This is a genomic window from Streptococcus halitosis (genome assembly GCF_003143695.2).
GTDB classification, from domain to species: domain Bacteria; phylum Bacillota; class Bacilli; order Lactobacillales; family Streptococcaceae; genus Streptococcus; species Streptococcus halitosis.
This window is the reverse complement of record NZ_QEMY02000006.1, coordinates 1-45039: the sequence shown is the minus strand read 5'-3', so window position 1 is coordinate 45039 and position 45039 is coordinate 1. Positions and strand designations below refer to the sequence as shown.

At 41.1% G+C, this 45039-nt stretch carries 43 protein-coding genes and 2 pseudogenes; 39 read left to right on the top strand and 6 right to left on the bottom strand.

The annotated features are described in order from the left end of the window. The 6 genes and pseudogenes from DB729_RS09505 to dnaJ all read left to right on the top strand — a co-directional run. Positions 1-1381, top strand: a 1381-nt coding sequence (locus DB729_RS09505; protein ID WP_244201079.1) for an SHIRT domain-containing protein, incomplete at its 5' end; no start/stop codon positions are given. Between the two features lie 74 nt (positions 1382-1455). Beyond that, a pseudogene (locus DB729_RS09580) lies at positions 1456-1542 on the top strand (DUF2812 domain-containing protein); the annotation flags it as partial. Positions 1543-1702: 160 nt separating this feature from the next. Continuing rightward, positions 1703-2737, top strand: a complete 1035-nt coding sequence (gene hrcA, locus DB729_RS09150) for a heat-inducible transcriptional repressor HrcA (RefSeq protein ID WP_109290315.1) — start codon at positions 1703-1705, stop codon at positions 2735-2737. A gap of 26 nt (positions 2738-2763) precedes the next feature. Next, entirely contained in the window at positions 2764-3279 is a 516-nt protein-coding gene (gene grpE / locus DB729_RS09145; protein ID WP_109290314.1) for a nucleotide exchange factor GrpE, read from the top strand. A 266-nt stretch (positions 3280-3545) separates the two neighbouring features. Beyond that, positions 3546-5369, top strand: a complete 1824-nt coding sequence (dnaK, locus tag DB729_RS09140) for a molecular chaperone DnaK (protein ID WP_009730619.1) — start codon at positions 3546-3548, stop codon at positions 5367-5369. A gap of 598 nt (positions 5370-5967) precedes the next feature. After that, entirely contained in the window at positions 5968-7104 is a 1137-nt protein-coding gene (gene dnaJ, locus DB729_RS09135) for a molecular chaperone DnaJ (RefSeq protein ID WP_001066316.1), read from the top strand. Positions 7105-7182: 78 nt separating this feature from the next. Here the strand turns inward: dnaJ and DB729_RS09130 are convergent, their stop codons facing one another. From DB729_RS09130 to DB729_RS09120, 3 genes are all read right to left on the bottom strand, one after another. Next, positions 7183-7836, bottom strand: a complete 654-nt coding sequence (locus DB729_RS09130) for a hypothetical protein (protein WP_007522798.1) — start codon at positions 7834-7836, stop codon at positions 7183-7185. A gap of 69 nt (positions 7837-7905) precedes the next feature. Beyond that, positions 7906-8184 (bottom strand): hypothetical protein, encoded by a 279-nt coding sequence (locus tag DB729_RS09125; protein WP_007522796.1) that lies wholly within the window; start codon positions 8182-8184, stop codon positions 7906-7908. A gap of 9 nt (positions 8185-8193) precedes the next feature. Continuing rightward, positions 8194-8604: an HIT family protein gene (locus tag DB729_RS09120; RefSeq protein ID WP_007522794.1), complete on the bottom strand. Its 411-nt coding sequence runs from the start codon at positions 8602-8604 to the stop codon at positions 8194-8196. A gap of 67 nt (positions 8605-8671) precedes the next feature. On the opposite strand from DB729_RS09120, the gene DB729_RS09115 reads away from it, so the two are divergent. The 13 genes from DB729_RS09115 to DB729_RS09055 all read left to right on the top strand — a co-directional run bounded on the left by DB729_RS09115 (position 8672) and on the right by DB729_RS09055 (position 19643). Continuing rightward, positions 8672-9403 carry an ABC transporter ATP-binding protein gene (locus DB729_RS09115; RefSeq protein ID WP_007522792.1) on the top strand — a complete coding sequence of 244 codons (732 nt, stop codon included), beginning with the start codon at positions 8672-8674 and terminating at the stop codon, positions 9401-9403. After that, positions 9400-10449 carry an ABC transporter permease gene (locus tag DB729_RS09110; protein ID WP_007522790.1) on the top strand — a complete coding sequence of 350 codons (1050 nt, stop codon included), beginning with the start codon at positions 9400-9402 and terminating at the stop codon, positions 10447-10449. Before DB729_RS09115 ends, DB729_RS09110 begins: the two co-directional genes overlap by 4 nt. Positions 10450-10496: 47 nt before the next feature. After that, entirely contained in the window at positions 10497-11291 is a 795-nt protein-coding gene (gene ccrZ, locus DB729_RS09105; protein WP_007522788.1) for a cell cycle regulator CcrZ, read from the top strand. After that, complete coding sequence (gene trmB / locus DB729_RS09100) at positions 11288-11923, top strand: tRNA (guanosine(46)-N7)-methyltransferase TrmB (RefSeq protein ID WP_109290312.1); 636 nt, start codon at positions 11288-11290, stop codon at positions 11921-11923. The genes ccrZ and trmB overlap by 4 nt, the downstream gene beginning before the upstream one ends. Positions 11924-12049: 126 nt before the next feature. Then, positions 12050-12529, top strand: a complete 480-nt coding sequence (gene rimP, locus DB729_RS09095; protein ID WP_000338695.1) for a ribosome maturation factor RimP — start codon at positions 12050-12052, stop codon at positions 12527-12529. A 42-nt stretch (positions 12530-12571) separates the two neighbouring features. Next, a complete protein-coding gene (gene nusA, locus DB729_RS09090; protein WP_000032278.1) occupies positions 12572-13708 on the top strand; it encodes a transcription termination factor NusA in 1137 nt (378 codons plus the stop codon). 21 nt (positions 13709-13729) lie between these two features. Beyond that, positions 13730-14023, top strand: a complete 294-nt coding sequence (gene rnpM / locus DB729_RS09085) for an RNase P modulator RnpM (RefSeq protein ID WP_000857568.1) — start codon at positions 13730-13732, stop codon at positions 14021-14023. Next, entirely contained in the window at positions 14016-14315 is a 300-nt protein-coding gene (locus tag DB729_RS09080; protein WP_070526466.1) for a YlxQ-related RNA-binding protein, read from the top strand. The genes rnpM and DB729_RS09080 overlap by 8 nt, the downstream gene beginning before the upstream one ends. 16 nt (positions 14316-14331) lie before the next feature. Continuing rightward, entirely contained in the window at positions 14332-17115 is a 2784-nt protein-coding gene (infB, locus tag DB729_RS09075; protein WP_109290311.1) for a translation initiation factor IF-2, read from the top strand. Positions 17116-17365: 250 nt separating this feature from the next. Then, positions 17366-17716, top strand: coding sequence for a 30S ribosome-binding factor RbfA (rbfA, locus tag DB729_RS09070; RefSeq protein WP_001273601.1), 351 nt, complete (start codon positions 17366-17368; stop codon positions 17714-17716). 95 nt (positions 17717-17811) lie between these two features. After that, positions 17812-18045 carry a DUF1858 domain-containing protein gene (locus DB729_RS09065; protein ID WP_000368739.1) on the top strand — a complete coding sequence of 78 codons (234 nt, stop codon included), beginning with the start codon at positions 17812-17814 and terminating at the stop codon, positions 18043-18045. Next, a complete protein-coding gene (locus DB729_RS09060; RefSeq protein WP_033583652.1) occupies positions 18045-19379 on the top strand; it encodes a DUF438 domain-containing protein in 1335 nt (444 codons plus the stop codon). The genes DB729_RS09065 and DB729_RS09060 overlap by 1 nt, the downstream gene beginning before the upstream one ends. 9 nt (positions 19380-19388) lie before the next feature. Then, positions 19389-19643 (top strand): DUF1912 family protein, encoded by a 255-nt coding sequence (locus tag DB729_RS09055; RefSeq protein WP_000119707.1) that lies wholly within the window; start codon positions 19389-19391, stop codon positions 19641-19643. 42 nt (positions 19644-19685) lie between these two features. Here DB729_RS09055 and DB729_RS09050 read toward each other — a convergent pair whose 3' ends face one another. Then, positions 19686-19991: a DUF898 family protein gene (locus DB729_RS09050; protein ID WP_033583653.1), complete on the bottom strand. Its 306-nt coding sequence runs from the start codon at positions 19989-19991 to the stop codon at positions 19686-19688. A 217-nt stretch (positions 19992-20208) separates the two neighbouring features. Here DB729_RS09050 and DB729_RS09045 point away from each other — a divergent pair, with 217 nt between their 5' ends. The 19 genes and pseudogenes from DB729_RS09045 to DB729_RS08955 all read left to right on the top strand — a co-directional run bounded on the left by DB729_RS09045 (position 20209) and on the right by DB729_RS08955 (position 42228). After that, positions 20209-20604, top strand: a complete 396-nt coding sequence (locus tag DB729_RS09045) for a helix-hairpin-helix domain-containing protein (protein ID WP_109290310.1) — start codon at positions 20209-20211, stop codon at positions 20602-20604. 282 nt (positions 20605-20886) lie between these two features. Continuing rightward, positions 20887-21474, top strand: a pseudogene (locus DB729_RS09040) (flavin reductase family protein). Continuing rightward, positions 21452-22009 carry a GNAT family N-acetyltransferase gene (locus DB729_RS09035; protein WP_109290308.1) on the top strand — a complete coding sequence of 186 codons (558 nt, stop codon included), beginning with the start codon at positions 21452-21454 and terminating at the stop codon, positions 22007-22009. The pseudogene DB729_RS09040 and the gene DB729_RS09035 overlap by 23 nt, the downstream one beginning before the upstream one ends. Before the next feature lie 19 nt (positions 22010-22028). Continuing rightward, positions 22029-24011 carry an HsdM family class I SAM-dependent methyltransferase gene (locus tag DB729_RS09030; RefSeq protein WP_045618122.1) on the top strand — a complete coding sequence of 661 codons (1983 nt, stop codon included), beginning with the start codon at positions 22029-22031 and terminating at the stop codon, positions 24009-24011. Then, a complete protein-coding gene (locus tag DB729_RS09025) occupies positions 24004-25014 on the top strand; it encodes a virulence RhuM family protein (protein WP_109290307.1) in 1011 nt (336 codons plus the stop codon). Before DB729_RS09030 ends, DB729_RS09025 begins: the two co-directional genes overlap by 8 nt. Then, complete coding sequence (locus DB729_RS09020; protein WP_109290306.1) at positions 25007-26053, top strand: restriction endonuclease subunit S; 1047 nt, start codon at positions 25007-25009, stop codon at positions 26051-26053. The genes DB729_RS09025 and DB729_RS09020 overlap by 8 nt, the downstream gene beginning before the upstream one ends. After that, a complete protein-coding gene (locus DB729_RS09015) occupies positions 26050-26592 on the top strand; it encodes a restriction endonuclease subunit S (RefSeq protein WP_109290305.1) in 543 nt (180 codons plus the stop codon). The genes DB729_RS09020 and DB729_RS09015 overlap by 4 nt, the downstream gene beginning before the upstream one ends. Then, positions 26585-29236 carry a valine--tRNA ligase gene (locus tag DB729_RS09010; RefSeq protein WP_109290304.1) on the top strand — a complete coding sequence of 884 codons (2652 nt, stop codon included), beginning with the start codon at positions 26585-26587 and terminating at the stop codon, positions 29234-29236. Before DB729_RS09015 ends, DB729_RS09010 begins: the two co-directional genes overlap by 8 nt. A gap of 74 nt (positions 29237-29310) precedes the next feature. Further along, positions 29311-33783, top strand: coding sequence for an NACHT domain-containing protein (locus tag DB729_RS09005; protein WP_109290303.1), 4473 nt, complete (start codon positions 29311-29313; stop codon positions 33781-33783). 253 nt (positions 33784-34036) lie between these two features. After that, complete coding sequence (gene rpoE, locus DB729_RS09000) at positions 34037-34627, top strand: DNA-directed RNA polymerase subunit delta (protein WP_000418415.1); 591 nt, start codon at positions 34037-34039, stop codon at positions 34625-34627. Positions 34628-34942: 315 nt separating this feature from the next. Further along, positions 34943-36550: a CTP synthase gene (locus DB729_RS08995; protein WP_109290302.1), complete on the top strand. Its 1608-nt coding sequence runs from the start codon at positions 34943-34945 to the stop codon at positions 36548-36550. A gap of 175 nt (positions 36551-36725) precedes the next feature. Continuing rightward, positions 36726-37025 (top strand): DUF4651 domain-containing protein, encoded by a 300-nt coding sequence (locus DB729_RS08990; RefSeq protein ID WP_033583672.1) that lies wholly within the window; start codon positions 36726-36728, stop codon positions 37023-37025. Beyond that, on the top strand, positions 37022-37339 hold the full coding sequence (locus tag DB729_RS08985) for a thioredoxin family protein (protein WP_033583674.1): 318 nt from the start codon (positions 37022-37024) through the stop codon (positions 37337-37339). The genes DB729_RS08990 and DB729_RS08985 overlap by 4 nt, the downstream gene beginning before the upstream one ends. Positions 37340-37354: 15 nt before the next feature. Beyond that, a complete protein-coding gene (gene ytpR / locus DB729_RS08980; protein WP_033583675.1) occupies positions 37355-37981 on the top strand; it encodes a YtpR family tRNA-binding protein in 627 nt (208 codons plus the stop codon). Positions 37982-38022: 41 nt separating this feature from the next. Next, positions 38023-38784 (top strand): SDR family NAD(P)-dependent oxidoreductase, encoded by a 762-nt coding sequence (locus DB729_RS08975; protein WP_109290301.1) that lies wholly within the window; start codon positions 38023-38025, stop codon positions 38782-38784. 77 nt (positions 38785-38861) lie between these two features. Then, a complete protein-coding gene (locus DB729_RS08970) occupies positions 38862-39257 on the top strand; it encodes a single-stranded DNA-binding protein (protein ID WP_000282442.1) in 396 nt (131 codons plus the stop codon). Between the two features lie 155 nt (positions 39258-39412). Continuing rightward, on the top strand, positions 39413-39697 hold the full coding sequence (gene groES, locus DB729_RS08965) for a co-chaperone GroES (protein WP_000917326.1): 285 nt from the start codon (positions 39413-39415) through the stop codon (positions 39695-39697). Between the two features lie 15 nt (positions 39698-39712). Beyond that, the gene (gene groL / locus DB729_RS08960; RefSeq protein WP_109290300.1) at positions 39713-41335 is read left to right on the top strand and encodes a chaperonin GroEL; all 1623 of its coding nucleotides are present in this window, start codon (positions 39713-39715) and stop codon (positions 41333-41335) included. Between the two features lie 125 nt (positions 41336-41460). Beyond that, on the top strand, positions 41461-42228 hold the full coding sequence (locus tag DB729_RS08955; protein WP_033583681.1) for an epoxyqueuosine reductase QueH: 768 nt from the start codon (positions 41461-41463) through the stop codon (positions 42226-42228). A gap of 70 nt (positions 42229-42298) precedes the next feature. On the opposite strand, the gene ntdP is transcribed toward DB729_RS08955, so the two are convergent. After that, entirely contained in the window at positions 42299-42832 is a 534-nt protein-coding gene (gene ntdP / locus DB729_RS08950) for a nucleoside tri-diphosphate phosphatase (protein ID WP_000775318.1), read from the bottom strand. 88 nt (positions 42833-42920) lie between these two features. Further along, a complete protein-coding gene (gene recX, locus DB729_RS08945; RefSeq protein WP_000705078.1) occupies positions 42921-43697 on the bottom strand; it encodes a recombination regulator RecX in 777 nt (258 codons plus the stop codon). Positions 43698-43734: 37 nt separating this feature from the next. On the opposite strand from recX, the gene rlmD reads away from it, so the two are divergent. Continuing rightward, positions 43735-45039, top strand: a 1305-nt coding sequence (gene rlmD / locus DB729_RS08940; RefSeq protein ID WP_125080843.1) for a 23S rRNA (uracil(1939)-C(5))-methyltransferase RlmD, incomplete at its 3' end; no start/stop codon positions are given.

Sequence of the window (45039 nt, the reverse complement as noted above, 5' to 3'; positions counted from 1 at the left end):
ACTTCCAGCAGACCAAACAGACTTGAAAGATGGCAGCCAAGCAACGCCAACGCAACCAAGTCAAACAGAGGTTAAGACAGCAGAAGGCACATGGAGCTTCAAGTCCTACGACAAGACATCGGAAACCATCAATGGAGCAGATGCACATTTCGTAGGCACCTGGGAATTCACTCCAGCGCCAACAGTGACTCATAAGGCAACTCACGAGTTTGTCAGCGGAACTCCGGGTAAAGAGCTTCCACAAGAAGTGAAGGCCCTTCTTCCAGCAGACCAAACAAACTTGAAAGATGGCAGCCAAGCAACACCAACACAACCAAGTCAAACAGAAGTTAAGACCTCGGAAGGTGCATGGAGCTTCAAGTCCTATGACAAGACTTCAGAGACTGTCAACGGTTCAGATGTTAAGTTTGTAGGGACATGGGAATTTACAGCAAGCCCAGTTCCAACAGTGACTCATAAAGCAGTTCACGAGTTTGTCAGCGGAACTCCGGGTAAAGAGCTTCCACAAGAAGTGAAAACCTTGCTTCCAGCAGATCAAACAGACTTGAAGGACGGCAGCCAAGTAACGCCAACGCAACCAAGTCAAACGGAAGTGAAGACAGCAGAGGGCACATGGAGCTTCAAGTCCTACGACAAGACATCGGAAACAATTAATGGATCAGATGTTAAGTTTGTAGGCACATGGGAATTCACAGCAAGCCCGCTTCCAACAGTGACTCATAAAGCAGTTCACGAGTTTATCAGTGGAACGCCAGGCAAAGAACTTCCGCAAGAAGTGAAAACCTTGCTTCCGGCAGACCAAACAAACTTGAAAGACGGTAGTCAAGCGACTCCAACTCAACCAAGTCAAACAGAAGTGAAGACCGCAGAAGGTACGTGGAGCTTCAAGTCCTATGACAAGACATCGGAAACCATCAATGGAGCAGATGTTAAGTTTGTAGGCACATGGGAATTCACCCCAGTTCCAACAGTGACTCATAAAGCAGTTCACGAGTTTGTTAGCGGAACTCCAGGTAAAGAACTTCCACAAGAAGTAAAAGCCTTGCTTCCAGCAGACCAAACAGACTTGAAAGACGGTAGCCAAGCGATTCCGACGCAACCAAGTCAAACAGAAGTGAAGACAGCAGAAGGCACATGGAGCTTCAAGTCTTATGACAAGACATCTGAAACCATCAATGGAGCAGACGCACACTTCGTAGGAACTTGGGAATTCACTCCGGCCCCAATTAAAGATTCTGGAAATACTAGTCAACCAGAAGAAAGAAGTAGTCAAAATCAGAACTTGTTACCAAACACGGGTTCAGCAGTATCTGGTCTTCTTTCAATCATCGGTCTTGCCTTTGCAAGCCTAGCAGCTTTTGTTCTTCGCAAGAAAGACTAAGCTACTCTTAGGAAATAACAAAATGACTTCTTAATTCCTGAGTCTAAGAAGAGAGAACGAGAAATCGTTCTCTCTTTTTCGTTTTATACACTTGTTTAATTTCTTATCTAATCTACGGCTTTTTCAGACTTAAAAGGAAATACCAAGTAGATGAGAAGTAAGTTTCTAGGTCTGTAGACTGATTTTTAGCACTCTTAACAAAAGAGTGCTAATTTTTTGAGTTTTTGTCTTGACATTCTCTTCTAAGGGTGTATAATAGAATCATGAGTTAGCACTTGAATGCATAGAGTGCTAATCGATCAGACAGAGAGGAGTGATAAGATGGTTACAGAGCGTCAACAGGATATTTTAAATCTGATTATTGACATCTTTACCAAAACGCACGAACCTGTCGGATCCAAGGCGCTACAAGAGTCTATTAATTCTAGTAGTGCTACCATTCGTAATGACATGGCAGCTCTAGAGAAGCAGGGTTTGCTTGAGAAGGCTCATACCTCAAGCGGTCGGATGCCAAGTGTCACGGGGTTTCAGTACTATGTGAAACATTCGCTTGCTTTTGACAGACTGGCTGAAAATGAGGTATACGAGATTGTCAAAGCCTTTGATCAGGAGTTCTTCAAACTGGAGGATATTCTGCAAGAGGCTGCTAATCTACTGACAGACCTGAGTGGCTGTACGGTAGTGGCTCTGGATGTTGAGCCGAGCAGGCAACGGTTGACAGCCTTTGATATTGTTGTCTTGGGGCAACATACAGCCTTGGCAGTATTTACCCTAGACGAGTCCCGAACGGTTACCAGTCAATTTCTGATTCCAAGGAACTTCTTGCAGGAAGATTTGCTGAAACTGAAGAGCATCATTCAGGAACGTTTCCTCACTCATACCGTTCTGGATATTCACTACAAGATTCGGACGGAGATTCCGCAGATTATCCAACGTTACTTTACAACAACGGACAATGTCATGGATCTCTTTGAACACATTTTTAAAGAAATGTTCAACGAAAACATTGTGGTATCGGGCAAGGTCAATCTCTTGAATTTTGCCAATCTAGCGGCCTATCAGTTCTTTGACCAACCGCAAAAGGTGGCTCTGGAGATTCGTGAGGGTCTGCATGAAGATCAGATGCAAAATGTCCGTGTTGCGGACAGTCAGGAATCCTGTCTAGCTGACTTGGCGGTGATTAGCAGTAAATTCCTCATTCCTTATCGAGGTTTTGGAATTCTAGCGATTATCGGTCCGGTTAATCTGGATTACCAGCAATTGGTCAACCAAGTCAATGTAGTCAACCGTGTATTGACCATGAAGTTGACGGATTTTTATCGCTACCTCAGCAGTAATCATTACGAAGTAAATTAATTTTGAAATCATTAAAGGAGGCGAAAATGGCCCAAGATAAAAAGAACGAAGAAATGAAAGAAGAGGAAGTTGTGGAAACAACTGAAGAAACAACTCCTGAGAAGTCTGAGTTGGACTTGGCAAATGAACGCGCAGATGAGTTCGAAAACAAATACCTTCGCGCTCATGCAGAAATGCAGAATATTCAACGCCGTGCCAATGAAGAACGTCAAAACTTGCAACGTTATCGTAGCCAGGACTTGGCAAAAGCAATCTTACCATCGCTCGACAACTTAGAACGTGCACTAGCAGTTGAAGGTTTGACAGACGACGTCAAAAAAGGATTGGAGATGGTGCAAGAGAGCTTGATTCACGCTTTGAAAGAAGAAGGAATCGAAGAAATTGCAGCTGAAGGCGAATTTGACCATAACTATCACATGGCCATCCAAACTCTCCCAGCAGACGATGAACACCCAGCAGATACCATCGCCCAAGTCTTCCAAAAAGGCTACAAACTCCATGACCGCATCCTACGCCCAGCAATGGTAGTTGTCTACAACTAGGCAATTCTGACGGTTGCAACATACATAATAGAAAACTTGTCCGAAACGACAATAAACTATGAAAGAAAGATAAGAAATTGTTCAGCTTTGCAATAGTGAGCGAAGCGAACAAAAGACGATACTCTTCGCCGTGGCGCTATTTGCGCAAACTTTGAAACCTTAGGCTCAAAGTTTGGTCAAAGAGATTGACGAGTCAAGCTCTGACGGCGCCGCCACCTAAGAAGAGTACCAAAAAGAAAGAATATAAAATTTAAGGAGAAAAACACATGTCTAAAATTATCGGTATTGACTTAGGTACAACAAACTCAGCAGTAGCAGTTCTTGAAGGAACTGAAAGCAAAATCATCGCAAATCCAGAAGGAAACCGCACAACTCCATCTGTAGTTTCATTCAAAAACGGTGAAATCATCGTTGGTGATGCCGCAAAACGTCAAGCAGTTACAAACCCAGATACAGTTATCTCTATCAAATCTAAGATGGGAACTTCTGAAAAAGTTTCTGCTAACGGAAAAGAATACACTCCACAAGAAATCTCAGCTATGATCCTTCAATACTTGAAAGGTTACGCTGAAGATTACCTTGGTGAAAAAGTAACTAAAGCTGTTATCACAGTACCTGCTTACTTCAATGATGCACAACGTCAAGCTACAAAAGACGCTGGTAAAATCGCTGGTCTTGAAGTAGAACGTATTGTCAACGAACCAACTGCAGCAGCTCTTGCTTATGGTTTGGACAAAACCGACAAAGAAGAAAAAATCTTGGTATTCGACCTTGGTGGAGGTACATTTGACGTCTCTATCCTTGAACTCGGTGACGGTGTCTTCGATGTATTGGCGACTGCAGGGGATAACAAACTCGGTGGTGACGACTTTGACCAAAAAATCATCAATCACATGATTGCAGAATTCAAGAAAGAAAATGGTATTGACTTGTCTACTGACAAGATGGCTCTTCAACGTTTGAAAGATGCGGCTGAAAAAGCGAAGAAAGACCTTTCTGGTGTAACTTCAACTCAAATCAGCTTGCCATTCATCACTGCTGGTGAATCTGGACCTCTTCACTTAGAAATGACCTTGACTCGTGCGAAATTTGACGATTTGACTCGTGATCTTGTTGAACGTACAAAAGTTCCAGTTCGTCAAGCCCTTTCAGATGCAGGTTTGAGCTTGTCAGAAATCGATGAAGTGATTCTTGTTGGTGGTTCAACTCGTATCCCAGCCGTTGTAGAAGCTGTTAAGGCTGAAACTGGTAAAGAACCAAACAAATCAGTAAACCCTGATGAAGTAGTTGCCATGGGTGCTGCTATCCAAGGTGGTGTCATCACTGGTGATGTTAAAGACGTTGTCCTTCTTGACGTAACGCCATTATCACTCGGTATCGAAACAATGGGTGGAGTATTTACAAAACTTATCGATCGCAACACTACTATTCCAACATCTAAGTCACAAGTCTTCTCAACAGCAGCAGACAACCAACCAGCCGTTGATATCCACGTTCTTCAAGGTGAACGCCCAATGGCAGCAGATAACAAGACTCTTGGACGTTTCCAATTGACTGATATCCCAGCTGCACCTCGTGGTATCCCACAAATCGAAGTAACATTTGATATCGATAAGAACGGTATCGTGTCTGTTAAGGCTAAAGATCTTGGAACTCAAAAAGAACAAACAATTGTTATCCAATCTAACTCAGGTTTGACAGACGAAGAAATCGACCGCATGATGAAAGATGCAGAAGCAAACGCTGAAGCAGATAAGAAACGTAAAGAAGAAGTTGACCTTCGTAACGAAGTAGACCAAGCTATCTTTGCGACTGAAAAGACCATCAAGGAAACTGAAGGCAAAGGCTTCGATGCAGAACGTGATGCTGCCCAAGCTGCCCTTGATGACCTTAAAAAAGCTCAAGAAGACAACAACTTGGATGAAATGAAAGCAAAACTTGAAGCGTTGAACGAAAAAGCTCAAGGCCTTGCTGTTAAACTCTACGAACAAGCCGCAGCTGCTCAACAAGCTCAAGCAGGAGCAGAAGGCGCGCAAGCAACAGGAAACGCAGGCGATGATGTCGTAGACGGAGAGTTTACTGAAAAATAAGATGCAAAGCCCGTTAAAACCTCACAGTGAAAATAGGAAATCTAACGCAGAAACTTTAGTTTCTAGGAAGACTTGCACCTAAAGGTAGCCATATCTGTAGTTCGCTAAAGCGAAAACAGCTACGTCTCTTTTTCACCAAGAGGTTAGGGCGTGCTTGATTCGGTAAGATGTTGAGGCGTTAAGAAAACGAAAGAAAAATAGGAAGCCATCGCCTTGTGCGATGCACAAAAGATGGCTTATCTTTTTTCCGAAGTTTTTAGCCGAAACTCAGTTAAGCATTACTAGTTTGATTTTTGAAACTCGAACGTCGTAATGATAAGAAGAAATCCAGAGGTTGCAACCCAGCCTCTGTTTTTCGGTAAAAAGGGACTGAACCTATTTTATTTGAGTTTTTATCATCAATATACAAAGAAAGGAATTGAACCCGACCTAAATCGTGGTCTCGTTCCGCAATATTAACAGAAAGGAACAAGGGTGTTCGTAACTGAACACGGGCTACGGACTGTGCCAAAAAGATAGTTTTTTCTAGGACGTAAGCGTCCGTCGTCAAAACTCCTATTTTGGCTGTGTCCGTTTGACGCCCTTTGTATCTTGAATTATGAACAATACTGAATTTTATGATCGTCTGGGGGTGTCAAAAAACGCTTCGGCAGACGAGATCAAAAAGGCTTATCGTAAGCTTTCCAAAAAATACCACCCAGATATCAACAAGGAGCCTGGTGCTGAGGAAAAATACAAGGAAGTTCAAGAAGCCTATGAGACTTTGAGTGACGACCAAAAACGTGCAGCCTACGACCAATATGGTGCTGCAGGTGCCAACGGTGGCTTTGGTGGTGCCGGTGGTTTTGGTGGCTTTGACGGAGCAGGTGGCTTCGGTGGTTTTGAGGATATTTTCTCAAGTTTCTTCGGTGGAGGCGGAGCTTCGCGCAATCCAAACGCTCCTCGTCAAGGGGATGACCTCCAGTACCGTGTGAACTTGACCTTTGAAGAAGCTATCTTCGGAACAGAAAAGGAAGTTAAATACAATCGTGAAGCTAGCTGTCGTACATGTAATGGATCTGGTGCTAAGCCAGGGACAAGTCCAGTCACTTGTGGACGCTGTCATGGCGCTGGTGTTATTAACGTCGATACGCAGACTCCGCTTGGTATGATGCGCCGCCAAGTAACCTGTGATGTCTGTCATGGTCGCGGAAAAGAAATCAAAGATCCATGTACAACTTGTCACGGAACAGGTCATGAAAAACAAGCTCATAGCGTACATGTGAAGATCCCTGCGGGTGTGGAAACAGGCCAACAAATCCGCCTAGCGGGTCAAGGTGAAGCAGGATTTAACGGTGGACCTTATGGTGACTTGTATGTGGTGGTTTCAGTAGAAGCTAGTGATAAGTTTGAACGTGAAGGAACCACTATCTTCTACAATCTGAACCTCAACTTTGTCCAAGCAGCTCTTGGTGATACTGTGGAAATTCCAACCGTGCATGGTGATGTTGAATTGGTCATTCCAGAAGGAACTCAGACTGGCAAGAAATTCCGTCTACGTGGTAAGGGAGCACCGAGCCTTCGTGGCGGTGCCGTTGGTGACCAATACGTGACTGTCAATGTCGTGACTCCGACAGGTTTGAACGACCGCCAAAAAGCTGCGCTTAAAGAATTCGCAGCTGCAGGTGACTTGAAAGTCAATCCAAAGAAAAAAGGCTTCTTTGACCATATAAAAGATGCCTTTGAAGGAGAATAAAGTAAAAAGAGCCGATTGGCTCTTTTTTGTGTTATCATTGAACATTTAGCGTCGAAAAATCATTTTCCAGATAGTCTACTATTTATACTTTTGAATGAGCAAGCCAGCTGCATCCATATCTTGGATGAGCTGCTTGAGTTCCGCTTCCTTGCCAGGCTTCACAGTGACAGTATCAATATGCTTGATTGCCGAATTATCCTGAATATCCACTAAAGTCAAAGCTTTTTCATAGAATGCAATTCCCTTTTTAAGACTTTCCTGATCATCCCAAAAGAGAATTGAGTAATTAGGGTTAAATGTCTTCCCGATTTCTTGGAGATACTTCTTGCTCTCCTCCTCTAAAAACTGAAATAAACCGTGATTGAACAAGTTGTCTCCCACCTTATAGTAGGAAATATCTCCTGTCTGTAGGACATAGACTTCGAGTCGGTTTTTGGTGAGTTTTGGACTTTCTTTTAGGACGGGGTGGCTATTGACAACCTCATCTGAGAAAGTAACATAAAAATTTAAGCCTCCACCCTCGTATTGATAGTGTCCATCTGATTCGACTTTCTCGGGAGGGAGATCAAGGGAGATAAAGATTTGTTTTAAGGTTTCATTCCCCTCACGGATGTCACTCGGTGAAGCCTTGAAAAGATTCATCAGTACTAGAAATGCCAGGACTGCAAGAAGGCTAAGGCAGCCACAAGGGATCGCGATGACCTTCGCTAGAACTTTTAAAGACTGTTTCATTTTCATTCCCTCCCTTTTCTGTTCGAATCTAGTAACCCAAAATGGATTTAAGGAAAGTTGGAGGCTTTCTTATTTTTGTTTTTCTTCTTGGAGGACCGCCATTCTAGTCTGGAAATCCTTTTCCAAGACTTTGAATTTATAGGTTAAATCTTTTTGGTATTCCTTGATAAGGGATTTTTGTTGGTCGATGATTTGTAGGCTGTTTTGGATGATATCCAAATCATCCTTGATAGCTTCGACGCGGTCAGTTGTATCTAGCACTTCATCCTGAATGGCTTGGCGATTTTTCACGACAAAATAACTTCCAGCTGCAGCTCCTGCAAATAGCAATAGATTGGATAGTTTCATGGCAACTCCTTAAGCATTTTTAATGGTTTCAGCGACTTGGGCGAGTTTGTCAAAGTCTGGTTCGTGGGCGATAAAGTCAATCTTAAGGTCATCTTCTGCACTGTAGCGAGGTACGAGGTGCACGTGTGTATGAAAGACCGTTTGACCCGCGACTTCCTCGCAGTTGGCGATGATATTCATGCCGACAGCTTTGGTAGCCTTCATAACTTTTTGAGCTACTAGTGGCACTTGGGCAAAGAGTTGGCTGGCACTTGCTGCATCCATCTCCAAAAGATTGCGATAATGTTCTTTTGGTACGACTAACGTGTGTCCAGGCGTTACTTGAGAGATATCAAGAAAGGCAAGAACCTGCTCATCCTCGTATACTTTTGAAGCAGGAATCTCCCCTGCGATGATCTTACAAAAAATGCAATCTGACATAAAATCCACCTCTACTGTATTGAATTTTGATATAATATAGCTACATTATACCAGATTCGGAGAAAATATGTTAGAAATTAAAAACCTGACAGGAGGCTATGTTCACGTTCCTGTCTTGAAAGATGTGTCCTTTACAGTTGAAAGTGGGCAGTTGGTCGGTTTGATTGGGCTCAACGGTGCTGGGAAATCAACGACAATCAATGAGATTATTGGTCTGTTGACACCTTACAGTGGAGAAATCAAGATTAATGGTCTCACCCTGCGAGAAGATGCGACCAGCTATCGCAAGCAGATTGGCTATATCCCAGAAACGCCTACTCTGTATGAGGAATTGACCCTCAGAGAGCATATCGAGACGGTTGCCATGGCCTATGGTATTGAGCAAAAAGAGGCTTTTGATCGTGTGGAACCTTTGTTAAAAATGTTTCGTTTGGATCAAAAATTAGACTGGTTTCCAGTACATTTCTCAAAAGGGATGAAGCAGAAGGTCATGATTATCTGTGCTTTTGTCGTAGATCCGAGTCTTTTCATCGTTGATGAGCCTTTTCTTGGCCTCGATCCGCTGGCCATTTCTGACTTGATTCAGCTTCTAGAAGTGGAAAAGCAAAAAGGCAAGTCCATTCTCATGAGTACCCACGTGCTAGACTCAGCAGAAAAGATGTGTGATGCCTTTGTCATTCTCCACAAGGGAGAGGTTCGGGCTCAGGGGAACCTCCAGCAACTCCGCGAAGCCTTTGCCATGCCTGATGCTAGTTTGAATGATATTTACTTGGCTCTGACCAAAGAGGAGGAGCTATGAAAGACTTGTTTTTAAAGCGAAAACAGGCTTTTCGTAAGGAGTGTGTCGGTTATCTCCGTTATGTTCTAAATGACCACTTTGTCTTGTTCCTGCTAGTTCTCATCGGTTTTCTAGCTTACCAGTACAGTCAACTCTTGCAACATTTTCCTGAAAATCACTGGCCTATCCTCTTGTTTTTGGGGATTGTATCTGTCTTACTTTTGGCTTGGGGAGGAATCGCGACCTATATGGAAGAACCGGATAAGCTCTTTCTCTTAGTCAGTGAAGAGGAGGTTAAGTCTCACCTCAAAGGGCAGACAGTGCGCTCACTGGTCTTTTGGCTTTTTGTCCAGACCCTTTTCTTGCTTTTATTTGCGCCCTTATTTTTAGCCATGGGCTATGGCTTGCCAGTTTTTTTCATCTATGTGCTTTTATTGGGAGCTGGGAAATATCTCCTCTTTCGCCAAAAAGCTAGTAAATTTTTTACTGATACTGGTCTCGACTGGGACTTTGTCATTTCCCAAGAAAGCAAACGCAAGCAGGTCTTGCTTCGTTTCTTTGCTCTCTTTACTCAGGTCAAGGGCGTTTCCAATAGTGTCAAACGTCGCGCTTATCTGGATTTTATCCTTAAAGTAGTTCAGAAAGTGCCGAGCAAGATTTGGCAAAATCTCTATCTTCGTTCTTACTTGCGAAATGGAGACCTCTTTGCCCTCAGTCTCCGCCTCCTCTTCCTATCCTTGTTAGCTCTAGTCTTTATCGAACAAGCTTGGATCGCGACGGCAGTGGTGGTTCTATTTAATTACCTCTTGCTCTTTCAGTTACTGGCCCTCTATCATGCCTTTGATTACCAATACTTGACCCAGCTCTTTCCACTAGAAAAAGGGAAGAAAGAAAAGGGATTGAAACAGATCATACTCGGTGTGGGAAGTGCAGTTCTTTTGTTAGAATTGCTGGTCGGAGCAGTGGTTTTTCAAGAAAAAATAGCCTTGTTGGCTCTTGTAGGAGCAAGTCTCTTCCTACAATTGTTTTATTTGCCTTACCAACTAAAAAGATTGGTTGACGAATAGACCAAAAACTAGTAGAATAGTAAGGAAACTTTATACGGAGGAAAGAAATGGACTTGGGTGATAATGAGCTAACGCTGACCCCTATCCCTGGGAAGAGCGGCAAAGCTTATATGGGAAGCTACCCTGATGGGAAGCGCGTCTTTGTAAAAATGAACACCTCTCCAATCCTACCTGGCCTAGCCAGAGAACAAATCGCTCCTCAATTACTATGGACTCGTCGTTTGCCAGACGGCCGTGATATGTGTGCTCAGGAATGGCTGACGGGCAAAATCTTGACCCCTTACGATATGAATCGCAAGCAGATTATCAATATCTTGAACCGCCTTCACCGCTCGCGTCCTTTGATGAAGCAGTTGAGCCGTTTGGGATACACCATGGAAACACCAGTTGATTTGCTACGTTCTTGGCAGCAAGGAGTTCCAGAAATCTTGAAGCAGAATCACTTTTTGAACAGTGTGATTGCTGAGCTAGGTAAGACGGTTCCAAGTTTTAGGGAAGACCATGCAACGATTGTGCATGGGGATCTTCGCCATAGTAATTGGATTGAGACAGAGAGTGGACTTGTTTATCTAGTGGATTGGGATTCGGTTCGCCTGACGGATCGTATGTTTGATGTGGCGCATTTGCTATGCCACTACATTCCAGATCATCAGTGGCGCCAATGGTTGAGAGACTATGGCTATAAGTACAATCAGACAGTGTTAGATAAATTGTATTGGTATGGTCAGTATTCTTACTTGAACCAGATTGCCAAATACTGTGAAAATCAAGATTTAGACAATGTAAACCGGGAGATTTACGCCTTGCGTGTCTTCCGCGATAAGTATGGAAAGAAGAGATGAGAGTTAGAAATCGTAAAGGGGCGACAGAATTACTAGAGGCCAATCCTCAGTATGTGGTCCTTAATCCCTTGGAGGCTAAAGGGAAATGGCGAGACTTGTTTGGAAATGATCATCCTATTCATGTTGAGGTTGGAAGTGGGGAAGGGGCCTTCATATCAGGAATGGCCAAGCAAAACCCTGACATCAACTACATCGGGATTGACATCCAAAAGTCGGTATTGAGTTATGCCTTGGACAAGGTGCTTGAAGTTGGAGTTCCCAATATCAAATTGCTGTGGGTAGATGGTTCAGATTTGACTGACTACTTTGAAGACGGTGAGATTGATCGTCTCTACCTCAACTTTTCAGATCCCTGGCCTAAAAAACGCCATGAAAAACGTCGTTTGACTTACAAGAGTTTCTTGGATACTTTCAAGCGCATCTTGCCTGAGAATGGGGAAATCCATTTCAAGACAGATAACCGTGGCTTATTTGAGTATAGTCTAGTGAGCTTTTCTCAGTATGGGATGAAACTCAATGGTGTCTGGCTAGACTTACATGCCAGTGATTTTGAAGGCAATGTCATGACAGAGTATGAGCAAAAATTCTCCAGCAAAGGTCAAGTGATCTACCGAGTTGAAGCAGAATTTTAAGAAATAGCTTGAAAACCAGCTGTTTGAGTGCTAATACTTTACATAAATTGACAAACGTGCTATACTGATAGTAAGAATATGAGAAAGAGAGGCGGGGAAATATCTTCGCCTCTTGCTTATGAGGAGGTGGACGCAATCGCAACAATCGTAGAATTAGTCAGAGAAGTTGTAGAACCTGTCATCCAAGCACCTTTCGAACTCGTGGATATCGAGTATGGAAAGATTGGCAGTGACATGATTCTCAGTATTTTTGTAGATAAACCTGAAGGAATTACCTTGAACGACACGGCAGACCTGACAGAAATCATCAGTCCTGTCCTAGATACCATCAAGCCCGATCCCTTCCCAGAACAATATTTCCTAGAAATCACCAGTCCAGGCTTGGAACGTCCTTTGAAAACCAAGGATGCTGTCGCTGGAGCTGTTGGGAAATACATCCATGTCGGGCTCTACCAGGCCATCGATAAGCAAAAAGTCTTTGAAGGAACCTTGGTATCCTTTGAAGAGGACGAGTTGACCATGGAATATATGGACAAGACACGTAAGAAAACCGTCCAAATTCCATACAGTTTAGTATCAAAAGCACGTTTAGCAGTAAAACTATAGAAAAGAAAGGATAGCTTTTGAGGATTCAAAAGTAAAAAGAACATGAGTAAAGAAATGCTAGAGGCCTTCCGCATTTTGGAAGAAGACAAGGGAATCAAAAAAGAAGACATCATCGACGCAGTAGTAGAGTCACTTCGTTCCGCTTATCGCAGACGCTATGGCCAATCAGACAGCGTAGCCATCGACTTCAACGAAAAAACAGGTGATTTTACAGTTTATACTGTCCGTGAAGTGGTTGATGAAGTATTTGATAGCCGTTTGGAAATCAGCTTGAAAGATGCTCTTGCCATTAATTCAGCCTATGAGCTTGGTGATAAAATCAAGTTCGAAGAAGCACCAGCTGAGTTTGGTCGTGTAGCAGCCCAATCTGCCAAACAAACCATCATGGAAAAAATGCGCAAGCAAACACGTGCTATCACTTACAATACTTATAAAGAACATGAACAAGAAATCATGTCTGGTACAGTAGAAAGATTTGACAACCGCTTTATTTACGTCAACCTTGGCAGCATCGAAGCCCAATTGTCCAAACAAGACCAAATTCCTGGAGAGGTGTTTGCTTCCCACGATCGTATCGAAGTTTATGTCTACAAGGTTGAAGACAACCCTCGTGGTGTCAACGTCTTTGTTAGCCGAAGCCATCCAGAAATGATCAAACGTTTGATGGAGCAAGAAATTCCAGAAGTCTACGATGGAACTGTTGAAATCATGAGCGTAGCTCGTGAAGCTGGTGACCGTACGAAAGTAGCCGTTCGTAGCCACAATCCAAACGTGGATGCTATCGGGACAATCGTTGGACGTGGTGGTGCCAATATCAAGAAGATCACCAGCAAATTCCACCCAGCTCGTTACGATGCTAAGAGCGACCGCATGATTCCTGTCGAAGAAAACATCGATGTTATCGAGTGGGTAGCAGATCCAGCTGAGTTTATCTACAATGCCATCGCTCCTGCTGAAGTTGACCAAGTTATCTTTGATGAAAATGACAGCAAACGAGCCTTGGTCGTTGTACCTGATAACAAGCTTTCTCTTGCGATCGGTCGTCGTGGACAAAACGTTCGCTTGGCTGCTCATTTGACAGGTTACCGTATCGATATCAAGTCTGCAAGTGAATTTGAAGCTATGGAAGAAGCAGGTCAAGTGGATTACGCAGCTGCGGATGAATTGACAGAAGAATAAAAGCTGCTAGAGGAGGGAAAGATGAAAACAAGAAAAATCCCTTTGCGCAAGTCTGTTGTATCCAACGAAGTGATTGATAAGCGTGATTTGCTCCGCATTGTCAAGAACAAAGAAGGACAGGTCTTTATCGATCCGACAGGCAAGGCCAATGGCCGTGGCGCTTATATCAAGCTAGACAATACAGAAGCCCTAGAGGCAAAAAAGAAGAAAGTCTTTAACCGCAGCTTTAACATGGAAGTGGAAGAAAGCTTTTATGACGAGTTGATCGCTTATGTGGATCATAAAGTGAAAAGAAGAGAGTTAGGACTTGAATAAGCAAAAGATAAGCAATCTCTTGGGACTTGCTCAACGAGCAGGCCGGATCATATCGGGTGAGGAATTGGTGGTCAAGGCCATCCAAGCTCAGAAAGCCAAGCTAGTCTTTCTAGCCCATGATGCTGGCCCCAATCTAACCAAGAAGATTCAAGATAAAAGTGACTATTATCAAGTAGAAGTTATAACCGTGTTTTCAACACTGGAATTAAGCATAGCAGTCGGAAAATCGAGAAAGGTTTTGGCTGTGACAGATGCTGGATTTACAAAGAAAATGAGGTCTCTTATGGAATAGAAGAGGAGGACATGATTTGTCTAAGAAAAGATTGTACGAAATCGCAAAAGAACTTGGAAAAGAAAGTAAAGAAGTTGTAGCGCGTGCAAAAGAGTTGGGCTTGGATGTAAAAAGCCACTCATCGAGCGTGGAAGCTGCTGCTGCTGAACAAATCGCAGCTAGCTTTAAACCAGCTGCTCCGAAAGCAGAAGCAAAACCTGCGACACCAAAAGCAAGTGTAGAAAAGAAAGCGGAAAAGCCTGCATCAGCTAAACCAGTAGCTGTTAAGGAAGAAAGTAAACCAGCTACACCTGTAGCTCCTAAGGAAGAAAAAGTAGTGGCCGCAAGACCACAAAGTCGAAACTTCAAGGCGGAGCGTGAGGCGCGTGCCAAAGAGCAGGCAGAGCGACGCAAACAAAACAAGGGCAACAACCGTGACCAACAACAAAACGGTAACCGTCAGAAAAATGACGGCCGTAATGGTGGAAAACCTGGTCAAGGAAACCGCGACAATCGCCGATTTAACGACCAAGGGAAAAAACCACAAGGTCAGGGAAACCGTGGCAATAATCGCCGTCAGCAACAAGACTTCCAGCCAAAACAAGCTGGACCACGTGTTGACTTTAAAGCCCGTGCAGCAGCCCTAAAAGCAGAGCAAAATGCAGAGTACGCACGCTCAAGCGAGGAGCGCTTCAAACAATCGCAAGCTGCTAAAGAAGCCTTGGCTCAAGCTAATAAACGCAAGGAGCCAGAGGAAATCTTTGAAGAAGCTGCTAAGTTAGCTGAACAAACGCAACCAGCAGTAACAGTAGTTCCTGTAGCGAAAGAAGCGCCAGTGGATACACGTCGTAAAAAACAAGCTCGACCAGACAAAGAACGTGATGATTATGATCACGAAGAAGATGGTCCTAGAAAACAACAAAAGAATCGAAGTAGTCAAAATCAAGTGAGAAATCAAAGAAATAGTAACTGGAATAACAATAAGAAGAACAAAAAAGGCAATAACAAGAACAACCGTAACCAGACTCCAAAACCTGTTACAGAGCGCAAGTTCCATGAATTGCCAACAGAATTCGAATATACAGATGGTATGACTGTTGCGGAAATCGCAAAACGTATCAAACGTGAACCAGCTGAAATCGTTAAGAAACTCTTTATGATGGGGATTATGGCCACACAAAACCAATCTTTGGATGGAGAAACCATTGAACTCCTCATGGTGGATTATGGTATCGAAGCCAAACAAAAGGTTGAAGTGGACAATGCCGACATCGAACGTTTCTTCGTCGAAGATGGTTATCTCAATGAAGATGAATTAGTTGAGCGTCCACCAGTTGTCACCATCATGGGACACGTTGACCATGGTAAGACAACACTTTTGGATACCCTTCGTAATTCTCGTGTTGCAACAGGTGAAGCGGGTGGTATCACTCAGCATATCGGTGCTTACCAAATCGTGGAAAATGGCAAGAAGATTACCTTCCTTGATACACCAGGACACGCGGCCTTTACATCTATGCGTGCGCGTGGTGCTTCTGTTACCGATATTACCATCTTGGTTGTAGCGGCCGACGACGGGGTTATGCCTCAAACTATCGAAGCCATCAACCACTCAAAAGCAGCGAACGTTCCAATTATCGTAGCCATCAACAAGATTGATAAACCAGGTGCCAACCCAGAACGCGTTATCGGTGAATTGGCTGAACACGGTGTTATGTCAACAGCTTGGGGTGGAGATTCTGAATTTGTTGAAATCTCAGCTAAATTCAACCAAAACATTGATGAATTGTTGGAAACAGTCCTTCTTGTAGCTGAAATCCAAGAACTCAAGGCAGACCCAACAGTGCGTGCTATCGGTACCGTTATCGAAGCGCGCTTGGATAAAGGAAAAGGTGCGGTCGCAACCCTTCTTGTGCAACAAGGTACTTTGAATGTCCAAGATCCAATCGTTGTCGGAAATACCTTCGGTCGTGTCCGTGCTATGACCAATGACCTTGGTCGTCGTGTTAAGGTTGCTGGACCATCAACACCAGTATCTATCACAGGTTTGAACGAAGCACCAATGGCGGGTGACCACTTTGCCGTTTACGAAGATGAAAAATCTGCGCGTGCAGCAGGTGAAGAACGTGCGAAACGTGCTCTTATGAAGCAACGTCAAGTAACTCAACGTGTCAGCCTTGAAAACCTCTTTGATACGCTTAAAGCAGGCGAGCTCAAGTCTGTTAACGTCATCATCAAGGCCGACGTACAAGGTTCAGTTGAAGCCCTTTCTGCCTCGCTTCAAAAGATCGATGTAGAAGGTGTCAAAGTTACCATCGTTCACTCAGCGGTCGGTGCCATTAATGAATCTGATGTGACTCTTGCGGAAGCTTCAAATGCCTTTATCATCGGTTTCAACGTGCGCCCTACACCACAAGCTCGTCAACAAGCAGAAGAAGATGATGTAGAAATCCGTCTCCACAGCATTATCTACAAGGTTATCGAAGAGATGGAAGAAGCCATGAAAGGGATGCTTGATCCAGAATTCGAAGAAAAAGTTATCGGTGAGGCAGTTATCCGTGAAACCTTCAAGGTATCTAAAGTGGGAACCATCGGTGGATTCATGGTTACGAGTGGTAAAGTTACCCGTGACTCTAAAGTCCGTGTTATCCGTGACGGTGTCGTTATCTATGACGGTGAACTTGCAAGCTTGAAACACTACAAAGATGACGTCAAAGAAGTTACGAACGGCCGTGAAGGTGGTCTCATGATTGATGGCTACAATGATATCAAGATGGATGATGTGATTGAGGCATACGTCATGGAAGAAATTAAACGTTAAGATTTTTGCTCCTTTCTTAGGTGGTGAGGGACGCAAGCAAACCGATGGTTTCATTGCTTGTTTTTGAGCCTAGTGTCTCAAAAATCCCCTGTGATGGGACTGATAAATCAGTTCCATCACTTTCACCACAGCGAAAGAAGCAGACAAGTTCAAATTGAACTTCGTTTCAATTTGAACTGAAAATCAATAAATTTAAAAATAGCTAGGTCTGCTGGCCTAGCTTTTGGTTCAAAGTAGAGAAAGGAATATCATGGCAAATCATTTCCGTACGGATCGTGTGGGCATGGAAATCAAGCGTGAAGTCAATGAGATTTTGCAAAAGAAAGTCCGTGATCCGCGTGTCCAAGGTGTGACCATTACAGATGTTCAGATGCTAGGTGACTTGTCTGTTGCTAAGGTTTACTACACCATTTTGAGTAACCTTGCTTCGGATAACCAAAAAGCTCAAATCGGGCTTGAAAAAGCAACTGGTACCATCAAACGTGAACTTGGTCGCAATTTGAAATTGTACAAAATCCCAGATTTAACCTTCGTCAAAGACGAATCCATTGAATATGGAAACAAGATTGACGAGATGTTACGCAATCTGGATAAAAACTAAGAAAGAGGGGAAACCCTCTTTTTTGGTGTATGCTAATCGTCCTTATGGTATAATATAAGCAGGAAAATCATTTTAGAACATACATGGAGGTCGTCATGGACAATATCATCGATGTGTCAATACCCGTTGCAGAAGTGGTAGACAAGCACCCGGAAGTCTTGGAAATCCTAGTGGAGCTCGGTTTTAAACCACTTGCTAATCCCTTGATGCGCAATACAGTCGGTCGCAAGGTATCGCTTAAGCAGGGTTCTAAACTTGAAGGAACTCCTATGGACAAGATTGTCCGCACGTTGGAAGCGAACGGCTATGAAGTGATTGGATTAGACTAATGGCAGATGAACGGATTCATATCCTACGGGATATTTTGTTAGAATTGCACAACGGCGCCTCTCCCGAGTCAGTTCAGGAGCGTTTTGATGCGACCTTTACAGGTGTGTCAGCCATCGAGATTTCCCTCATGGAGCACGAGCTGATGAACTCAGACTCAGGTGTCACCTTTGAAGATGTCATGGAACTCTGCGATGTCCATGCTAATCTTTTTAAAAATGCTGTTAAGGGCGTCGAAGTGGAGGATACTGAACACCCTGGCCACCCAGTTCGCGTCTTCAAGGATGAAAATCTGGCTCTCCGTGCTGCCTTGATTCGCATTCGGAGATTGTTGGACACCTATGAGTCTATGGAAGACGAGGAAATGCTGGCAGAGATGCGTAAGGGTTTGGTTCGTCAAATGGGGCTGTTGGGCCAATTTGATATTCACTATCAGCGCAAGGAAGAGCTCTTCTTTCCCATCATGGAGCGCTATGGACACGATTCACCTCCTAAGGTTATGTGGGGAGTGGATGACCAGATCCGAGAACTCTTTCAAACAGCTTTAACGACAGCCAAGTCACTACCTGAAGTATCGATTAGCAGTGTAAAAGAAGATTTTGAAGCTTTTGCGACAGAGTTTGAAAGTATGATTTTCAAGGAAGAGTCCATCCTCCTCATGATTCTCCTTGAGTCTTTCACCCAGGATGACTGGATTCAGATTGCGGAGGAGAGCGATGCCTACGGCTATGCCATCATCCGTCCGTCAGAGAAATGGGTGCCAGAGCGCCAGAGTTTCGTTGAGGAAAAGAGTGCAGAGGAGCCCGTGCAACTAGACACGGCTGAAGGTCAAGTTCAGCAAGTTATCGATACACCAGAAGGCCAGTTCACCATTACCTTTACCCCTAAGGAAAAGGAAGCAGTGCTGGACCGCCATAGCCAACAGGCTTTTGGCAATGGCTATCTCTCAGTCGAGCAGGCCAACCTCATCCTCAATCACCTCCCTATGGAGATCACTTTTGTTAATAAGGACGATATTTTTCAGTATTACAATGACAATTCGCCAGCTGATGAGATGATTTTCAAACGGACACCGTCCCAAGTCGGGCGCAATGTCGAATTATGTCATCCTCCAAAATATTTGGAGAAAGTCAAAGCCATCATGCAAGGTCTTCGTGAAGGGCTCAAGGACAAGTATGAAATGTGGTTCAAGTCGGAGTCGCGAGGCAAGTTTGTCCACATCACCTATGCTGCAGTACACGATGAGAACGGGGAATTTCAAGGAGTCCTAGAGTATGTTCAGGATATCCAGCCTTACCGTGAGATTGATACGGACTACTTCCGTGGATTAGAATAAGGAGAATCAATGAGTTACGAACAAGAATTTATGAAGGAATTTGAGGCCTGGGTGAACACCCAGATCATGATCAACGACATGGCGCATAAGGAAAGTCAGAAGGTTTACGAAGAAGACCAAGACGAGCGTGCCAAAGATGCCATGATTCGCTACGAAAGCCGCTTGGATGCTTATCAGTTCTTGCTTGGTAAGTTTGAAAATTTCAAAGCAGGCAAGGGATTTCATGATTTGCCAGAAGGATTGTTTGGCGAGAGAAACTATTAATCGTTGTAAATCAAAAAGTGCGTATGAACGCACTTTTTCTGTTTATACGTGATGTGTGTGTTTGGTAATCCATTGTTCCATTTTAATATGCAACCAGAATGAATAGATGCCCAAAGTGATGATGGTGAGCAAGAACCACTTGATCCAGTTCCCGAATAATTGAGAACCTGTTCCGTCAAAATAGAGGCGACGCCCATCGATGACAGTGTGATTGACTTTCCAGTTTTGCATCATACAAACTGCCCAAGGCGTAGCGATTCCAATAGTAAAAACTATGATAAGCATGGCTAGGATAGCATATCCAACGTAGCTCAAAAGACCACCATCAAAGTAACTTTCATTATTCATATTCTTCTCCTTATCAGCTTTTTACGTGAATTAGTCTTGCACATTACTGCATGTTTTATCAAGAAGTTGAATCATTGTCAAATTAGATTGAAAGAAAAAACGGCTAGATTTTTAGGAGCAATCTCGTTTCCTTTCTTGATTTTTTCCCAAAATCTTGATAGAATATCTTTATTAAATCCTTGTCAGAACAGGGATTTTTTATTGAAAGGATTTTATCATGTCAAAGAAACTCCAACGGAAAAAACAATTACGAAACAGCCTTCGTCGTTCAGGTGCATTTTCAAGTACGGTGACCAAGGTTGTCGAAGAAACAAAAAAAGTTGTGAAACATGCAGAAAAATCTGCTAGCGAAGCAGGGAAAGTTGTCTCTAAAAAAGTGGAACAAGCAGTAGAAGCAACTAAAGAGCAAGCTCAAAAAGTTACAAGCTCTGTAGAAGAATTCGCATCCAACCTAGGTGGACTTTCAGTCGACCGTGCCAAGACTTTCTACGATGAAGGAATCAAGTCTGCTGCTGATTTCAAAAATTGGACAGAAAAAGAACTCCTTGCCTTAAAAGGAATCGGTCCAGCTACCATCAAGAAATTAAAAGAAAACGGCATCAAGTTCAAGTAATCTTTCTTGCCCCTTGCATTTCCGTCAAAAACTTGTTAAAATAAAGCCATTAGAGGTGTTTTGAGTTCCACATTTTACAGAAAGTGGCGGTGTTGAGAAGTCCACAAATGTGTCGAAACTGGTTGCTAATGGATGAAAAATTGAAATAAAAGTGTCTTTTTGTTTTAAAGACGAGAGTTGCGGGCTCTGCCCGAAGTTGGGTGGTACCGCGGATAAACACATTCGTCCCTGTCATGGATATGGCAGGGGCTTTTTTTTGCGTCTTAGTCAAAGGAGGTTTTCATGAAGCAATCCTTTAAAACCAGTAAGCTCTACTATGGTTTTCCTATCTTTATTTTAGGCTATCAGGACCAGAACTTTGGTCACAATATTACGACCTGCAGTTCCTCTTATAGCCTAGGAGATTGACTAGTCATCGGTGTCGGCGCTGAGGAAAATGCAGCTAAGCAAATCAAGCATTATCAACAGTTCACGGTGAACATACCTGATGAAAACCTCATGCTCGAAATGGAGCAGGCTGGTTTTATTAGCCACCGAGAAAAGTTGGGACACTTGGGGCTTGACTACGAGATTTCTGAACGGACTCAGGCACCGATTTTAAAGGTCTGTCCAGTCGTATTGGACTGTCAGGTAGATAGGATTATCGATGAAGACGGCATCTGCCATATCTTTGCTAAGATTATCGAGCGACTTGCTGATCCTGAGCTCTTAGATGACAAGGGGCATTTTAAAAATGACCGTTTTTCGCCAACTTACTTTATGGGGGACGGCTACCAGCGCGTTTATCGTTATTTAGATGATCGTGTCGACCCTATGGGGAACTTCATCAAGAAAGCGAGGAGGAAGGATGGCAAGAGTAACATTACCTGAGCGAATCGAAACGGAGCGACTGGTCTTGCGAGTCCGCACCGTTGCTGATGCCGAGGATATCTTTGACTATGCCAGTCGGCCAGAAGTCTCCTATCCAGCAGGCTTTCCGCCCGTCAAGACCTTGGAAGATGAGATTTATTATCTGGAGTACATTCTTCCCGAGCGCAATGAAAAGGACAATCTCCCAGCTGGTTACGGCATTGTGGTCAAAGGAACTGATACAATCATCGGCTCTGTTGATTTCAACCATCGACACGAAGACGATGTGCTGGAAATTGGCTATACCTTGCACCCAGACTATTGGGGTCTAGGTTATGTTCCAGAGGCGGCACGTGCCTTGATTGACCTAGCTTTTAAAGAACTTGATATTCACAAGATTGAACTGACTTGCTTTGGGTATAACCTTCAAAGTCAACGAGTTGCAGAGAAGCTTGGCTTTACCCTCGAAGCTCGCATAAGAGACCGCAAAGATGCCCAAGGAAATCGCTGTGACAGTCTGATATATGGCTTGCTGAGGAGTGAGTGGGAAATTTAGTAATGAAAAGAGATGAATAATGGCAAAAAAAGAAGTAAATACTGATTTATGGGTTCATGAACTTTTAAAAGAAGCAGGAATCCGTGAAAATTTTGATGCGCAGGGAAGTAATGTTAAAGAGATTAATGAAGCACTGAAGACTGCTTCGAAAAAAGGGACTGGAAATTCAGGCTTCCCAGAATACGTTGGAATTGTTAAAGACTTCTTAATCATTATTGAAGATAAACCTGGATTATCAAAACATATCAATTATACAGATGATGATTTGATTGCTGATGATGTCAAATCAAATACAGACTATGCAGTAAACGGAGCGGTCTTTTATGCTAAACATTTAGCAGATAAGGTTAGTTACAAAAAAATCATTGCTGTTGGAATTAGTGGCAATGAAAAAAAACATCGCATTACTCCTGTTTTTGTAAATGAACGTGGTGAATATTTTGAACTTGCGGATATTGAGACCCTTATTTCCTTTTCAATAGATAATATTGATGAGTATTACGTAAAAGAGATTCTTCAAGAAGAAACCAATTTTGAAAAAGAAACTGCTGAAATTTTAAAAGATGCCGCGACTTTACACAATGATTTGAGAAATTACGGCAATATTGAGGAAAAGAACAAACCTCTGATTGTTTCAGGAATTCTGTTAGCATTGAGAGAAACGGAGCATGGAAACTTCTCTCTGGAAAGTTTAACTGGAGATACTGTAAAAACAGACGGCTCAAAGATTTATACTGCCATCAAGTCTAACCTTCAGCGCGCTAATGTGTCTCCTGAAGTAAAAAAAGATAAACTACTTAGTCAGTTTGCTATCATCAGAGACGATGTGAAAATTAATGAAAAAAATGCTAATCTAGGTAAAACACCTATCAAACATTTCACAGAATTTCTTTATAAGAGTATTTATCAAAGTTTAAGATATAACAGTTCTGCTGAAGATTATCTAGGTCGTTTTTACGGAGAATTCATGTCTTACTCTGGAGGAGATGGCCAGAACTTAGGCATTGTTTTAACACCAAAGCATATCACGGAACTGTTTTGTGATTTGGTTGATTTGAAACCGACGGATAAGGTTTTTGATCCGACTTGCGGTACAGCAGGCTTCCTAATCGCTGCTATGCATGATATGTTAACAAAAGCAGAAAATGATTCTCAACGTGACCAAATTCGGAAACATCAGCTCTTCGGGATTGAAGAACAATCTTATATGTTTACAATTGCTACGACGAATATGATATTACGAGGTGATGGGAAAAGTAACCTTGAAAACCAAGACTTTCTACGCCAAAATCCTAGTAAGCTTCAGCTAAAACAATGCAACGTTGGTATGATGAATCCGCCATATTCAATGGGTTCGACAGCCAATACAGATCTGTATGAAATCAACTTTACAGAACACCTGTTAAATTCTTTAGTTGAAGGTGCTAAGGCGGTTGTCATCGTTCCTCAGTCCACCTTTACAGGGAAGACCAAGTTTGAAAAAGAAACTAAACAAAATATTTTAAAACACCATACTTTAGAAGGTGTTATTACACTTAATAAAAATACCTTTTATGGCGTGGGAACAAACCCTTGTATTGCAGTATTTACAGCTGGTATACCGCATCGTCCGGAAAAAGAATGCAAATTTATCAACTTTGAAAATGATGGTTTTGAAGTCTCTAAACACATCGGTCTAGTTGAAACAGCTACGGCTAAAGATAAAAAACAACACTTGCTTGATGTCTGGTTTGATCGCACTGAAGCAGAAACTAAGTTCTGTGTTCAAACAACGATTGAAGCTGATGATGAGTGGCTCCACTCTTTCTATTACTTTAATGATGAAATTCCTTCTGAGGAAGATTTTCAAAAGACCATTGCAGATTATCTAACTTTTGAAGTCAATATGATTACTCATGGACGAGGTTATCTTTTCGGAATAGAAGAGAAAGAGAATTACCAAGAAATTACCGATATTGAGGAACTTCCGATGGTAGCGGAAAAAGGTGACGATTATGAATGAAATTTCTAATTTTGTCCTATATACGACACCTAATGGTGATGTTAATTTAGATATTCTATTACAAGATGAAAATCTTTGGTTGACACAAAAAGAGATTTCTGACTTGTTCGGAGTTTCTAAATCAACGGTTAGTCACCATTTATCAAATATTTATAGTGATGGCGAGTTAGACAAGCTGGCAACTGTTCGAAAATTTCGAACAGTTCAAAAAGAGGGTAGTAGAGCGGTTCAGCGCGAATTAGAGTATTACAATCTTGATTCCATTATATCAGTTGGTTATCGCGTCAATTCAACTAAGGCGACACAATTTCGAATTTGGGCAACGAATACCTTAAAAGAATTTATTATTAAGGGGTTCGTACTTGATGACGAGCGTCTTAAACAGGGACAAACGGTCTTTGGTAAAGATTACTTCCGTGAGCTCTTAGAGCGAATCCGTTCAATCCGTGCCAGTGAACGCCGTATTTATCAGCAAATAACCGATATTTTTGCGGAATGCGCTATTGACTACGATAGAAACTCTGAAATCACTAAGAATTTCTATGCTATGGTGCAGAACAAGTTTCATTTTGCTATTACAGGTAATACCGCTGCTGAGATTATTTATCATAAGGCAGACGCTGATAAGAAACAAATGGGATTAACGACTTGGAAGAATGCACCAGATGGTCGAGTACTGAAATCGGATGTGACAGTTGCTAAGAATTATTTGCAAGAAACCGAAATCCGTCAACTAGAGCGTACCGTAACCTCTTACTTCGACTATATTGAAGGTTTGGTTGAACGCCGTAATACCTTTACCATGCAATCTTTGGCGGAAAGTATTGACCGCTTCCTTTCTTTTAATGAATATGAAATTCTAGAAGGAAAAGGATCTATTTCGAAAAAACAGGCAGACGAGAAAGCCAGTCAAGAATATGAGAAGTTCAACCGTACCCAGAAAATCGTATCGGATTTTGACAAGCAAATCAAAAAACTAATGGCAGGTGACAAAGATGAGTAAGTTAAAATTGACGGATGTGGAGTGGGGAGAGTTTAAGATAGGGAATATTTTTGAAATAGCTAGAGGTAAGCGCCACATTGAAAAAAACAGAAAAAAAGGGAGTATCCCGTATTACTCAGCTAGTTCAGTAAATAATGGAGTAACTGATTTTATATCTAATCCACTGTTTGTGATGAGGAATAAAATTATTGTAACTACATTTTGCGATGCTTTCTATGCAGGAAACACCTTTACAGCTAGTGATGAAATAACTATTTTAGATAATAAATATATCAATAAACATAATGGATTATTTGTTTCAAATAGTATAATGTCTAATAAGTCCAAATATGCTTTTGGGAGAAAAGCATTTACTGAGAGAATTAAAGAACAAATTATTATGCTCCCTATCGATTTCCAAGGTCAGCCGAACTGGCAGTTCATGGAAGACTACATCAAGCAAGAACAGAAACAACAAGCTCAGAAAATCATTGATTATTATGAGCGTAAATTGGTTGAACTAGCTGGAGATGTGGCAGGACTAGACAAGGTAGAATGGAAAACATTTCGTTTCACTGAAGTTTTTCAAGAAATTCAAAGAGGAAAACGTCTGACAAAAGCTAATCAGACAGATGGTCCTAAACCTTATATTTCCTCAACTTCCGAAAACAATGGTGTAGATGCCTTTATTGGAAATGAAACAGGGGTTCGGAAATTTGAAGATGTCCTCACTCTTGCCAATAGCGGAAGTGTCGGTTCCACTTTTTATCAGCAATTTGAGTTTGTGGCTAGTGATCACGTAACAGCTTTAAAGTCTGAGAATGCAGACAAATACGCTTATCTATTTTTATCTACCGTTGTTAAACGCTTAGAAGAAAAATATTCTTTTAACAGAGAGATTAACGACACCCGTATAAAAAGAGAAAAACTCATTCTTCCAGTTGATAAAGAAGGTAACCCTAATTTCCAATATATGTCTGACTTTGTGAAAAAATTAGAACTGGATAAAGCCCAAGAAGTGCTCGAATATATATATATATATATATATATATCAGAGTGAAGAACATTCTTGAAGAAAAAGTTTGTGAAATTTCTTGGAAAGATTTCTGGATTGAGGATATTTGTGAGATTAAATCAGGCGTTCGTTTGACAAAAGCAAATCAAGAAATTGGATTGAGACCATTTGTAGGTGCTAGCGATAGTGATAATGGAGTTACAGCTTTTGTATCTAATACAAATAAAAGTCTTGATGCAAATGTACTCGGTGTAAATTACAATGGTAGTGTTGTTGAAAATTTCTATCATCCCTACGAAGCCATTTTTTCTGATGATGTCAAACGTTTGAAATGGAAGGACGAGATATACGGAAACAAATATACCTACCTTTTCTTGAAACAAATGATTTTGTCGCAAAAAATCAAGTATGCCTATGGTTATAAATTCAATGGCGAACGCATGAAACGTCAAAAGATTATGTTGCCAGTTACTAAAACTGGATTGCCAGATTATGACTATATGACTTCTTATATGAAAAAACAAGAATTAGAACAAATTTTTAAGATATTGAACTACTTAAACAAGGAGAACACACATGTCTAAAGAACTTTCACCGAAATACAATCCAGCCGAGGTTGAGGCTGGTCGTTACCAAAAATGGCTTGATGCAGATGTTTTCAAGCCTTCAGGCGATCAAAAGGCTAAGCCTTATTCTATCGTGATTCCACCACCAAACGTAACTGGTAAACTCCACCTTGGTCACGCTTGGGACACGACTTTACAGGATATTATCATCCGTCAAAAACGCATGCAAGGTTTTGACACGCTTTGGCTTCCGGGTATGGACCACGCGGGGATTGCCACTCAGGCTAAGGTTGAGGAGCGCTTGCGCGGTGAGGGCATTAGCCGTTATGACCTTGGTCGTGAAAAATTCCTTGAAAAAGTCTGGGAATGGAAAGACGAATATGCCACTACTATCAAGGAACAATGGGGCAAGATGGGGCTCTCTGTAGACTACTCTCGTGAGCGTTTCACCCTCGACGAAGGTCTGTCAAAAGCCGTTCGCAAGGTCTTTGTCGAACTTTACAAGAAAGGCTGGATCTACCGTGGTGAGTTTATCATCAACTGGGACCCAGCAGCTCGCACAGCTCTTTCTGATATCGAGGTGATTCACAAGGACGTCGAAGGTGCCTTCTACCACATGAACTACATGCTAGAAGACGGTTCACGCGCCCTTGAAGTTGCGACAACCCGTCCTGAGACCATGTTTGGGGACGTTGCCGTTGCGGTCAATCCAGAAGACCCACGCTACAAGGACTTGATTGGTAAAAATGTCATCCTTCCAATCGCTAATAAATTGATTCCAATCGTTGGAGACGAACACGCAGACCCTGAGTTTGGTACAGGTGTCGTGAAAATCACGCCTGCCCATGATCCAAACGACTTCTTGGTTGGTCAACGCCATAACTTGCCACAAGTCAACGTTATGAACGACGACGGAACTATGAATGACTTGGCCTTTGAATTTGCAGGTATGGACCGTTTTGAAGCTCGTAAGGCAGTCGTTGCTAAGTTAGAAGAAATCGGTGCCCTCGTTAAAATCGAAAAACGTGTCCACAGTGTTGGTCACTCAGAGCGTACAGGTGTTGTGGTTGAACCACGCTTGTCTACTCAATGGTTTGTCAAGATGGACCAATTGGCTAAGAACGCTATCGCTAATCAAGACACAGAGGACAAGGTAGAATTCTACCCGCCACGCTTCAACGACACCTTCCTCCAATGGATGGAAAATGTCCATGACTGGGTAATCTCTCGTCAGCTCTGGTGGGGTCACCAAATCCCTGCTTGGTACAATGCTGAGGGTGAAATATATGTCGGTGAAGAAGCTCCAGAAGGTGACGGATGGACTCAGGACGAAGACGTCTTGGATACGTGGTTCAGTTCTGCCCTTTGGCCATTCTCTACCATGGGCTGGCCGGATGTCGACTCAGAAGACTTTAAACGTTATTATCCAACATCAACTTTGGTGACTGGTTATGATATTATTCCGTTCTGGGTGTCTCGGATGATTTTCCAAGGTTTGGAATTTACTGGCAAGTCGCCATTCAAAAATGCCTTGATTCATGGTCTCATTCGTGATGAGCAAGGACGCAAGATGTCTAAATCCCTCGGTAACGGGATTGATCCAATGGATGTTATTGATAAGTACGGAACAGATAGCCTTCGTTGGTTCCTTTCAAACGGTTCAGCACCAGGGCAAGACGTGCGCTTCTCTTATGAGAAAATGGATGCTTCATGGAACTTCATTAACAAGATTTGGAACATCTCTCGCTACATCCTCATGAATAATGAGGGCTTGACCCTTGAGCAAGCAACTGCCAATGTGGAAAAAGTTGCTAACAAGGAAGCTGGAAATGTCACAGACCGTTGGATTCTCCACAACCTCAACGAAACTATCGGCAAAGTCACTGAAAACTTTGACAAGTTTGAGTTTGGTGTGGCTGGGCATATCCTATATAACTTCATCTGGGATGAGTTTGCGGACTGGTACGTTGAGTTGACCAAGGAAGTCCTTTATAGCGATAACGAAGAAGAGAAGGTCATCACACGTTCTGTTCTCCTTTACACTTTGGACAAGATCCTTCGTCTTCTTCACCCAATCATGCCATTTGTGACAGAGGAAATCTTTGGCCAAATCTCAGAAGGTTCTATCGTTACAGCAGAATACCCAACTGTCAACCCAGCCTTTGAAGACCTTGCTGCTCACACTGGTGTCGAAAGTCTCAAAGACTTGATCCGTGCCGTTCGGAATGCGCGTGCGGAAGTAAACGTAGCCCCAAGCAAGCCTATCACTATCCTAGTTAAGACAAGCGATAACGACTTGGAAGCCTTCTTTAACAGCAATGTCAACTACATCAAACGCTTCACAAATCCAGAACACTTGGAAATCGCATCAACCATTCCTGCACCTGAACTCGCAATGTCAAGCGTCATCACAGGAGCAGAAATCTACTTGCCACTGGCTGACCTCCTCAATGTCGAAGAAGAACTGGCTCGTCTCGACAAGGAACTCGCTAAATGGCAAAAAGAACTGGACATGGTCGGCAAGAAGCTCTCTAACGAACGCTTCGTAACCAATGCCAAACCAGAAGTCGTCCAAAAAGAACGCGACAAACAAGCCGACTATCAAGCCAAATACGATGCGACCGTAGTACGTATTGATGAGATGAAGAAGTTGGTTAAATAAACACAGAAACACGGTGATGAGCCGTGTTTTTTGGTATAATCAGTATAAATAAATTATCCAAAAGAGGTACAGATATGCCTTATGAATCAGGTGGAAGAGCAGATAAATTAGGTAATAAATATGAGTTCAACTGGATTGTTTTAAAATTTATTGATATTATTTCCGAAAAAATAGATGCTATTAAAGTTGAAGCTATAGGTGAAGAAGAAGTGGGGGTGGACGTTTGGGTTAGATACTCTAACGGAATAACAGAAGCTCAACAATGTAAAGGAAGAAATGCTAGTAAAGATTATTGGACTTTATCAGATTTAAATAGTCGTGGAATTTTGAAATATTGGAAATTGCATCTAAGCAGAGACTTGACAACTAAAGTTTCATTAGTTAGTCCACTTCCGTTTACAAACTTTTCTGATTTAATTTATAGAGCTAAGACTAATGATAATGCTCAGTCTTTTATTGATTATCAAGTTAATACATCTTCAGAGATTAAAAACTTATTTGATAACTATGTTAATAATTTGGGATTTTCTAAGGAAAAAGATATTCCAAAAATTATAAATTTTTTAAGTAGAACGGTGATTAGACAAGATCCATCTCCAGAAAATGAAGAATTTATAAAAGATATGATTAGTCAATATTTTATTGGTGATGCTGCTAGCATAAAGTCAAAATTCATTAATCTAATTTTACAAGGTGAAATTTATGGAAGATGGCTTTCATTTCAGGATTTGGAGAAATTTATTAAAAATGAGAAAATTGAATTCAGAAATTTAGCACGTGATGATAGGATAATACCTAGAATAAATATTTTAAATGATGAGTATAAAAACAGCTTTAAAACATTGGATTCCGGTCTAAAAATTCGCAAACAATTTGATGAATGTAAGAAATATATTCAAGAAGGAAAATCAATTATCATTCACGGGAAAGCTGGGAATGGTAAAAGTGGTTTAACAGAAAATATTATTGATTGGTGTAATAAAAGTAATATTTTACACTTAGATTTAAAACTAGATTGTTATATTCCTGAGGGTACAGCACAAGAATGGGGGGAGAAGTTAGGATTTCCTGCTAGCATAAGTTATTGTTTGAACGCTTTTTCTAAAGAGGATAATACTGTTCTCATATTAGATCAACTAGATGCATTAAGATGGACAGCAAGAAATTCTAAAAGTTCACTTGCGACTTGTTTGGAGTTGATTCGAGAGATACGGAACCTTAATTCGGAAAGAGAAAATAAAATCTCAATTATTTTTGTTTGCAGAACTTATGATTTAGAAAATGATAACGGAATTAAGGCGTTATTTGAAAATAAATCGAAAGATGATACTGAATCTTGGCATAAAGTTGAAGTTAATGAATTATTGGAAAATGAGGTTGAGGAAATTTTAGGAAGTAAATACCATAGCTTTCCAAATAAATTAAAACAGTTACTAAGAACTCCTAGCAATCTCTACATATGGGAACAAATTAATAATAAAGAGGAGTACTATCAAATAACAAGTACATATAATCTAGTAGATAAATGGTGGAGAGATTTATCAGAGAAGTGTCACGATGCTAGCCTCATTGAAGATAATCTGAGTGATTTAAAAGAAAAATTTGTAAAACTATTTACGGATACAGGTGAAACTGTATTTAGCAAGAGAAGACTACTGGGTAATGAGAGGGCTTTGCGTTATCTAACTAGTCAAGGGATGTTAACAGAACATTCCAACAAAGTTTCTTTTGTTCATCAGTCATTCCTAGACTGTTTTGTTGCAGAGCGAATGATTCTCGATTACTATACTAATTCTGATGTAAACGACATTCTTGGAAATAAAACACAACAGAATCCAACAAGACGTTATCAATTTCAGATTTTTCTTCAATCATTATTAGAGGAATCAGAAAAAGATTTTTTAAATTTTGGAACTAGATTAATAAAGAGTGATAATGTCAGGTTTAATTTCAAATATGTTTTTTTTGAAATCTTAGGAAGTATTCAAGAACCATCTAAAAAGATTTTAAATTATATAGCAGAGCTGATTCAGGAAACAGAGTATAGAAATCATTTGTGTCAAACGGTAATTAGTAGTCATCAATTATATGTGAATTTTTTAGTGGAAGAGGGTATTTTTAAAAAGTGGTTTGATGAGAATAGAATATTAGTAATTAATTTATTAAGTAGTATCTCTCCAAATTACACAACTGAAAGTATTAAATTTATCAAATTATCAATAGCAAATTCTAATAATAAAAATGAGTGGCGGAGCTGTTTCTTTAGTGATTATCATAATGATTCAGAAGAATTTTTTAAGGTAAGATTGCATTATTGGAAATCTTATCTAAAAGAACCAGATTTGTTGGACGACTTCTATAAAAATATAAACGCATATACAATTAAGATTATATGTTTATTTCTTGACAAATTTCAAGACTCTGATAATAGTAATAGATTTTATAGTGAATCAAAGGAATTCGACGAAGATTCCCATAATTACATAGATAAAAATTGTATACAAATCGTCAAAATATTATTGCCTTATCTTAAAAAGTATTCCGAGAATAATTCTACTAAATACAATCCAACCCTGAAAGAACGCGATAGCTTACAAAGATATTACCTTCATTTATTAAATGAAGCAAATAAATGTTTAGTTTCGAAACATCCTGAGATTTTTTTTGAAATTTATAGTAATTATATGGGAAATGGTGATTATCTCTACAATGAAGTTATTTTAGATTCAATGTATCACTTGCCTACGAACTATTTTAATACTTGTGTTGAATATTTACTGGCTGATTTTGATAAAACACTCTTTGAAAAATCTCAAGGCCATTCAAGCAAATTTTTTTTAGCCAAACGGTTGATTTCAAAAGTTTCACAGAGATGTTCGTTAGAAATGTATAATAAACTTGAAGAACAAATTATTCATTATGTTTCACCTAAGGCTAAACAAAGACTAGCAAGGAGAATTGAAACAAATAAATCTCAAAATGATTATAGGGTTTATTGGCCATTTTGGGGAGATTTACAGTATAGATTGCTATCAGTTTTACCGAAAAAAAGAATGAGTAAAGAAGCTATCGAATTACTAAAGGTATTAGAACGATCTAATAGTTTTTCTGATTCTTTTTATGACTCACATTGTGGAAGTGTAGTTTCTCCGCTACAAGGAAAGAATATTTCTGCTAAATCTTGGAGAAATATTCTTATCAGCCCAAAAGGTGAGACAAAATGTAGATGGGATAGTAAGAGAAAAATATTAATTGAGTCTTCTCCTAGAGAATTGGCTACTGATTTTAGAAGTACTGTTTCTAAAAATCCTAAAGAGTACGTTTCTTTATTTTTAAACTTATCGTCTAATCATAAAATCAATGAACATTATATAGATGGTCTACTGGGTGGGATTGTAGACTTAGAAAAAATTCCAGATACTGTTTTAAGTGATCTTGAATTCATATTATTAAATTTTGTAAATGAAAATAATTGGGAGAATCTTTATTATTTTTTCCGAGTCATAGAGAAACACGCAAACATAGAATGGTCCGAGAAAGTTTTGGAAAGGCTTAATTATTATCTTAAGAAAACTGATTTAGATGCTCTTGATAAATTTAACGAGAATCAAACTATGGAAAATTATTTACAACAGTCATACTCAACTTTAAGAGGTCATGGAATACATGCTTTAACAAAACTAATAGAAAATTCACCAACAAACATTTCGTACTTCAAAAATACTATCATTTCACTTGCTAATGATAAGACTGATTACATACGCTTAAATGCTATTTTTCTTCTGTATATAATTTTGGATTTAGATAAGGATTTTGCTAGAGAGTTATTTAGAGGGATTTTTACGGATGAAAAGATGTTAGCTCATTGGCATAGTAACTACATTTTGTATAGACTATACGAAGATGAGAAAGAACAAATTCAATGTCTATTGCAGTTAGCTTTTGATTCAAAAGATATATTACTTGTAAAAAATGCTTCATGTCTGATTACAGAAATTTACTTAAATAAAGGAGATATGGAATCAACTGTATATAGTGGAAGTGGATTTCAAGTAGAAGGTATTTGTCAGATGGCTATTAATTATTTAAAGATAAAGAACCATGAAGACAAAGCAAAGAAGATTGTACTGAATTATTTAGGTAAGAATGTTACAAATTTAGAAAAAATTTTACCACAACTATTCAGGGATGATTTATTAGATATTAAAGAAGATAAGGATTTAATATTTAATCTACTAACTTCTGAATATAGAGATAAATTATATTATTATTTTTTAGAATCTCTTGAAAAACAAGAATCAATTTCAGAATATGAAAACATCATTTTTGAAACAGTATGCAATATTGTGAGTAAAACTAATAAATTGAAATTAGAACCATATTATTATAGACGAATAGAAGAATATCTTTCTAGATTGATGATGCAACTTTACGATAAACATATGGGGGACGATATTGCTGATAGGTGTTTAGATATTATTGATCAAATGTTTGAAAATGAGTTTGGTAGCTCACGAACTCTGATTGAAGAATTAATGAATAAATAACAAAATTTTATAAGAAACTGATTGTAAGAGATTGAATTATTATGAATCTTAGAAAGAATTAGATAAACATAATGTAATTTATTCTTTTCAAGAGTTAGTCTTTTGGCATATAAAAGCTAAAGTAAAAGATATAGATTTCTCTCCCTTAACCTTTGACTATTCCGCAAAATTATCGTACAATAAAGAGTACATGATAAAATGAGGTCAGAGTCTGTTCGCTCTGGCGATAGTAGTAAAAATGAGGAGAAACGCTTTGGAATTAGAAGTATTTGCTGGGCAAGAAAAAAGTGAACTATCTATGATTGAGGTGGCGCGTGCTATCTTGGAACTTCGTGGTCGCGATCATGAGATGCATTTTAGTGATCTTGTAAACGAAATTCAAAACTACCTTGGAACATCAAACAGCGATATCCGTGAAGCTTTGCCTTTGTTCTACACAGAGTTGAACTTTGACGGTAGCTTCATCTCACTAGGAGACAACAAATGGGGCCTTCGTTCATGGTATGGTGTAGATGAAATCGACGAAGAAATCATCGCTCTTGAAGAAAGTGACGACGATGAAGTAGCTCCAAAAGCTAAGAAAAAACGTGTCAATGCCTTTATGGATGGTGATTCAGATGCCATTGACTACAATGCGGATGATCCAGAAGACGAAGATGCATACGAAGCCGATCCAGCTCTTTCATATGATGATGAAAATCCAGATGATGAGAAAAATGAAGTGGAAGCTTACGATGCAGAAATCAACGAAATCGCTCCTGATGACTTGGGTGAAGATGTGGATCTTAACGAAGAAGATGACGAGTTTTCTGACGATGACGCTGAAACGAGTGAAGAAGAGTAAAAGACTTCACAGAGGAGATCGCCTGATCTCCTTTTTTGTTCTTTGAGCGTGTTGTCCGTTTGAATTCGGATTTTTAGTTGGTTTGCTGAAAACAATCTTCTTTTTTTATCTTTTACCAATTCGGGTTGACAAATGTTCTTCTTTAAGGTATCATATTGTTCGGGCACCTCTTTTAGAGGTCGGGGCTCCCTAGTTACTAGGGAGCTATTTTTGTTTTTCAGGAAGTTTTCTTGAAAAGTCGATATCCATAAGGGTCTTGTTTTCGATCTCCCCTCGTAGTTAACAAGGCCTTGAGCATTTTAGAAAGAGGAATCTATGTCTACGAAATATATTTTTGTAACTGGTGGTGTGGTGTCGTCTATTGGGAAAGGGATTGTCGCAGCAAGTCTGGGCCGTCTCTTGAAAAATCGTGGTCTCAAAGTAACCATTCAAAAATTTGACCCTTATATCAATATCGATCCGGGAACTATGAGTCCTTACCAGCACGGAGAAGTTTTTGTGACAGATGACGGAGCTGAGACAGATTTGGACTTGGGTCACTATGAACGTTTCATCGATATCAATCTTAACAAATATTCCAACGTGACAACTGGTAAAATTTATAGTGAAGTTCTTCGTAAGGAACGACGTGGAGAATACCTTGGGGCAACTGTTCAGGTTATTCCTCATATCACAGATGCTTTGAAAGAAAAAATCAAGCGTGCTGCTGTAACGACTGACTCTGATGTTATTATCACAGAGGTTGGTGGAACAGTTGGGGATATCGAGTCCTTGCCATTTTTAGAGGCCCTTCGTCAGATGAAGGCAGATGTGGGTGCAGATAACGTCATGTACATCCATACAACCTTACTTCCTTATCTCAAGGCTGCTGGTGAGATGAAGACCAAGCCTACTCAGCATTCTGTAAAAGAATTGCGCGGTTTGGGAATCCAGCCAAATATGTTGGTTATTCGTACGGAGAAACCAGCTGGTCAAGGAATTAAAAATAAACTAGCTCAGTTCTGTGATGTGGCACCAGAAGCTGTTATCGAGTCTCTGGATGTTGAACACCTTTACCAAATTCCATTGAACTTGCAGGCTCAAGGCATGGACCAAATTGTTTGTGACCATTTGAAACTAGATGCACCAGCAGCGGATATGACAGAGTGGTCAGCCATGGTGGATAAGGTCATGAACCTGAAGAAACAAGTCAAGATTTCTCTTGTCGGTAAGTATGTGGAGTTGCAAGATGCCTACATCTCAGTGGTAGAAGCCTTGAAACACTCGGGGTATGCCAACGACGCAGAAGTGAAGATTAATTGGATCAATGCCAATGATGTGACAGCAGAGAATGTAGCAGAGCTCTTGTCTGATGCGGACGGAATCATTGTGCCAGGTGGTTTCGGTCAACGTGGTACGGAAGGGAAAATCCAAGCCATCCGCTATGCGCGTGAGAATGATGTCCCAATGTTGGGTGTCTGCTTGGGAATGCAGTTGACTTGTATCGAGTTTGCTCGTAACGTTTTAGGTCTTGAAGGGGCCAATTCTGCAGAGCTTGCGCCAGAAACAAAATACCCTATTATTGATATCATGCGTGACCAGGTTGATGTTGAAGATATGGGTGGAACCCTTCGCTTAGGACTTTATCCATCTAAGTTGAAACGTGGTTCTAAGGCAGCGACTGCTTATCACAATCAAGAAGTGGTGCAACGCCGTCACCGTCACCGTTATGAGTTTAACAACGCCTTTCGTGAACAGTTTGAGGCAGCAGGTTTTGTCTTTTCAGGAGTTTCTCCAGACAATCGTTTGGTAGAAATCGTTGAGATTCCTGAAAATAAATTCTTTGTGGCTTGTCAGTATCACCCTGAACTTTCCAGCCGTCCAAACCGCCCAGAAGAACTCTACACCGCATTTGTCACTGCAGCAGTTGAAAATAGTAACTAGTTATCTTCTAATCTCTGAGAGCAATCTCAGAGATTTTTTAATCCATTCAGGAAATTCTTGTTAACTCAGGCGCTTGGCGAAAAGAATCAGAAGTTTTCTTTCTACAGTAATGGATGAGATTTTCCTTGCTCGTATACGGCTTCCCTATTTGTCCTAGAGCCCTTTTTGTGTTACAATGAATGGTATGAAAGCTAAGAAATTATGGATGACTGGCTTGACTGTGGCTGGTCTAAGTGCCCTTGCTTTGGGGGCTAAAAAAGCAGCAGATAATCACAAGCTCATGAAGACTCAGGAAGAGTTGACCGCTATCGTGCGCGAACTTTTCTCAGATATGGGTGAGATTGCGACTCTCTATGTTCAAGTCTACGAGAGTAGCCTAGAGCGACTTGTCGGAGGAGTCGTTTTCGAGGATGGTCGTCACTATACCTTTGTCTATGAAAATGAAGACCTGGTCTATGAGGAGGAAGTCTTATGATTACTCCCAATAGTATAGAAGAACTAGCAGGTTTTGTAGAGCAAGATGGCAAGAAGGTCTTCCTTTTTGTGGCGGACTGGTGTGGCGATTGTCGTTATATCTATCCAGCCTTGCCAGAGATTGAGGAAACCAATCCAGAGTTCACCTTTATTCGAGTGGACCGAGACCAGTATCTGGATCTGGCCAAACTCTGGGATGTGTACGGCATTCCTAGTCTTGTTGTGCTAGAAAAGGACAAGGAAATCGGCCGATTTGTCAATCGTGACCGTAAAAGCAAGCAACAAATTAACGACTTTTTAGCAGGACTGAAATAGGAGAAAAAGGAAACAATGATTTTTACATATAACAAAGAGTATGTTGGCGATGTCCTTATGATCATCGTGAAAAACAGCGGAGATGCCAAGTTGGACGTGGAACGCAAAGGCAAGGTTGCCCGTGTTTGCCTCAAAGAAAATGGGGAAACAGTAGCTTGGAATATTTTCGAAGTTTCAAGTTTGTTTGAAATTGCAGAGCGCGGTCAAGTCTTTTTGACAGATGAGCAAGTCGCTCGTTTGAACCAAGAGTTGCAGGCGGAAGGTTTTACAGAAGAAATTGTCAATGACAAGGAACCTAAGTTTGTTGTTGGTGAGATTGTCGAGATGGTCGCTCACCCAGATAGTGACCACCTTAACATCTGCCAAGTTGCAGTTGCAAGTGACAAGACAGTGCAAATCGTTGCAGGGGCTCCCAATGCGCGTCTTGGCCTGAAAACCATTGTAGCTCTTCCTGGAGCAATGATGCCAAAAGGAAATCTCATTTTCCCAGGCGAACTTCGTGGTGAGAAGAGTTTTGGCATGATGTGTAGCCCTCGTGAATTGCATCTACCAAATGCTCCACAAAAACGTGGGATTATTGAATTATCAGAAGACCAAGTTATCGGAACTCCATTTGACCCAGCCAAACACTGGACTGCCTAGGAAATTGTCAGTATTTGATAGACCAGATAGAGGGGGAAAAGATGGCAAAAAATGTAGTAATTACAGGAGCGACCTCAGGAATCGGTGAAGCGATTGCGCGTGCTTATCTAGAGCAGGGGGAGAATGTCGTTCTAACAGGGCGACGGACAGACAGACTAGATACCCTCAAGTCAGAGTTTGCAGAAATTTTTCCTAATCAAACAGTTTGGACATTTCCACTGGATGTCACGGATATGACCATGGTCAAGACTGTCTGCTCCGATATTCTGGAAACGATAGGGCAGATTGATATCTTGGTCAATAACGCTGGACTAGCTCTTGGCTTGGCTCCCTATCAAGACTATGAAGAGTTGGACATGCTGACCATGTTGGATACCAATGTCAAGGGGTTGATGGCAGTCACTCGCTGTTTCTTGCCTTCTATGGTAGCAGCCAATCAAGGTCATATTATCAATATGGGATCGACCGCAGGAATCTATGCCTATGCTGGGGCAGCTGTTTACTCAGCCACCAAGGCTGCTGTCAAGACTTTTTCAGATGGTTTGCGAATTGATACCATTGCAACAGATATCAAGGTAACTACTATTCAGCCAGGAATTGTCGAAACAGATTTTTCTGCGGTACGTTTCCACGGTGACAAAGAGCGTGCTGCGACGGTTTATCAGGGGATCGAAGCCTTGCAGGCACAAGACATCGCAGACACTGTTGCCTATGTGACCAGTCAACCCCGTCGTGTGCAGATTACAGATATGACTATTATGGCCAATCAACAGGCGACAGGTTTCATGGTTCATAAAAAATAAAAAATTTCTTCGAAAAGTTACAAATTTCTGTAACTTTTTTTGATTTCCTGCGAATAGATAAGTAGGAGGAAGAAAATATGTATAATAAAGTTATTCTTATTGGACGTTTAACGTCTACACCAGAATTGCACAAAACCAACAATGACAAGTCAGTGGCGCGAGCAACTATCGCTGTGAACCGTCGTTACAAAGACCAAAACGGTGAACGTGAAGCCGATTTTGTAAATATGGTCCTATGGGGCAGACTAGCAGAAACTTTGGCAAGCTACGCAACCAAAGGCAGTCTCATTTCCGTTGATGGAGAATTGCGTACCCGTCGCTTCGAGAAAAATGGCCAGATGAACTATGTGACCGAAGTTCTTGTTACAGGATTCCAACTCTTGGAAAGCCGCGCCCAACGTGCCATGCGTGAAAATAACGCAGGTCAAGACTTAGCAGACCTAGTCTTGGAAGAGGAAGAATTGCCATTTTAAGCATTAAAAAGTCTGAGTTTGTCTCAGGCTTTTTATCTTGCCAAAGTCAGACTTTTTTCTTGACTATTTCTGACCAAGTGATACAATAGAACTATAAATTAGCACTCAGATATAAAGAGTGCTAATAATATGTAGTTTATCATGGAGGAAAACAGATGTTGAAACCATTAGGAGACCGTGTGGTCTTGAAAATCGAAGAAAAAGAACAAACTGTTGGAGGCTTTGTCCTTGCAGGCTCAGCCCAAGAAAAAACAAAAACAGCCCAAGTTGTAGCTACTGGACAAGGTGTTCGTACCTTGAATGGTGACTTGGTTGCTCCAAGCGTTAAGCCTGGGGACCGTGTCTTAGTTGAAGCTCATGCAGGTATTGATGTCAAAGATGGCGATGAAAAGTACATTATCGTAGGCGAAGCCAACATCTTGGCAATCATTGAAGAATAGAAGGAGAAAGTAAGTATGTCAAAAGAAATTAAATTTTCATCTGATGCTCGTTCAGCGATGGTCCGTGGTGTCGATATCCTAGCGGACACAGTTAAAGTAACCTTAGGACCAAAGGGTCGTAATGTCGTTCTTGAAAAATCATTTGGCTCACCATTGATTACCAATGACGGTGTTACTATTGCCAAAGAAATTGAATTAGAAGACCATTTTGAAAATATGGGTGCCAAATTGGTATCAGAAGTAGCTTCAAAAACAAATGATATTGCAGGTGACGGAACAACAACTGCAACTGTTTTGACTCAAGCCATCGTCCGTGAAGGAATCAAAAACGTCACAGCTGGTGCCAACCCAATTGGTATCCGTCGAGGGATTGAAGCAGCGGTTGCCACAGCAGTAGAAGCCTTGAAAAACAATGCCATCCCTGTTGCCAATAAAGAAGCCATCGCTCAGGTTGCTGCGGTGTCTTCTCGTTCTGAGAAAGTCGGCGAATACATCTCTGAAGCCATGGAAAAAGTTGGCAAAGATGGTGTCATCACCATTGAAGAGTCACGTGGTATGGAAACTGAACTTGAAGTTGTTGAAGGAATGCAGTTTGATCGCGGTTACCTTTCACAGTACATGGTGACAGATAGCGAAAAGATGGTGGCTGACCTTGAAAATCCATATATCTTGATTACTGATAAGAAGATTTCAAATATCCAAGAAATCTTGCCACTTCTAGAAAGCATTCTCCAAAGCAATCGTCCACTCTTGATTATTGCGGATGATGTGGATGGCGAAGCTCTTCCGACTCTTGTATTGAACAAGATTCGTGGAACCTTCAACGTAGTAGCAGTTAAGGCCCCTGGCTTTGGTGACCGTCGCAAAGCTATGTTAGAAGACATCGCTATCTTGACAGGCGGAACAGTCATCACAGAAGACCTTGGTCTTGAGTTGAAAGATGCAACCATTGAAGCGCTTGGTCAAGCCGCTAGAGTGACTGTGGACAAAGACAGTACGGTTATCGTAGAAGGTGCTGGCAATCCTGAAGCCATTTCCCACCGTGTTGCAGTTATCAAGTCACAAATCGAAACCACAACTTCTGAATTCGACCGCGAAAAACTCCAAGAACGCTTGGCTAAATTATCAGGTGGTGTCGCAGTCATCAAGGTCGGAGCTGCAACTGAAACTGAGTTGAAAGAAATGAAACTCCGTATCGAAGATGCCCTCAACGCTACTCGTGCAGCAGTTGAAGAAGGAATCGTTGCTGGTGGTGGAACAGCTCTTGCTAATGTCATTCCAGCCGTAGCTGATTTGGAATTGACAGGTGATGAAGCCACAGGACGTAATATTGTTCTCCGTGCCTTGGAAGAACCTGTTCGTCAAATCGCTCACAATGCGGGATTCGAAGGGTCTATCGTTATTGACCGCTTGAAGAATGCTGAAGTTGGTACAGGCTTCAACGCAGCAACTGGTGAGTGGGTCAACATGATTGAAGAGGGAATCATCGATCCAGTTAAAGTAAGTCGCTCAGCCCTACAAAATGCAGCCTCTGTGGCTAGCTTGATTTTAACAACAGAAGCAGTCGTAGCCAATAAACCAGAACCAGCAGCCCCAGCTCCAGCAATGGACCCAAGCATGATGGGCGGGATGATGTAAAAGTAACTTATAAAAAACACAAAAGAAGGGAATACATATCCCTTCTTTTTATGATAATCACTTCTAAATTGGATTGAGCTCTCCTAACTTATATGATAAAATAAGACTAGAAAAAGGAGAAGAACATGATCGATGTAGAAGAAATTCTGAGCAAGATGAATCCCAATCAGAAGATTAATTATGACCGTGTCATGCAGAAAATGGTTCAGGTTTGGGAAAAAAATGAGGAACGTCCCACTATTCTCATGCATGTTTGCTGTGCTCCTTGTAGTACCTACACCCTAGAATACCTGACAAAATACGCTGATGTGACTATCTATTTTGCCAATTCCAATATCCATCCCAAGGCAGAATACCACAAGCGAGCTTACGTCACCAAGAAATTTGTCAGTGATTTCAATGAGAGGACAGGAAATACGGTCCACTATTTAGAAGCGCCTTATGAACCCAATGAATACCGGAAGTTAGTCAGAGGACTGGAAGAAGAACCCGAAGGTGGCGATCGTTGCAAGGTTTGTTTTGATTACCGTTTGGATAAAACAGCACAGGTAGCTATGGACTTGGGCTTTGACTACTTTGGTTCAGCTTTGACCATCAGTCCCCATAAGAACTCTCAAACCATCAACAGCATCGGAATCGATGTGCAAAAGATTTATACCACCCACTATCTTCCAAGTGATTTCAAGAAAAATCAAGGCTATAAGCGCTCGGTGGAGATGTGCGAGGAGTATGATATCTATCGTCAATGTTATTGTGGATGCGTCTATGCGGCTCAAGCTCAGAACATTGACCTTGTTCAGGTTAAGAAGGATGCCACGGCTTTCTTGTTGGATAAGGATGTTGAAAAAGACTATTCCCACATCAAGTTTACTGTGACTAAATTAGATATATAGAAATCAACCCAGTCGAAAAGCTGGGTTTTTCAAATAAAAAAACCAGGGCTCTCACCCCGGCTTGACAACTTTACCGATTCTTTAGTTCTATGTAGCGTTTGTACCAAATGTTGACATAGGCCTCTGAGAAAGGACCGCGTCCATTGTTGATCCAATCAACAAGGATTTTAACATGCTCTTTCAAAATATAGTCTAAATCATCAGAATACTTCATTTTGCGTTTATGGCGCTCATACTCTTCAACGTCCAAGAGACGCTTTTCACCATCAGTGAAGACCTTGACATCCAAATCATAGTCAATGTATTTCAGGGCTTCCTCATCTAGATAGTAGGGACTAGCCATATTGCAATAGTAGGAAATCCCATTATCGCGAATCATAGCAATGATATTAAACCAATATTTTTTGTGAAAGTAAACAATAGCCGGTTCTCGAGTCACCCAACGACGACCGTCACTTTCGGTAACTAGTGTGTGGTCGTTGACGCCGATAATGGCGTTCTCTGTTGTTTTTAGTACCATGGTGTCTCGCCAAGTACGGTGAAGACTCCCATCATGCTTATAACTTTGAATTGTAATAAAGTCGCCTTCTTTTGGAAGTTTCATAACTAACCAACTTTCTACAATTTATAAGTTTATCGTTTACTATTATATCATAAATCGGTCTATTTTTTTTGAATTTTACACGAAAATGTTAAAGATATTCTCTGAGAGCGCTGGCTATATCCGAAAAATCATAGCCTTTTCGGGCTAAAACTTGGGTTAAACGCTGTTTAAGTTCGTATCCTTCATACTTTCGAGCATACTTAGCATATTGTTTGTCTAGCTCTTTAAAAATGAGTTCTTGAGTCGTTTCTTGGCCGACTTGACTATCCAAGTCATCAAAAGCATTTTTAGCATCAGAATAGGAGAAGCCTTTGTTCGTCAAGCTTTGAATGATCTTATCCTGCAAGGCACGAGCGGGAAGCTTTCCCATGTATTTTTTAAGAAGTTTCTCCGCCACACGTTGAGCAACCTCTGAAAAATCAAAATCCTTTAAAACCTCTTCAATCGTTGATTTGACAATCCCTTTTTGAGACAGTTTTTGAGCTAGCACATAAGGTCCCTTATCTCCAGAAAGTTGATTTGCGTTGATAATAGAGTAGACATACTGACGATCATTTATCCAGTTGTCTTCTTTAAGGTTAGCGATAACCTGACTAGTGATTGTTTCATCAATATCATACTTTTTCAGATACTCTCTCACTTCCTTTTCAGTACGAGCCTTGAAGGATAAATGGTAGAGAGCGAGGTTCTTACCATAAGAAAACTGAGCAAAGCCCTGTATCTTGGTCAGTTCCTCTTTGCTAATGACCTTATCTCGAGACAGCATAAAACGGACAATAGTATCTTCCGTGATATAAGAGGTTTGCTGATGATCTAGCTCCATCAGGTAGAGGCGTTTTTTCTTTTCAAGTTTTGTGATTTTCATAGTTCTATTATACCTTAAAATGTGATAAGATAGGGGTATGAATCTGAAAGTCAAACAAAAAATACCTTTAAAAATCAAGCGGATGGGTATCAATGGTGAGGGAATCGGTTTCTACCAGAAAACCCTCGTTTTTGTGCCTGGCGCCCTCAAAGGAGAAGATATCTATTGTCAGATTACTTCTATTAAACGTAACTTTGTCGAAGCCAAATTGCTAAAGGTTAATAAGAAGTCTAAATTTCGAGTCGTGCCAGCTTGTACCATTTATAATGAATGTGGTGGTTGCCAAATCATGCACCTCCACTATGATAAACAGTTAGAGTTTAAAACGGATCTGCTCCATCAAGCCCTGAAAAAATTTGCTCCTGCAGGATATGAAAACTATGAAATCCGTCCAACTATCGGAATGCAGGAACCAAAGTACTACCGTGCTAAGCTTCAATTCCAGACTCGAAAATTTAAAAATCAGGTCAAGGCAGGTTTGTATGCGCAAAACTCTCATTACCTCGTAGAGTTGAAAGACTGCTTGGTGCAAGATAAGGAAACCCAGACAATTGCGAATCGCCTAGCTGAACTTCTTACTTACCATCAAATCCCCATCACCGATGAGAGAAAAACGCTCGGCGTTCGCACCATCATGGTACGTCGAGCAAGAAAAACAGGACAAGTCCAGATAATCATCGTCACGAATCGCCAGCTAAATTTGAATCAACTAGTCAAAGACCTAGTCAAGGATTTTCCAGAAGTCGTCACAGTTGCAGTCAATACAAATACAGCAAAAACAAGTGAAATCTATGGTGAAAAGACGGAAATTATCTGGGGCCAAGAGAGTATTCAAGAAGGAGTACTTGACTATGAGTTTTCTCTCTCGCCCCGAGCTTTTTATCAGCTTAATCCTGAGCAGACAGAAATTCTCTATAGTGAAGCAGTTAAGGCTCTGGATGTCAGCGAAGAGGATCATCTGATTGATGCATATTGCGGTGTTGGGACAATCGGATTTGCCTTCGCAAATAAGGTCAAGAGTCTCAGAGGGATGGATATTATTCCAGAAGCCATAGAAGATGCTAAGCGAAATGCTCAAAAAATGGGATTTGACAATACCCATTACGAAGCGGGGACAGCAGAAGAGATTATTCCACGCTGGTATAAAGAAGGCTACCGAGCGGATGCATTGATAGTTGACCCTCCTCGTACAGGCTTAGATGATAAGCTGTTGGATACCATCCTGACCTATGTCCCAGAAAAGATGGTCTATGTATCCTGCAATGTTTCGACCTTGGCACGAGATTTAGTTAAACTGGTAAAAGTCTATGATCTCCAGTATATCCAGTCAGTTGATATGTTT

Bases quoted from the DNA above. Each gene is read 5' to 3' on its own strand.
- hrcA (WP_109290315.1), top strand. From the start codon at position 1,703: ATGGTTACAGAGCGTCAACAGGATATTTTAAATCTGATTATTGACATC.
- grpE (WP_109290314.1), top strand. From the start codon at position 2,764: ATGGCCCAAGATAAAAAGAACGAAGAAATGAAAGAAGAGGAAGTTGTG.
- dnaK (WP_009730619.1), top strand. From the start codon at position 3,546: ATGTCTAAAATTATCGGTATTGACTTAGGTACAACAAACTCAGCAGTA.
- dnaJ (WP_001066316.1), top strand. From the start codon at position 5,968: ATGAACAATACTGAATTTTATGATCGTCTGGGGGTGTCAAAAAACGCT.
- DB729_RS09130 (WP_007522798.1), bottom strand. From the start codon at position 7,836: ATGAAACAGTCTTTAAAAGTTCTAGCGAAGGTCATCGCGATCCCTTGT.
- DB729_RS09125 (WP_007522796.1), bottom strand. From the start codon at position 8,184: ATGAAACTATCCAATCTATTGCTATTTGCAGGAGCTGCAGCTGGAAGT.
- DB729_RS09120 (WP_007522794.1), bottom strand. From the start codon at position 8,604: ATGTCAGATTGCATTTTTTGTAAGATCATCGCAGGGGAGATTCCTGCT.
- DB729_RS09115 (WP_007522792.1), top strand. From the start codon at position 8,672: ATGTTAGAAATTAAAAACCTGACAGGAGGCTATGTTCACGTTCCTGTC.
- DB729_RS09110 (WP_007522790.1), top strand. From the start codon at position 9,400: ATGAAAGACTTGTTTTTAAAGCGAAAACAGGCTTTTCGTAAGGAGTGT.
- ccrZ (WP_007522788.1), top strand. From the start codon at position 10,497: ATGGACTTGGGTGATAATGAGCTAACGCTGACCCCTATCCCTGGGAAG.
- trmB (WP_109290312.1), top strand. From the start codon at position 11,288: ATGAGAGTTAGAAATCGTAAAGGGGCGACAGAATTACTAGAGGCCAAT.
- nusA (WP_000032278.1), top strand. From the start codon at position 12,572: ATGAGTAAAGAAATGCTAGAGGCCTTCCGCATTTTGGAAGAAGACAAG.
- rnpM (WP_000857568.1), top strand. From the start codon at position 13,730: ATGAAAACAAGAAAAATCCCTTTGCGCAAGTCTGTTGTATCCAACGAA.
- rbfA (WP_001273601.1), top strand. From the start codon at position 17,366: ATGGCAAATCATTTCCGTACGGATCGTGTGGGCATGGAAATCAAGCGT.
- DB729_RS09065 (WP_000368739.1), top strand. From the start codon at position 17,812: ATGGACAATATCATCGATGTGTCAATACCCGTTGCAGAAGTGGTAGAC.
- DB729_RS09060 (WP_033583652.1), top strand. From the start codon at position 18,045: ATGGCAGATGAACGGATTCATATCCTACGGGATATTTTGTTAGAATTG.
- DB729_RS09055 (WP_000119707.1), top strand. From the start codon at position 19,389: ATGAGTTACGAACAAGAATTTATGAAGGAATTTGAGGCCTGGGTGAAC.
- DB729_RS09050 (WP_033583653.1), bottom strand. From the start codon at position 19,991: ATGAATAATGAAAGTTACTTTGATGGTGGTCTTTTGAGCTACGTTGGA.
- DB729_RS09045 (WP_109290310.1), top strand. From the start codon at position 20,209: ATGTCAAAGAAACTCCAACGGAAAAAACAATTACGAAACAGCCTTCGT.
- DB729_RS09035 (WP_109290308.1), top strand. From the start codon at position 21,452: ATGGCAAGAGTAACATTACCTGAGCGAATCGAAACGGAGCGACTGGTC.
- DB729_RS09030 (WP_045618122.1), top strand. From the start codon at position 22,029: ATGGCAAAAAAAGAAGTAAATACTGATTTATGGGTTCATGAACTTTTA.
- DB729_RS09025 (WP_109290307.1), top strand. From the start codon at position 24,004: ATGAATGAAATTTCTAATTTTGTCCTATATACGACACCTAATGGTGAT.
- DB729_RS09020 (WP_109290306.1), top strand. From the start codon at position 25,007: ATGAGTAAGTTAAAATTGACGGATGTGGAGTGGGGAGAGTTTAAGATA.
- DB729_RS09010 (WP_109290304.1), top strand. From the start codon at position 26,585: ATGTCTAAAGAACTTTCACCGAAATACAATCCAGCCGAGGTTGAGGCT.
- DB729_RS09005 (WP_109290303.1), top strand. From the start codon at position 29,311: ATGCCTTATGAATCAGGTGGAAGAGCAGATAAATTAGGTAATAAATAT.
- DB729_RS08995 (WP_109290302.1), top strand. From the start codon at position 34,943: ATGTCTACGAAATATATTTTTGTAACTGGTGGTGTGGTGTCGTCTATT.
- DB729_RS08990 (WP_033583672.1), top strand. From the start codon at position 36,726: ATGAATGGTATGAAAGCTAAGAAATTATGGATGACTGGCTTGACTGTG.
- DB729_RS08985 (WP_033583674.1), top strand. From the start codon at position 37,022: ATGATTACTCCCAATAGTATAGAAGAACTAGCAGGTTTTGTAGAGCAA.
- ytpR (WP_033583675.1), top strand. From the start codon at position 37,355: ATGATTTTTACATATAACAAAGAGTATGTTGGCGATGTCCTTATGATC.
- DB729_RS08975 (WP_109290301.1), top strand. From the start codon at position 38,023: ATGGCAAAAAATGTAGTAATTACAGGAGCGACCTCAGGAATCGGTGAA.
- DB729_RS08970 (WP_000282442.1), top strand. From the start codon at position 38,862: ATGTATAATAAAGTTATTCTTATTGGACGTTTAACGTCTACACCAGAA.
- groES (WP_000917326.1), top strand. From the start codon at position 39,413: ATGTTGAAACCATTAGGAGACCGTGTGGTCTTGAAAATCGAAGAAAAA.
- groL (WP_109290300.1), top strand. From the start codon at position 39,713: ATGTCAAAAGAAATTAAATTTTCATCTGATGCTCGTTCAGCGATGGTC.
- DB729_RS08955 (WP_033583681.1), top strand. From the start codon at position 41,461: ATGATCGATGTAGAAGAAATTCTGAGCAAGATGAATCCCAATCAGAAG.
- ntdP (WP_000775318.1), bottom strand. From the start codon at position 42,832: ATGAAACTTCCAAAAGAAGGCGACTTTATTACAATTCAAAGTTATAAG.
- recX (WP_000705078.1), bottom strand. From the start codon at position 43,697: ATGAAAATCACAAAACTTGAAAAGAAAAAACGCCTCTACCTGATGGAG.